General features: G+C 58.6%; 50 protein-coding genes, 2 tRNA genes and 2 rRNA genes (2 of these 54 running past the window's edge). 39 read left to right on the top strand and 15 right to left on the bottom strand.

The window, feature by feature from the left end; translation table 11 throughout:
- The 7 genes from P0119_08445 to P0119_08415 all read left to right on the top strand — a co-directional run.
- Window positions 1-192, top strand: the end of a protein-coding gene (locus tag P0119_08445) for a lipid-binding SYLF domain-containing protein (GenBank protein ID MDF0666088.1). The gene continues 519 nt to the left of window position 1, outside the view; only the last 192 of its 711 coding nucleotides appear in the window; its start codon lies beyond the left edge, outside the window; its stop codon occupies window positions 190-192.
- 107 nt (window positions 193-299) lie between these two features.
- Window positions 300-1,076, top strand: a complete 777-nt coding sequence (locus tag P0119_08440) for a hypothetical protein (protein ID MDF0666087.1) — start codon at window positions 300-302, stop codon at window positions 1,074-1,076.
- A gap of 39 nt (window positions 1,077-1,115) precedes the next feature.
- Window positions 1,116-1,955, top strand: coding sequence for a peptidylprolyl isomerase (locus tag P0119_08435; GenBank protein MDF0666086.1), 840 nt, complete (start codon window positions 1,116-1,118; stop codon window positions 1,953-1,955).
- A complete protein-coding gene (locus P0119_08430; GenBank protein MDF0666085.1) occupies window positions 1,952-2,932 on the top strand; it encodes a HupE/UreJ family protein in 981 nt (326 codons plus the stop codon). Before P0119_08435 ends, P0119_08430 begins: the two co-directional genes overlap by 4 nt.
- A gap of 10 nt (window positions 2,933-2,942) precedes the next feature.
- On the top strand, window positions 2,943-4,889 hold the full coding sequence (locus tag P0119_08425) for a DUF3604 domain-containing protein (protein ID MDF0666084.1): 1,947 nt from the start codon (window positions 2,943-2,945) through the stop codon (window positions 4,887-4,889).
- Between the two features lie 97 nt (window positions 4,890-4,986).
- On the top strand, window positions 4,987-7,473 hold the full coding sequence (locus P0119_08420; protein MDF0666083.1) for an arylsulfatase: 2,487 nt from the start codon (window positions 4,987-4,989) through the stop codon (window positions 7,471-7,473).
- A 779-nt stretch (window positions 7,474-8,252) separates the two neighbouring features.
- Window positions 8,253-9,422 carry a formylglycine-generating enzyme family protein gene (locus P0119_08415; protein MDF0666082.1) on the top strand — a complete coding sequence of 390 codons (1,170 nt, stop codon included), beginning with the start codon at window positions 8,253-8,255 and terminating at the stop codon, window positions 9,420-9,422.
- A gap of 63 nt (window positions 9,423-9,485) precedes the next feature.
- Here P0119_08415 and P0119_08410 read toward each other — a convergent pair whose 3' ends face one another.
- Complete coding sequence (locus tag P0119_08410) at window positions 9,486-10,655, bottom strand: ATP-binding protein (GenBank protein ID MDF0666081.1); 1,170 nt, start codon at window positions 10,653-10,655, stop codon at window positions 9,486-9,488.
- A 297-nt stretch (window positions 10,656-10,952) separates the two neighbouring features.
- Here P0119_08410 and P0119_08405 point away from each other — a divergent pair, with 297 nt between their 5' ends.
- Both P0119_08405 and P0119_08400 read left to right on the top strand, forming a co-directional pair.
- Window positions 10,953-11,492 (top strand): hypothetical protein, encoded by a 540-nt coding sequence (locus tag P0119_08405; GenBank protein ID MDF0666080.1) that lies wholly within the window; start codon window positions 10,953-10,955, stop codon window positions 11,490-11,492.
- Window positions 11,493-11,548: 56 nt separating this feature from the next.
- Window positions 11,549-12,022 (top strand): YMGG-like glycine zipper-containing protein, encoded by a 474-nt coding sequence (locus P0119_08400; protein MDF0666079.1) that lies wholly within the window; start codon window positions 11,549-11,551, stop codon window positions 12,020-12,022.
- 136 nt (window positions 12,023-12,158) lie between these two features.
- Here the strand turns inward: P0119_08400 and P0119_08395 are convergent, their stop codons facing one another.
- Complete coding sequence (locus P0119_08395; GenBank protein MDF0666078.1) at window positions 12,159-12,410, bottom strand: hypothetical protein; 252 nt, start codon at window positions 12,408-12,410, stop codon at window positions 12,159-12,161.
- Between the two features lie 19 nt (window positions 12,411-12,429).
- Complete coding sequence (locus P0119_08390) at window positions 12,430-12,699, bottom strand: hypothetical protein (protein ID MDF0666077.1); 270 nt, start codon at window positions 12,697-12,699, stop codon at window positions 12,430-12,432.
- Window positions 12,700-13,434: 735 nt separating this feature from the next.
- Between P0119_08390 and P0119_08385 the strand changes: the two genes are divergently transcribed.
- Both P0119_08385 and P0119_08380 read left to right on the top strand, forming a co-directional pair.
- The gene (locus tag P0119_08385; protein ID MDF0666076.1) at window positions 13,435-13,734 is read left to right on the top strand and encodes a BrnT family toxin; all 300 of its coding nucleotides are present in this window, start codon (window positions 13,435-13,437) and stop codon (window positions 13,732-13,734) included.
- A 3-nt stretch (window positions 13,735-13,737) separates the two neighbouring features.
- Window positions 13,738-13,956 (top strand): hypothetical protein, encoded by a 219-nt coding sequence (locus P0119_08380; protein ID MDF0666075.1) that lies wholly within the window; start codon window positions 13,738-13,740, stop codon window positions 13,954-13,956.
- Between the two features lie 192 nt (window positions 13,957-14,148).
- Here the strand turns inward: P0119_08380 and P0119_08375 are convergent, their stop codons facing one another.
- A complete protein-coding gene (locus P0119_08375; protein MDF0666074.1) occupies window positions 14,149-15,039 on the bottom strand; it encodes a hypothetical protein in 891 nt (296 codons plus the stop codon).
- Window positions 15,040-15,170: 131 nt separating this feature from the next.
- Here P0119_08375 and P0119_08370 point away from each other — a divergent pair, with 131 nt between their 5' ends.
- Both P0119_08370 and cax read left to right on the top strand, forming a co-directional pair.
- Window positions 15,171-16,592: a TolC family protein gene (locus P0119_08370; protein ID MDF0666073.1), complete on the top strand. Its 1,422-nt coding sequence runs from the start codon at window positions 15,171-15,173 to the stop codon at window positions 16,590-16,592.
- An 18-nt stretch (window positions 16,593-16,610) separates the two neighbouring features.
- Window positions 16,611-17,672, top strand: a complete 1,062-nt coding sequence (gene cax / locus P0119_08365) for a calcium/proton exchanger (GenBank protein MDF0666072.1) — start codon at window positions 16,611-16,613, stop codon at window positions 17,670-17,672.
- Between the two features lie 10 nt (window positions 17,673-17,682).
- Here the strand turns inward: cax and P0119_08360 are convergent, their stop codons facing one another.
- The gene (locus P0119_08360) at window positions 17,683-17,979 is read right to left on the bottom strand and encodes a hypothetical protein (protein MDF0666071.1); all 297 of its coding nucleotides are present in this window, start codon (window positions 17,977-17,979) and stop codon (window positions 17,683-17,685) included.
- Between the two features lie 42 nt (window positions 17,980-18,021).
- Window positions 18,022-18,780 carry a ParA family protein gene (locus tag P0119_08355; protein MDF0666070.1) on the bottom strand — a complete coding sequence of 253 codons (759 nt, stop codon included), beginning with the start codon at window positions 18,778-18,780 and terminating at the stop codon, window positions 18,022-18,024.
- A 246-nt stretch (window positions 18,781-19,026) separates the two neighbouring features.
- On the opposite strand from P0119_08355, the gene P0119_08350 reads away from it, so the two are divergent.
- The 6 genes from P0119_08350 to P0119_08325 all read left to right on the top strand — a co-directional run bounded on the left by P0119_08350 (window position 19,027) and on the right by P0119_08325 (window position 24,440).
- Window positions 19,027-19,287: a hypothetical protein gene (locus tag P0119_08350; protein MDF0666069.1), complete on the top strand. Its 261-nt coding sequence runs from the start codon at window positions 19,027-19,029 to the stop codon at window positions 19,285-19,287.
- Between the two features lie 280 nt (window positions 19,288-19,567).
- On the top strand, window positions 19,568-19,798 hold the full coding sequence (locus tag P0119_08345; GenBank protein ID MDF0666068.1) for a DUF5132 domain-containing protein: 231 nt from the start codon (window positions 19,568-19,570) through the stop codon (window positions 19,796-19,798).
- A 92-nt stretch (window positions 19,799-19,890) separates the two neighbouring features.
- Entirely contained in the window at window positions 19,891-22,431 is a 2,541-nt protein-coding gene (locus P0119_08340) for a heavy metal translocating P-type ATPase (protein ID MDF0666067.1), read from the top strand.
- 70 nt (window positions 22,432-22,501) lie between these two features.
- Window positions 22,502-23,065: a hypothetical protein gene (locus P0119_08335; protein ID MDF0666066.1), complete on the top strand. Its 564-nt coding sequence runs from the start codon at window positions 22,502-22,504 to the stop codon at window positions 23,063-23,065.
- A 162-nt stretch (window positions 23,066-23,227) separates the two neighbouring features.
- Window positions 23,228-23,875: a TMEM175 family protein gene (locus P0119_08330; GenBank protein MDF0666065.1), complete on the top strand. Its 648-nt coding sequence runs from the start codon at window positions 23,228-23,230 to the stop codon at window positions 23,873-23,875.
- 205 nt (window positions 23,876-24,080) lie between these two features.
- Window positions 24,081-24,440, top strand: a complete 360-nt coding sequence (locus P0119_08325; GenBank protein MDF0666064.1) for a hypothetical protein — start codon at window positions 24,081-24,083, stop codon at window positions 24,438-24,440.
- 128 nt (window positions 24,441-24,568) lie between these two features.
- Here P0119_08325 and P0119_08320 read toward each other — a convergent pair whose 3' ends face one another.
- Window positions 24,569-26,134 (bottom strand): alginate export family protein, encoded by a 1,566-nt coding sequence (locus P0119_08320; protein ID MDF0666063.1) that lies wholly within the window; start codon window positions 26,132-26,134, stop codon window positions 24,569-24,571.
- 27 nt (window positions 26,135-26,161) lie between these two features.
- The gene (locus tag P0119_08315; protein ID MDF0666062.1) at window positions 26,162-26,884 is read right to left on the bottom strand and encodes a hypothetical protein; all 723 of its coding nucleotides are present in this window, start codon (window positions 26,882-26,884) and stop codon (window positions 26,162-26,164) included.
- 461 nt (window positions 26,885-27,345) lie between these two features.
- Here P0119_08315 and P0119_08310 point away from each other — a divergent pair, with 461 nt between their 5' ends.
- From P0119_08310 to P0119_08300, 3 genes are all read left to right on the top strand, one after another.
- Window positions 27,346-28,533 carry a hypothetical protein gene (locus P0119_08310; GenBank protein ID MDF0666061.1) on the top strand — a complete coding sequence of 396 codons (1,188 nt, stop codon included), beginning with the start codon at window positions 27,346-27,348 and terminating at the stop codon, window positions 28,531-28,533.
- Between the two features lie 371 nt (window positions 28,534-28,904).
- Window positions 28,905-29,807 carry a fructose bisphosphate aldolase gene (locus P0119_08305; protein ID MDF0666060.1) on the top strand — a complete coding sequence of 301 codons (903 nt, stop codon included), beginning with the start codon at window positions 28,905-28,907 and terminating at the stop codon, window positions 29,805-29,807.
- A gap of 68 nt (window positions 29,808-29,875) precedes the next feature.
- Window positions 29,876-30,157 carry a hypothetical protein gene (locus P0119_08300; protein ID MDF0666059.1) on the top strand — a complete coding sequence of 94 codons (282 nt, stop codon included), beginning with the start codon at window positions 29,876-29,878 and terminating at the stop codon, window positions 30,155-30,157.
- Window positions 30,158-30,636: 479 nt separating this feature from the next.
- Here the strand turns inward: P0119_08300 and P0119_08295 are convergent, their stop codons facing one another.
- The 5 genes from P0119_08295 to P0119_08275 form a co-directional block, all read right to left on the bottom strand.
- Window positions 30,637-31,107, bottom strand: a complete 471-nt coding sequence (locus P0119_08295; GenBank protein MDF0666058.1) for a glycine zipper domain-containing protein — start codon at window positions 31,105-31,107, stop codon at window positions 30,637-30,639.
- A gap of 100 nt (window positions 31,108-31,207) precedes the next feature.
- Window positions 31,208-31,567, bottom strand: coding sequence for a hypothetical protein (locus P0119_08290; protein ID MDF0666057.1), 360 nt, complete (start codon window positions 31,565-31,567; stop codon window positions 31,208-31,210).
- Between the two features lie 218 nt (window positions 31,568-31,785).
- Window positions 31,786-33,402, bottom strand: a complete 1,617-nt coding sequence (locus P0119_08285) for an efflux transporter outer membrane subunit (GenBank protein MDF0666056.1) — start codon at window positions 33,400-33,402, stop codon at window positions 31,786-31,788.
- Window position 33,403: 1 nt separating this feature from the next.
- Window positions 33,404-36,652 (bottom strand): multidrug efflux RND transporter permease subunit, encoded by a 3,249-nt coding sequence (locus P0119_08280; GenBank protein ID MDF0666055.1) that lies wholly within the window; start codon window positions 36,650-36,652, stop codon window positions 33,404-33,406.
- A gap of 58 nt (window positions 36,653-36,710) precedes the next feature.
- Window positions 36,711-37,865, bottom strand: a complete 1,155-nt coding sequence (locus P0119_08275; GenBank protein ID MDF0666054.1) for an efflux RND transporter periplasmic adaptor subunit — start codon at window positions 37,863-37,865, stop codon at window positions 36,711-36,713.
- A gap of 184 nt (window positions 37,866-38,049) precedes the next feature.
- Between P0119_08275 and P0119_08270 the strand changes: the two genes are divergently transcribed.
- Together P0119_08270 and P0119_08265 are read left to right on the top strand one after the other, a co-directional pair.
- Window positions 38,050-39,141 carry a hypothetical protein gene (locus P0119_08270; GenBank protein ID MDF0666053.1) on the top strand — a complete coding sequence of 364 codons (1,092 nt, stop codon included), beginning with the start codon at window positions 38,050-38,052 and terminating at the stop codon, window positions 39,139-39,141.
- 25 nt (window positions 39,142-39,166) lie between these two features.
- A complete protein-coding gene (locus P0119_08265; GenBank protein ID MDF0666052.1) occupies window positions 39,167-40,030 on the top strand; it encodes a hypothetical protein in 864 nt (287 codons plus the stop codon).
- A 108-nt stretch (window positions 40,031-40,138) separates the two neighbouring features.
- On the opposite strand, the gene atpG is transcribed toward P0119_08265, so the two are convergent.
- On the bottom strand, window positions 40,139-41,035 hold the full coding sequence (gene atpG, locus P0119_08260; GenBank protein MDF0666051.1) for an ATP synthase F1 subunit gamma: 897 nt from the start codon (window positions 41,033-41,035) through the stop codon (window positions 40,139-40,141).
- Between the two features lie 119 nt (window positions 41,036-41,154).
- Here atpG and P0119_08255 point away from each other — a divergent pair, with 119 nt between their 5' ends.
- The 11 genes from P0119_08255 to P0119_08205 all read left to right on the top strand — a co-directional run bounded on the left by P0119_08255 (window position 41,155) and on the right by P0119_08205 (window position 54,415).
- Entirely contained in the window at window positions 41,155-41,340 is a 186-nt protein-coding gene (locus tag P0119_08255) for a hypothetical protein (protein MDF0666050.1), read from the top strand.
- 44 nt (window positions 41,341-41,384) lie between these two features.
- Window positions 41,385-42,611: an acetate kinase gene (locus tag P0119_08250; GenBank protein MDF0666049.1), complete on the top strand. Its 1,227-nt coding sequence runs from the start codon at window positions 41,385-41,387 to the stop codon at window positions 42,609-42,611.
- Window positions 42,612-42,650: 39 nt separating this feature from the next.
- On the top strand, window positions 42,651-45,080 hold the full coding sequence (locus P0119_08245) for a phosphoketolase family protein (protein MDF0666048.1): 2,430 nt from the start codon (window positions 42,651-42,653) through the stop codon (window positions 45,078-45,080).
- Window positions 45,081-45,146: 66 nt separating this feature from the next.
- Complete coding sequence (gene pgi, locus P0119_08240; protein ID MDF0666047.1) at window positions 45,147-46,787, top strand: glucose-6-phosphate isomerase; 1,641 nt, start codon at window positions 45,147-45,149, stop codon at window positions 46,785-46,787.
- A 100-nt stretch (window positions 46,788-46,887) separates the two neighbouring features.
- Window positions 46,888-47,487 carry a histidine phosphatase family protein gene (locus tag P0119_08235; GenBank protein ID MDF0666046.1) on the top strand — a complete coding sequence of 200 codons (600 nt, stop codon included), beginning with the start codon at window positions 46,888-46,890 and terminating at the stop codon, window positions 47,485-47,487.
- 212 nt (window positions 47,488-47,699) lie between these two features.
- The gene (locus tag P0119_08230; GenBank protein MDF0666045.1) at window positions 47,700-47,867 is read left to right on the top strand and encodes a hypothetical protein; all 168 of its coding nucleotides are present in this window, start codon (window positions 47,700-47,702) and stop codon (window positions 47,865-47,867) included.
- The gene (locus tag P0119_08225) at window positions 47,852-50,323 is read left to right on the top strand and encodes a glycogen/starch/alpha-glucan phosphorylase (protein MDF0666044.1); all 2,472 of its coding nucleotides are present in this window, start codon (window positions 47,852-47,854) and stop codon (window positions 50,321-50,323) included. Before P0119_08230 ends, P0119_08225 begins: the two co-directional genes overlap by 16 nt.
- Before the next feature lie 138 nt (window positions 50,324-50,461).
- A complete protein-coding gene (gene ppk2 / locus P0119_08220) occupies window positions 50,462-51,271 on the top strand; it encodes a polyphosphate kinase 2 (protein ID MDF0666043.1) in 810 nt (269 codons plus the stop codon).
- Window positions 51,272-51,350: 79 nt separating this feature from the next.
- Window positions 51,351-52,667: a diphosphate--fructose-6-phosphate 1-phosphotransferase gene (gene pfp / locus P0119_08215; protein MDF0666042.1), complete on the top strand. Its 1,317-nt coding sequence runs from the start codon at window positions 51,351-51,353 to the stop codon at window positions 52,665-52,667.
- Window positions 52,668-52,828: 161 nt separating this feature from the next.
- Window positions 52,829-53,332, top strand: coding sequence for a hypothetical protein (locus tag P0119_08210; GenBank protein ID MDF0666041.1), 504 nt, complete (start codon window positions 52,829-52,831; stop codon window positions 53,330-53,332).
- Between the two features lie 654 nt (window positions 53,333-53,986).
- A complete protein-coding gene (locus P0119_08205) occupies window positions 53,987-54,415 on the top strand; it encodes a hypothetical protein (protein MDF0666040.1) in 429 nt (142 codons plus the stop codon).
- Window positions 54,416-54,541: 126 nt separating this feature from the next.
- Here the strand turns inward: P0119_08205 and P0119_08200 are convergent, their stop codons facing one another.
- On the bottom strand, window positions 54,542-54,709 hold the full coding sequence (locus P0119_08200) for a hypothetical protein (protein ID MDF0666039.1): 168 nt from the start codon (window positions 54,707-54,709) through the stop codon (window positions 54,542-54,544).
- 300 nt (window positions 54,710-55,009) lie between these two features.
- Here P0119_08200 and P0119_08195 point away from each other — a divergent pair.
- The 4 genes from P0119_08195 to P0119_08180 all read left to right on the top strand — a co-directional run.
- Window positions 55,010-56,548 (top strand): 16S ribosomal RNA (locus tag P0119_08195).
- A gap of 183 nt (window positions 56,549-56,731) precedes the next feature.
- A tRNA-Ile gene (locus P0119_08190) sits at window positions 56,732-56,808 on the top strand.
- Between the two features lie 65 nt (window positions 56,809-56,873).
- Window positions 56,874-56,949, top strand: a tRNA-Ala gene (locus P0119_08185).
- Window positions 56,950-57,136: 187 nt separating this feature from the next.
- A 23S ribosomal RNA gene (locus P0119_08180) occupies window positions 57,137-57,671 on the top strand; it runs 2,472 nt beyond the window's last position.
- Together the 16S and 23S rRNA genes with 2 tRNA genes alongside form the textbook arrangement of a ribosomal RNA operon.

Here is a 57,671-nt window from a genome sequence, read left to right as displayed (position 1 = left end):
GACCTCGTCGGCTATGCGAAGAAGAAAGGGGCCTTCGTCGGAATGTCGGTAGACGGCTCTATCATTGCGGTCTCCGATGCTTCCAACGAAGCCTACTATGGGAAACCGGTGCGGCCGACGGACATCGTCGTCAAGCACGCGGTCAGTAATCCCAAATCGGCCGACCTCCGCAACGCGGCCGCCAAGTTCTGATCGAGTCTGCGAGTCTGATCGGTCCGCTCCGGCCCCTGCGACATCGATCGACAGGGCCGGAGCACCATCATCCAGAGCCTCGACGGGCTGGAGAACAGTTATCGAGCATGAGCTACAACGCGAGCGCGGAGCTACTGCTCATCGGGCTCTTCGTCGGCATGATCATGTGCCTGCTTATCGGGCAACGGCTGGGTCGTCGAGACCGGGCTGACGCGATGGATTCAACCCACCCCCGGCTCTCCGCCGTGGAAGCCGCGATCTTTGGGCTGATGGGCCTGATGATCGCGTTCACCTTTTCAGGCGCCGCGCAGCGATACGAGCTCCGCAGGCAACTTGTCGTGGATGAAGCCAATGCCATTGGAACGTCCTACTTGCGCCTGGATCTGCTTCCGACTTCCCGGCAAGCGGCGCTGAGAGACGTCTACCGCCGGTACGTGGAAGCCAGGATCGCCATGACCAGCCGACTGCCGGACGTCAAAGCGTCGGAGGAGCAGATGGTCATCGCGACCAGGCTCCAGCAGGAGATTTGGGTGGGAACAATCGCCGCGCTAGGAGAGGCTCCTCCCGATACGATGATCGTCGTACTGCCGGCGTTGAACGAGATGATCGACGTGACCACCAGCCGCGCCATCGCGGCTCTCACTCATACCCCGAAGCTCATCATGGCCATGCTTTTGCTGCTGAGTCTGGTCTGTTCCCTCTTGGCTGGATACGTTATTGCCGGTACCCACACTCGTCAAGTCGGACTTCACCTGCTGGCGTTTGCGCTGGTGATGACCACGACGATCTACATCATCATCGACCTCGACTATCCTCGCCACGGGATTATACAGATCGACTTCGCAGACAAGGCGCTCGTAGACGTCTTGGCCGGCATGAAATGAGCGGTGGGACGTTGATAGGAGCGCATTAACGGTATCGCCATGAGACGTTGGTTCAGCGAACCATTGGTGCATTTCCTGATTCTGGGTGGATTGCTGTTCGGCGCCCATGGCTGGATCAATCGGGGAGTCGGAGATGAGCCGCGTGTGGTGCGCGTGACCGCTGCGGAGGTGAACTGGCTCGCGGAGACCTGGACAAGGCAGTGGCAGAGACAGCCGAGCGAAGAGGAACTTCGAGGCCTTGTCGCAGACTATGTGAAAGAGGAACTTCTCGCCCGCGAAGCCAAAGCAATCGGGCTGGACGACAACGATACCATCGTCCGCCGCCGGCTGGCGCAGAAGATGGAATTTCTCGTGCAAGACACTGCTCGGTTGGCTGAGCCGGGAGGAGATGAGTTGCGCCGACTCTATGACGCGGAAACGGCTCGTTACAGAACTCCCGCGCGCATTTCCTTTACGCAAATCTTCTTCAAGACGGAGGCCGGAGCGAGAACCGGACTTGCCCGAGTCGCCCAACATGGTCCCGCGCAATTGGGCGACTACACGTTGCTGGACCGCGATTACGCCACGTTGGACGAGCAAACGCTGTCAACCCTCTTTGGGGAACAGTTTGCCCGACAGGTCTTTGCCTTGGAACCGGATCGATGGCTGGGGCCGGTCCCCTCGGCCTATGGATTTCACCTGGTGAGGGTCAATGGGCGGGAGAGCCCCGTGGTGCGTCCCTTCGGAGAGGTGCGGACTCAGGTACTGGAGGACTGGCACCGTGCGCAACAAGCCAGGGCGAACGAACAGTTTTTTGCCGGCCTGTTGAAAAAGTATGAGGTCGTCGTCGATGAAACAGTCCGGCCGCTGATAGGCCCCTTCGCGAAGGTGGCTCAATGAAGGTCGGCATCGTCTTGATGCTGCTGGTATTCCTCACCGTTCCGGCCGCTGCCCATGAAGTGAGGCCGGCCTACCTTGAACTGCACGAAACTGTCTCCGGCGAGTTTGCCGTGCTCTGGAAGACGCCGATGCGTGGAGAGATGCGGCTGGCGTTGTCGGTGGAATTCTCAGGGCGAACAGAAAAGTCCGCACCGGTCGTCAGGCGCGAGACCGGCGGCGCAGCGATCCAGATCTGGCGGATGAAGTCGATCGACCCCTTGCGCGGCCAATCGGTGCGCCTTGTCGGGCTGGAACGAACGATGACCGATGCGCTGGTGCGGGCCGAATTTGCCGACGGCACGAGCTGGACGCAACGGCTGACACCTCAACAACCGGCGGCGGTGATTCCCGCAGGCCAATCCGGCCTGATGGTCGCGGGCCTGTACCTCAAGCTCGGCGTCGAGCATATTTTGCGGGGCATCGATCATCTCTCGTTCGTGCTGGCCCTCCTGATCATCACCCAAGGAACGTGGCGCCTGGTGAAGACCATCACGGCCTTTACGATCGCGCACAGCATTACGCTCGCCCTGGCCGCGCTCGGATTTGTGGAGGTGCCGCAGGCGCCCGTGGAGGCGGTCATCGCACTCTCGATCGTCTTTGTGGCGGCCGAGATCATCCGCGGATGCAACGGGCGGGGAGGGCTCACGGCCCGTGCGCCCTGGATCGTGGCGTTTGCCTTCGGGTTGCTGCACGGCTTCGGCTTCGCAGGGGCGTTGAGCGAGGTGGGCCTGCCGCAAGGACAGATTCCGGTCGCCTTGTTGTTTTTTAACCTCGGCGTTGAGGCTGGACAACTCCTGTTTATTGCCGCCGTGCTCAGCGCGATGGCTCTCGTCCGTCTTCTTCGTAGGCCGCTCCCGCCCTGGATAGAGTGGGCACCGGCCTACGCCATCGGGACTGTAGCGATGTTCTGGGTTATTCAACGTATAGGGCAGTTTTAAGGAGGTAGCCATGTCACCGTTTCGCATGTCAGCCGTTGCGGTCTTACTGGTCGGTCTCAGTACTGCGCCATGGGCCTTGGCGCATGAACAGAGCGATATCGGATCGGCCGACAAGGCCGCGCTTGAAAAGGTTCATCCATCTAAGCCGGCCTATTCGCCCTATGCGGGGCGCAATTTCCCCACCAGGCCGTTGTTCGGCGACCAGCATCTGCACACGTCGTTTTCAATGGATGCGGGCGCCTTTGGTGCAAGGCTGACGCCACGAGATGCCTACCGCTTTGCCAGAGGCGAGGAGCTCGTGTCGAATACCGGCCAACCAGTGAAGCTCTCCCGGCCGCTCGACTGGTTGGTGGTGTCGGACCACTCTGACGGGTTTGGATTCTTTCCGCAGTTGATGAGCGGCGATCCCGAATTGTTAGCCACTCCACAAGGTAGAAAATGGTATGACCAGATCAGATCCGGCCATGGCGCAGAGGCTGCGATCGACATCATCGTCAGTTTCGGAAAAGGACAACTTCCCAAGGGATTTCCTCTTCCTGGCACTCGCGCCTATCGCTCGGCCTGGCAGGAGGTCATCAAGGCGGCGGAAGCCTATAACGATCCCGGTCGATTTACAGCTTTCATCGGCTACGAATGGACCTCGAACACGGGCGGCAACAACCTGCACCGGAACGTCATCTTCCGCGAGAACGGTGCGAAGGCAAGTCTCGTGGAGCCCTTCACCACGCTGAAGCCGCTCGGCAGCGACAACCCGGTGGATCTATGGAAGTGGATGGCGGCCACGGAAGACAAGACCGGGAGCGAAGTGCTGGCGATCGCCCATAACGGCAATGTGAGCAATGGCCGGATGTTTCCCATGGTCGAGACCTTCGGGAAAAAGATCGATCAGGAGTATGCCGAGACACGCATGAAATGGGAACGGCTGTATGAAGTCACGCAGACCAAAGGCACCGGCGAGGCGCATCCGGTCCTCTCGCCGACCGATGAATTCGCCAATTTCGAGATTTGGGACAAAGGCAACCTCGACGGCACCGAAGCCAAGAAGCCCGAGATGCTTGAGTTTGAATATGCGCGCTCGGCCTATAAAAATGGTCTCAAGCTCGAAGCGCAGCTCGGCGTCAATCCGTACAAGTTCGGCCTTGTCGGCGGGAGCGATGCGCACAACGGCCTCACCGCGATGGAAGAGGATAACTTCTTCGGCAAGACGGCGCCGCAGGAGCCAAGCCCTGAGCGTATGACGAGGGCGTTCTTCAGCAATCCTAAGACCGGCGTCAAGGTGATGGATTGGGAGGTTTCCGCCTCCGGCTACGCCGCAGTTTGGGCGACGGAGAACACGCGCGAAGCGATCTTCGACGCAATGAAACGCCGCGAGACCTACGCGACGACCGGTTCCCGCATGATCGTGCGGTTTTTCGGCGGTTGGGACTTTGAGTCCCCCGATATGCACAATCGGCTACCCGCAGCCGTCGGGTATACCAAGGGCGTGCCGATGGGCGGCGATTTGACCGACGCTCCGAAAGGGAAGGTCCCGACCTTCCTCGTTGCGGCGCTGAAAGACCCCATCGGGGCCAACCTGGATCGGATCCAGATCATCAAGGGGTGGCTGGATGCCAAGGGCGAAGTGCATGAGAAAATCTATGACGTCGTCTGGGGCGACGCGGACAAACGCAAGCCGGGAAAAGAGGGCAAATTGTCGTCCGTTGGGAACACGGTGGATGTGGCCAATGCGACCTGGACCAACACCATCGGCGATCCGGAACTGATCACGGTATGGAGAGACCCGGACTTCGACGCAGGCCAGCGCGCGTTTTATTATGCGCGCGTGATCGAAATCCCGACCCCGCGCTGGACGGCCTACGATGCAAAACGCCTTGGCAGCAAGCCGCTGCCTGGCACGGCGATGATGCTCCAGGAAAGAGCCTACACGAGTCCGATATGGTACACGCCCGGGAATTAGCCATAGTCGTGATTCCTGACCGAAACGACCGTGATTGCTCACAGCAATCACGGTGAATCGTGTGGCGGGTAAGCCGTTCGATAGGAGAAAAACTGCGATGAGACCCTGTCCAAACTTTTTGGCTGTCACTGCTGCTCTACTGACATTGGGGGCGGGTGTAACCCTCGCAAATGACTTCGCGTACGCAGCCGACAAGCTCGACCCTTCGACAAAGATCAGGGCCGGCGCTGAGCAAGGGCGAGGCATTGACCGCACGGTGCTGCCGATCCAGGAGCCGAAACGCCCGACGATCACCACGTTCGATGCGCGCAACGTCAAGGCGCCGCCGCGGTTCGAGATCAAGGCGCCGGCCAAGGCTCCGAACGTCCTGATCGTGCTCATTGACGACTTCGGCTTCGGCATGTCCAGCGCGTTCGGCGGACCCATTCACATGCCGACCGTGGAACGTCTCGCCGATAACGGCTTGCGGTATAACCAGTTTCATACCACCGCGTTGTGCTCGCCTACCCGCGCGGCCTTGCTCAGTGGCCGCAACCATCACACGAACAATATGGGCGCGATCACGGAGGCCGCAACGGCCTTTCCTGGCAACACCGGTCAACGCCCCAATAGCGTGGCGCCGCTCGCGGAGATGTTGCGGCTGAACGGCTACAACACGGCCTTTTTCGGCAAGAATCATGAAACAGCGGCCTGGGAGGTGAGTCCATCGGGTCCCACCGATCGCTGGCCGACCCGGTCGGGCTTCGACAAGTTTTATGGCTTCATCGGCGGTGAAGCCAACCAATGGGCGCCGGCCCTCTATGACGGATTTGCACGGGTGGAGTTGCCGAACGATCCGAAGTATCACCTCATGACAGACATGACGAACCAGGCGATTCACTGGATGCAGTACCAGAAATCGCTCACGCCCGACAGGCCGTTTTTCATCTACTTTGCGCCGGGCGCCACCCATGCGCCGCACCATGTGCCGAAAGAATGGATCGCAACGTACAAAGGGAAGTTCGACGGAGGGTGGGATCAATTCCGGGAAGAGACGTTGGCCCGCCAGATCAAGTTGGGTGTCGTGCCTGCCGGCACCAGACTCGCGCCCAAACCTGAGGCCATCAAGAACTGGGACACACTCAGCGCCGACGAAAAGAAACTCTTCGCGCGTCAGATGGAGATCTTCGCCGGCTTCGCCGAATACACAGACAGCGAGATCGGCCGACTGATCCATGCGCTCGAAGAAACCGGTCAGATGGCGAACACGTTGATCATGTACATCTGCGGCGATAACGGGACCAGCGCCGAGGGAGGGATGAACGGCCTGTTCAACGAGTACACCTACTTCAATCGTGTGCCGGAAACCGTCGAGAGCATCCTGCAACATTATGACGAGCTCGGTGGGCCGATGTCCTACAACCACATGGCCGCCGGATGGGCTGTCGCAGGCGATACGCCCTTCACCTGGACCAAGCAGGTCGCATCGAATTTTGGCGGTACCCGAAATGGGATGGTGATTCACTGGCCCAAGGCCGTTAAGGCCAGGGGCGAGGTGCGGAGCCAGTTCCATCATGTGATCGACATTGCGCCGACGGTCCTGGAAGCCGCGAAGTTGCCGGAACCGAAGATGGTCAATGGGACCAAACAGTCTCCGATCGAAGGCGTCAGCATGGTCTACACCTTCAACGATGCGAAGGCGAAGAGCCGCCGACCCATTCAATACTTCGAGATGATGGGCAACCGGGGCATTTACGTCGATGGGTGGTTCGCCGGGACCGTCCATCGGGCTCCATGGGAATATGAACCGCGGCAAAGCCTCGCGGACGACAAGTGGGAACTCTATGACACGCACAAGGATTTCAGCCTGACCACGGACTTGGCTGGCAAGAATCCGGCAAAGCTCAAAGAGCTACAGGCAGTCTTCATGAAGGAGGCGGTGAAGTATCACGTGCTCCCCATCGACGATCGCGTGTTGGAGCGCATGAATGCCGCCACTGCGGGGCGACCGGATTTGATGGCCGGTCGTACGACCTTGACCCTGTATGAAGGTATGACCGGTATGTCGGAGAACGTATTCATCAACACGAAGAACCGCTCGCACACGATCACAGCAGAAGTGGAAATTCCTGAGGGAGGCGCCGACGGCGTCATCCTCGCTCAAGCCGGGCGCTTCGGAGGTTGGAGTCTGTATGTGAAGGACGGCAAGCCGACTTACACCTACAACTTCGTCGGCCTGCAGCGCTTTACCATTTCATCTCCGCAGGCGCTTGGCACGGGGAAGGCTGCAATTCGGTACGAATTTGACTACGACGGTGGGGGACCAGGCAAAGGCGGTATGGGCATACTCTCGGTTAATGGGGATAAGGTCGCCGACGGTCGGATCGAGCATACCCAATGCTGTGTCTATTCGGCCGATGAGGGGGCCGATGTCGGCGTCGATGAAGGGACTCCGGTCACGGAAGACTACAAAGCGCGCGACAACAAGTTCACCGGCAAGATTCACAAGGTCACGATCGAATTGAAGGAGCTGAAAACCGCCGGCGGTGGTGGGATCGACCGTGCCATGCATGAAGCCTCCAAGCGGAAAACCTTGTCCGACTGATTGACTCAACGCACGAAGACCATGTGTGAGGTGAATGATGAAAAACGCATATCCAATCTACGGAGGAACAATAATCATGCGTCTCATGCCGGTGCGAGACAATGGCTGATTGATGAGGATGTGGCCCGACTTCGAGGAGACCAACAAGCGTGAAGCGAATCGAGTGAAGACACCACAAGCAAGGACATGGATGGAAGCGAGAAACTCGGTGTGGCGAAGGCGGTGCTGGTCGCGTGGTTGGGTTATCCGAGGAATTCCTCGATGACCGACGGGATGTCCTGCCAGGGCAGTGCCGACCTGCCGCGCGCCAGCATGTCCGCCAGCCGCTTTTCAATCATTCGAGAAATGTATTCCATGCAATCCAATATCGCCGAATATGGAGCGTGTGTCAACCTTGGGGCGTCGTCCAGAAAAAGAGCCACAAGGGCGGCTCATTCCTTTGCGCCGACCAGTATTGGGCGCGCTATATCGCGGGAGGCCGAGGAAAAGGCGAACCGGATACAGGAAGGAACCATGTGGACTGAGCCGAGTCTGCCTCCGTTCTTCACGTCCCCTCGAGCCAAGACACCGCCGGCTCACCATCTCGCCGGCGTCCACACACGTGGCGCTCCTTATTCCTCGCGCTGTGGACCTCGGTTGGCGATTGCGCGACGAACCATCGTGAATAATGCGCGTTTGTCGTCCGGGCACCGTTCATTTCTTGACGCCAAGATTGAGTGGCTTGTCTCAAGAAACTTGCAGCAGAATGAACTTGCTTCAGCAGCTCACCAGAAGGGACAATGCCCACCATGTCGCGGCTCTCATGGGCGGTTTCTACGGTTGTATTCGGCGGGCTCGTCGCCGCAGGTCTTTGGCACTGGTTTTACGACGGTTCGCGGTCGTCACCAGCCTCGACCGTTATGACCTGCGACATGGGCATCTCGTCCGCCAAGGCGAATCGCAATTCTCAATCTGCCGGCAAAGACGCCGCTGCCGTCGAAGTCTCAACGGCCCAACCGGTCCCAGGATCAACGCAAAACAAACCAGCCCCGCCCGGGCCTGCGCCGGACGGAATGGCCTGGATCCCGGGAGGCGAGTTCTGGATGGGCGCAGACGAGTTCCCGGACGCGCAGCCCTGGCATCGCGTGTACGTCGAGGGCTTTTGGATGGACAAGACCGAAGTCACGAACGAGCAGTTCGCCCGATTCGTGAACGCGACCAAGTACATGACGGTCGCCGAGCGGGCGCCGCGGGCGGAGGATTTTCCCGGCGCGCCGCCGGAGAATCTCGTACCGGGCTCGGTCGTCTTCTCGCCGCCCGACAGTCCTGTACGACTGAACGATCATTTCCAATGGTGGAGTTATGTGAAGGGAGCGAGCTGGCGCCATCCGGAGGGACCGCAGAGTCACATCAAAGACCGTGGACACTATCCCGTCGTCCATATCGCCTACGAAGACGCGCTGGCCTACGCAACCTGGGCAGGGAAGCGCCTGCCCACCGAGGCCGAGTTTGAATCAGCCGCACGCGGTGGACTCGACCGCAAACCCTATCCCTGGGGCGATGAACTGAAACCGAAGGGGAAGTTCATGGCCAATACATTTCAAGGGCATTTCCCCGACCAGAACACGAACGAGGATGGGTACCAACATGCCGCCCCTGTCGCATCCTTTCCATCGAACGGCTATGGGCTCTTCGATATTGCGGGCAATGTCTGGGAGTGGACCAACGATTGGTATCGGCATGACTATTATCGGATCTTGGCCGCTCAGGGACCGGTCGCGCGCAACCCGCAGGGGCCGTCCGACAGTTTCGATCCCAGCGAACCAGGGGTGAAGAAGAAAGTGCATAAGGGCGGCTCATTCCTCTGTACCGACCAATACTGTGCGCGCTATATTGCAGGCGGGCGCGGGAAGGGCGAGCTGGACACAGGGACGAACCATCTGGGATTTCGGTTGGTGCGAGAGGCCTGATGAACGGCGCAGGTGTCCAGATGGATTGGAGAAAAGTCTGTGAGCGATGTCTCTGAGAGGGAATCAGAACAGTTTGATCTGACCGGAAGTAATGTCGGCCCAGGGGATGATCTCTATGTCCGGAGACAGGCGGCGTCGTTCTCGTGTCGTCGAGACGACCACACCTCGGCGCAGGCCCAGATCCTTCATGCATTGTCGCAGTCCGGCGACGGCGTAGCGGTCCACTGCCGAGCCGGCTTTGATTTCAATCGGCAGGATGCGTCGGCCTTCGACAATCAGGAGGTCCACCTCGGCGCCGGCCTGTGTTCGCCAGAAGAACAACTCAGGGCGAACCAGCCGGCGCGCGGCGAGGGCCGCGAGTTCTTCGATCACCAGACCTTCGAACGACGCGCCTCGCCTGGACCACGTTGCCAACTCCGGGGGGCGGCGCAAGCCGGCCAAGAAGTGCAGCAAACCCGTGTCCCGCACGTAGAGCTTGACACTCTTCGTCAGGCGCTTTTGCACATTGGCGTAGTACGGCGGGAGACGGCGGAGCATGAATGCTCCATCGAGCACATCCAGGTCACCCGCGATCGTGTGGGAGGACACGGCCAGTGACCGCGCAAGGTCGCTGACGTTTAAAAGATTGCCGTGGATATGGGTCAGCATCGTCCATAGCACCCGGAGCCGCCGTGCTGGCAGTCCAATGCCGAGGGCAGGGAGGTCGCGTTCAAGAAAAGTTGAGACATAGGCGTTGAGCCACTCGCTGCGCGCGTCCGAGTTCCGTAAACCGTGGATCGGTGGAAACCCACCCCAGAACCAGCGGTCGGCTGATCGGGCGGTGCCGGTCAGCTCCGAGCAGAGGAGAGGGGTGAGTTCAAGGAGCGCTACCCGGCCGGCCAGCGTCTCGGAAACCGACTGCATGATGGCTGGGCTTGCCGATCCCAACAGGAGGAAGCGACCTTTGCCCCGCGAACGGTCGATCACGTGACGCAGGACGGGAAAGACTTCGGGTAGCCGCTGGGCCTCGTCGATGACGACCTTGTGAGGGTGAGCGTCGAAGAATCCCTCGAGATCAGCGGCCAGCAGAGCGATGTCGGCCGGGCGGTCGAGATCGAGATGCATCCAACCAGGGAGCGCGTGATGTGCCAGAGTGCTCTTGCCGCACTGACGGGGACCGACGAGGAGCACGGCCGGAAAAGACCGAAGGAGGGTTTGAAGACGCGCTGCCTGTTGCCGGTCGATATATTTCATGGCTTGCACTTTTGCACAAGGGGTTCAAAAATACAAGTCATATGAATCTGTGCCAGTCTTGCGTGAAGAACAAAGTGCATAAGGGCGGCTCATTCCTCTGTACCGACCAATACTGTGCGCGCTATATTGCAGGCGGGCGAGGGAAGGGTGAGCTGGACACAGGGACGAACCATCTGGGATTTCGGTTGGTGAAAAGCGCAGGCTGAAGATGTCAATGTTGCCGGGACCGTGATCGATCCTCGGTGAGATCATGGATTTCAACAAGAACGTTCGGTGAAACAACAGAGGAGGGACAGTATGAAGACAAGAATGATGGGGTTAGTGCTTGCGATGCTTGCGGTAGTCGCGAGCGTCGACGCGGTTGCCGGTGCGGAAGAAGGAGCGGTCAAGGCGGCGGCGACATGGAAGGCGCGGTCGTTTGTCTTTCCGGTCGGTCAGGACCAAGCCTATTTGGTCGGCGTCTACAGCGGAACGTTTTACGTGGAGGACGGCAAAGGCGCCTTGCACGCCGCGTCGATCGTCTGTCCCGCAACCGCCGAAGGCGATCTGAAATCGATGACCAAGGCAGGGCAGGGGCGCTGCATCCTGACCGATGAGGAGGGCAATCGCGTCTATGCGAGATTTACGTGCAAAGGCGATCTCGAAGGCTGTCGCGGACCCTTTACGATTGTCGGAGGCACCGGCAAGTTCGAGGGCATCACCGGAGAAGGCGAGATGATTTCACGCATCTTGGTCCGCCAGATCACGACGGTCACCGGGTTCCAGAGCGCGGAACAAGATGGTGAAGGCATTGCGACATGGCCGTCATTGACGTATCGAATCCCGGACAAGCACTAACGAGACCATCACCACAACACCAGGATCACATCACCATGTACGATTCGGAGGAGCTTATGAAACCTGTCGTGTGTCTTATCGGAACGGCGCTGTTGAGCGGCCTGATCGGAGTCTCAGTCGACGTCCAGGCCGAAGTGTTCATCTTCCCTGAAAAGGGACAGAGCAAGGATCAACAGGAGCTCGACCAGTTTACCTGCTACAAGTGGGCAAAAGAGCAAACGGGCATTGATCCGAACCAGACGTCAATGGCCGCGGCGCCACCGCCTCCCGAACAGGGGCAAGCCGTGCGCGGCGCGGCGCGCGGCGCGGCCGTCGGCGCGATCGGGGGCGCGATCGGCGGCAATGCCGCTAAAGGCGCGGCGATCGGGGCGGGGGTCGGGGGAGGAGCCGGCGCGATTCGCCATCGCCGTGCGGAGATGGAATATCAACGCGAGGTGCAGGAGGCCTCTGCCGAGCGGCAGCAGGAACAGCAACAGTTCAACCGCGCCTATGGTGTCTGTTTGGAAGGCAAGGGCTATAAGGTGGGGTAAGAGCTCCGCGACTCTCCATCGCAATCGCAGCGACTGATCATTGCAGATGATCTTGGTGCAGGCTGCGCCGGCTCGATAGTGGCTGGAAGACGAAAGGGGTAAGTACCGTGGTTGCCGGGCCGGCGAGGAGGTCAACTCATTGGCTCTCATGCAATCGCTTGAGGAATTGACGAGGACTCACGATCGCGAGGTTCCGATGGCGACGCAGGGTGAGGAGATCCTCGTCGCCGGTTGCGATCGCCTCGTCCTCTCCGGCGAGGATGAAGCCAAGCAAGAGCTTAGGAGGGCGATCGGTGAGAAGTAAGTGAGTCGGAAGGTCCTGCTTGTTCCGGTGCTGCGGCTCGACGATGAGGTTCGGAAATCTCTCGTCGGGATCCCCGGCGAGCAAGCGATTTCCTTTTCCCCTATTACGCGACTTCCCGCCTTTTCTTGGTCCGCAGGCGCTTGTGCGGGCTTCCCGTTTTTGCCAACGTCGCCACCTTCAGCAACAGGCGCAATCCGTCGTTCACGGCATCCGCCGTTCCGAAGTGTCGCCATAATTCAGGAGCGATGACGACGGCGTGGGCGCTTTTCGGAAAACGATGGGCGTGTCGCCCCCGGACAGCCTTGCCCCAATCGTATCGTTCCAGGGCGTCGTCAGGTGGAATTGGTCTACGATGCGTCGGGTCCCTCTTCATATTTTCTCCTCTGGATTGGTGAGGCTTTTCTGGCACTGATCAGCCGAATGCTGTCCCGTCGCTCTTCATGTACGACGAATAGAACCCGGCCACGGGCTGAATTTCCGATCAAGACCGACCGCCCTGGTATGTATCGATCCGGTGCGTCAATGGCCAGTGGGTCTGCGAATGCCGTAAGAGCTTCCTCAAAGGAAACACCATGTTTGAGAAGGTTTGTGCGAGCTTTTGCCTCGTCCCATTCGAAATCTCCATAATGCCGGGTTGTCACGGCTCCGGATGATACCACAGCCGTCGGTTTGTTTCCGAGCGCACGGCAATGAAGATAAAGGCAGGACTCAGGTGATGCCCAGGGCACCTCAAGGTAGATTTCGACCACCAATGGGGCCGGCCCCCTTTGTTGGCGGACGAAACGACTGCTCATTGCGGATGATCGGGATGGCCGGTCGCAGCGGAGGCCGCTGCCTGGGCGAACACACGATCCGGAGCATGTCTTGCAAGTGAAGCGAGGGTGCCCTGGTCCATGATAACGATATTCTGTTGCGCGATCCTGCTCCTGATGAGGTGTGTCCCAACCAAACCGGCGCGGACCATTGAGCCATCCGGCTTTCTCGGTGATCTGTATCCATTGATGCCCAAGGGGGCTAAAGGGCAAGCGCTGCTGCTCCATAGGAATCCATCCGTGGCAAACGTTCCGCGAGGAACCTAGTCATTCCCATTGCTGATGACGTCAATGATATGTACACTGTACATATGCATGAGCTGCGGTTCGAATGGGATGAGGCCAAGAACCGCAGCAACATGCGAAAACACGGCGTCTCATTCGAGGAGGCGCAAACGGTCTTTCTCGATGATCATGCGATCAGGTTCTATGATCCGGACCACTCAGGCGATGAAGACCGTTTCCTGATGATGGGACTTAGCGTTAAATTGCGCCTTCTGATCGTCTGTCATTGCTATCTGGAAAACGATGGCGTCATCCGAATTATTTCGGCACGGAAAGCTACTCGAAGCGAAGCGACACACTACGAGAGGTGACACATGAGAGCCGAGTATGACTTCTCCAGAATGAAAGGGGTGCGAAATCCCTACCGGAAGTTACTCAAGAAACCTATTACCATTCGATTGGACAGCACAACGATCTCTTATTTCAAAGGGCTGGCTGATGAGCTTGGCATGCCGTATCAACATCTCATCAACCTCTACCTGAGAGACTGTGCCATCAACCAGAAGAAGCTGGCGCTCAAGTGGGCGTCCTGAATGCCGAGGGCCCCAGGGTCGGACCCCGTTTAAGCGCGCCCGTCCCGATTGGCCTTCGACAAGTTCTATGGCCTCATAGGCGGGGAAGCGAACCGGCTCCTGCGCTCTATGCGCTCTATGATGGACTCGCCCTGGGTGAACTGCCGAATGACCAGACTCGGAGGGTCGGTGCATGTTTAATCCGCTAACTCGTCATGCCGGGAGGAGGTTTTTGGGATACCCGAGGCAGGCTTCGGCAGTAATGGTGTGATCGCGGTCCGAAGTTCCAGATGCCGAGAAGTGCAGGACACTGAAAGACAAGGTCGCCTCTTCCGTTAGAGTGGTGGCGGATCGTCGGTCGGGCGGACCAAGGTGATCGGCAAAAGCATGAAGCGCGCTCAGTTTCAGTTTTGCCTCGATTTGAGCGGCAAGTTCCTGAAGGCCGCCTTTAATGGATGCCTCGATCTTGTCTCGCGATACCACCAGACCGACCAACCAGGATGGGCCTGGTAAATCCAGGCGAAAATTTTCTATGGAATGGGCCAGGACCTTGGATAGATCACCGGACCTGTCAGGTGTAAGAACCAGCTTGCCGGAGGCGCGTGCTCCTTTGCCGCCGCATTCGAGTGAGACGCTCGCCGCAGCGATCGTGCCGCTGATCCACTCAAGATCCGCTTCTTCCGCCTTTGTGCGGGCGAGGAGTGCCGACAAGTCAACGCTGTTGAAACCGGATGAGGTCGGAATAATTGTGCGAATGACATCGATCTCCCTTGGCCGATCATCCATCGCGGCAGCCACAAAACTTGCGGAACGGTACCAACAGCCGACCTCTTGCTGTTCCACGCCGGATGCCGAGGTCTCCCGGTCGGCATCGATCATGAGAAACAATGGGTCGTCCGATGGGGTTAAAACATCAAGTTGAAAATTACCGGTCCTGTCCGTCGCTGTCTCGATGAGCACCCGTCCGTCCGTCCGACAAATTCTCGCGCGCGCATCGCACAGCGGTTGCCTCAATCCGTCCAGACGAGCACGATCACCGTCCGAACAAGACTCGACAAACGTCGTGAGATCGGTTACTTCATTGACGCGCCCGAGCAGTTTCATGGCTCTTTCCCAATCGCGTGCGATCGCTTCGGCTGCTTCGCAGCCGCCGGAGGCCATTCTTACCCGATGTGTGCGTCTGTTGTCGAGTTCGCAGTGCTGTCCTTTCGTCTCTTGCATCAGGGAGGTGAACAATGGTGGAGCTGCATCGCGTACTAGGCAGAAGAGTTGTCCGACGCGCGGTCTCTCGGGCGGCGCTCGTAATCGTGACTGTACTGGCATGCCTCATACCGACAACCAACGGACAGGCGCAGATACCCGATATCCCTTTTATCCCCTCAGCCGTCGAAGACTGGCTGTCACAAATCCAAAGAGGGTTGTTTGGGGACGGGTTCTTCAAGCGTGAGACGATACCCAAAGTCGAACCCCTTCGTCCGGGACCCACCGTCTTGCAGCTCACAGTGGACGAAACCATGAGCTTGTTCCTGAAACAGAACTTGGACCTCCTACTGGCACATTACGGAATTGATGCCGCCAAAGGTCGCCAAATCACCGCCCGGCTCTTTCCCAATCCAACGCTCAACGTCAACACCCTGAGTGCCTATACTCAAGGATGCAACCTGACCAATTGCGGAATGGTCGGTCCGTCTGTGAGTCAACTGTTCGAAGTGGCCGGAAAGAGAGGCTACAGAATCAAGGCTGCCGACTTGGAGGCCTCATCCGTAGAGGCAGGATTCGAAGATGTGGTTCGGCAACTGGTGTTTGTGCTCAAGGACAGCTATTTTAATCTCCAGCGACAGCGTGGCCACCTGGCTATCGACCAAAAGGCGCTGGACATTCTTTCGAAATCGTTTCAATCGTCCGGCAGGAAGTCAGATTCCGACATCGATCGGGTGAGGTTGGGTCTGCTGACCGTCAACACGGAAGCGGAAGTGCTCAAGGATCTGCAAGCCGTCGAAGACGCCTCAGGCGACCTCCGGGTCCTCTTAAGGCTGTCCCCGGATGTCGAAATCGAACTGGAAACACCCCTCATATTCTACCCAAAGGAGCTAAAGCTCGCTGAACTCGTGAGCTATGCGGTGGAAAACCGTCCGGACATCCGGGCCCGCCGGATCGTCCTCGACAAACGAAAAACGGAGCTGAAACTGGCACGAGTGATTCCCTATCCCAACGTGACGGCACAGCTGGGATACATGGTCCAGGGACCTCACGGTCCGGACAACCAGCAACAGTGGGGCATCGGTTTCAGCGTGCCGCTTCCGGTCTTCGATAGGAATCAAGGAGGGATTGTCGAGGCTGAGGTGGCCATCAGGATGGCCCAAACCGAAGTGGACAAGGCGACGGTGCTGATCCAGAACGAGGTCAGCGTCTCATACCGCAGGTTCCTGCACGCCAGGAAACTGGTCGATGCGACCAATGGAGCAATCGAGCACTCTTCCATGGTCTTTCAGGCCGCTCAAGAGGGTTATTCGAAAAAGGAAGTCGGAATCCTCGACTTGGAAAGCGCACGCCGCTCCTATGGGGAAACAGAAATCAATCATCTGGATGCTCTGTTCGGCTACTACGAATCACTGTTCCGCCTTGAACGGGACACCGGACGCACGATCAACTTTTGACGTGAGAGGAGATTGGTGATGAGCCTGAACGTTCTGCTGATCTGTATCCCTATCGCCCTCGCACTAGATTGGTATCAGGCGAGCCCGATTGCCGTCTTTTTGGTCTCCGCCCTGGCCATTATCCCGCTCGCCGGCCTCATGGGCCGTGCGACGGAGCAACTCTCGAACTATGTGGGAGCCACGATCGGTGGACTGTTGAGCGCCTCCCTCGGTAACGCGCCGGAGTTGATTATCGCCGGCTTCGCCCTCAAGGAAGGCTTGATCGATGTGGTCAAGGCCTCGATCACCGGGTCCATCCTGGGCAATACGCTGTTTTCGCTCGGCCTTTCGATGATCGTCGGTGGCTGGGGTCGGCAAGGTCAGCACTTCAACAGGACGGTGGCCGGCATGAGCGGAGGCCTCATGTTCGTGGCGTCGATAGGACTTCTGATTCCGGCGATGTTTCATTTCGCAAGCGGTCAGGAGCGCGCAGTAAGCCTGGAGATTTCGATCGTCCTCTTTGTCACCTACATCCTGAGTCTCGTGTTTACCCTCAAGACGCATCGGCAACTCATCCAGAAGGATCCTGAGACGTCCGGTGCGGAGGAGTCGCATGGAGCCTCGCACGAAGCCCATTGGAGCAAAGGGAAAGCCATCGGCGTGCTGGCCGCGGTCACCGTCGTGATCGCCGTCGTGAGCGAAATCCTCGTCGGAGCCATCGAGCCGGCCTCCGAATCGCTCGGATTCACCCCGATCTTCGCCGGGATCATTTTTCTCGCGCTGGTCGGTAACGCCGCGGAGGCGATGAATGCCGTGGGGTTCGCACGAAAGAACCAGATGGATTTATCCTTCGGTATTGCGGTCGGGGCCAGCACACAGGTGGCGTTGTTCGTGGCCCCGGTGCTCGTCTTCGTGGGTTATTTCCTGGGGCAGCCCATGGATCTTCACTTCACCTTCTTCGAGATCATCGCGATCGTGCTCGCCGTCGCCGTCGTCAGTCGGCTGACGTCAGACGGAGAATGTCACTGGATGGAGGGCGTGATGCTGATGGCTGTCTACGTGATGTTCGCGATCGGGTTCTTCTTTCTTCCCGTGCGATGAAACGAAAGGGCTACAGCAGCAGCGCAAGGAGAAGGGCTCCGCCCGCGAGCCATCCAAGATAGGAACTCCTCTGCTCCAGGGACTCGATACGGTGCATCAGGTCGGCGGTCTGAGGGGTCGTCGGAGGTTCGATTGATCGTGGCATGTCGGCATGCTCCAGTGTAGGCTGGATCGACTGTGCGGGCGGCTTTGTCTTCCGCTCAGCGGGTTGGGAGCGACTTGTGCGGGACGATGGCTCCAAGGAACGTTCGGCGTCGGGGATCAGGCTGTCCAGTGGGTTGGCTCGGATCGTCTTTCGCTTTGCCATCAGACCTCTCCTGGTTCCAGTGATCGGTTCTTTCGCCTGGACTTACGCATGCTCTTGTCGGATCACTTCCGTCGCAAGCCTCCGGTAGTCTTCGGCTCCATTGCAAGCTGAATCGTATCGTGTGATCGGTTGGCCGAACGAAGGACATTCGGCCAGGCGTACATTCTCCCGGATCAGCGTGTTGTATACAAGCGGTCCAAAACGACCTCTGAGTTGCTCGACTACCTCCTGAGCATGGCGGGTTCTCAAATCGACCCGGCAAGCGACAATGCCCGCCATAGTAATCTCGGAATTGAGACGCTCTTTGACCTGCTCGAGGGTTTCCAAGATACGGGCCAGTCCACCCAGAGCCATGACATGGCTCTCCACCGGCACCAACAGTTCCCGCGCCGCGGTCAGCGCATTGACAGTGAGGAATCCCAGCGCCGGAGGGCAATCAATCAGAATATACTGCCAGGACCCTTTGAGCGCGCCGAGCCGTTGCCGTAGAATCGCTTCGGCACCCACTTCGCCGGCAAGCGCTTTTTCCGCCCCGATCAGCCAGGAGGAAGAGGGGATGATATCGACGCCGTCGGCCGACGTGGGCTGAACCAGTTCGGCCAGCGGTGAGCGGTTCGTCAGAACGTCCAAGAGCCCCCGTCCGCCGTCTTTCACGCCGAGCCAGCTCGACGCGGAGGCCTGCGGATCGAGATCCAGGACGAGCACGCGCCGCCCCTGCTCTGCCAATGCGGCCGCCAGATTGACTGTCGTGGTCGTCTTTCCACTTCCGCCCTTCTGGTTGATGATGGCAATGAGGCGCATCAGGCTTCGCGAGATTCACGACATGCTCGGCGCCTCGATGGAGTGAGGCGAGCGGATTGTATCTAATCTGGTCTAGAGAGACAATCAAGAATCGGTCATTATGTGAGAAAAGCGTTCTCGTACGGAATTTACACTTGACTGCTCCAAGCCGAATGGCCTATAGATCTCGACGGTCATTCTACGAAACTATAGGGCCGTCAGGACCATTCAACTAAGGCAGATCACCTCATACACAGGGAGGGAGCCGTGGAAGCTATTATCGGCGGCATCGTCGGAGTGGTAATCGGTGTGGCAGGCTGCAATCTGGTGACCGGAGTTGCGTCCGGCACAGGCAGGGTGTTGCGCGGGGTGGCCAAAGAAGCGATCAAGGGAGGGATCGTGATCCAGGAGGCCGCCTCCGACTTGTTCTCTGGAACTGGTGGGTATTTTAGCGATCTTGTAACCGAAGCCAAGAACGAATTGGCAGCGCCTGCAGCCGGGGAAACGGTCCCAACTAAGGTGTCGTAGGGTGGATACAATAAATCGGGTGTCTCTCTGCAAGAGGCGGCACCACATTCGTTATCAGCCTAACAAGTTCTCTCTCTAGTGTAGTGACGCATAAGTTCCTTAACCTTCCGTTCGTGGTGAGCCTGTCGAACCATGAACGGAACCATTTGAAAACACTCGCCCTTCGACGAGCTCAGGGCGAACGGTCAATGTCAACGTATTAATGAAACACTACACTAGCCTCTGATCGGAATCCTTTTCAGATCAGAATGGGCGAGAGTTCCTACTAAGGAGGGCAGCCGTGGAACGCATTGTGTCAGGGATCGGAGCGATTTTCCGTCCCATCGCGAAGGAATTGATCAAGGGTGGGATCGTCCTGGCTGATGCAGTCTCCGAATTGGCTTCTGAGACAGGCGAACAGTTCAAGGATCTGCTCGCCGAGGCCAAGGCTGATTTGGAGAAGTCCAAGAGCCAGCAGCAAGGGAGCGGTACCTCAGAGGACCAGAATAATGACAGCACCCCCAAGACCTGACCGGACCATCGGAGAAGTCCCCGCACAGACCCGTTGATCCAGAATGCGGAAACGCGACGGCCGACCGCTTTCCGAGGAGAGTCTCGTTACCTATGGAAGACAACACGACGATTGAGAAGTCTGACATCAAGGCTCGCAAACGGCGCGCATCGAGCTCTGAGCCGGACAAGAAACCGCGCGTTCGTGCGAAGATCAATGGCACCGCACAGGGCAAGCCCCCCTCGATCGGCACGCTCGACGGTGGTGAAGAGGCAGTAACGCACAGGGCTGCCGAGAGTCCCGCTCCTGAAGCGAGTCTTCTCTGGTTCCCCATCAACGGGGCTGATCGAGAGGCGCTCGCCACACTGATCCCCCAACAGAGTCCGCAGACACAGGACCTTTCCACTCCCATCGAGGTTGCGCCATCTCAAGTCAGGGGGGAACCTCTCAAATCGGGTCCGACGTTGGGCGAGACCAGCGTGGTCCATGCGATCCCCGGGCGCGCACGGTTACGGGTTCCCGCGTTAAAACACTCGCCCGGCCTCGCTGAGGGACTCCACCGGCTGCTCCTCGATCAACCAGGCGTGAGTGACGTCCAGGTCAACGATTGGTGCTTCAGTGTCACGGTCACGTGCGATCCTTGTAGCTGGACAGCCGACAAGCTGTGCTCCTGGCTACAGCCGCTGACGGGGCAGGAGGTGGTTGCATATAGATCCGTCAAGGAACAGCCGGATTTACCGGAGGCCACGTCCTCCGATGAAGCAGGAGATGAACTGTGGTACTCAAGCGCCGGCATTGGTGTGGCGTTGCTTGTGGAGCCGCTCGCGGCGCCGCTGATTCCCCTCTTGCTGCTCATCAGCGCCCTGCCGATGCTCAAGCGGGCCCATCGCTCACTGTCAGATGACGGCAAGCTGAACGTCGATGTGCTCGATGCCTCCGCGACCTCGCTGCTCGTCGTGCAAGGGAATTTCCCGATGGCGATCTTCATGGTCTGGCTGATCAACGTCGCGGATTGGATCCGCGACCTCACCATGATGCGATCGAAGAAGGCGATCGAGGAAATCCTCGGGTACCAGCATATCGAGGCGTGGGTGGTTCGGGATGGGCAGAAAGTGCGCGTCAACGTGGCGGAGGTTCAAGTCGGCGAGACCGTGGTCGTCTATCCTGGCGAACGCATCGCCGTGGATGGCACTGTCCTCAGCGGCAAAGCGTTGGTGGACCAGGCCTCGCTTACCGGCGAATCAATCCCAGTGGAGAAGGAGGAAGGTGGTCAGGTCTATGCCGCGACCGTCGTGCGCGAAGGCAAGCTCTATGTTCGGGCCGAGCGGATCGGAAGCGAAACTGAGGCGGCTCAGATTCTGCGCCTCGTGGAGGCCGCCCCGGCTCGAGAAACCAAGATCCAGAATTACGCCGTCAAATGGGCAAATGATCTCGTGCCCTACAGTTTTGCCGGCGGCGCCTTCGCCAGCCTTGTCATGGCCGGTGGCCTGCAGGGTGCAGCGGCGGTCCTCATCATCGATTATGGGACCGGCATCCGAATTGCGGCTCCGACAACCGTGCTGTCTGCCATGACGAAGGCGATCCGAAACGGGATCTTGATTAAAGGCGGGCGTCACCTCGAAAGCCTCGCAGAGGTGAATGCCGTCGTGTTCGACAAAACGGGCACCTTGACGACGGGACATCCTGATGTCCTGGATGTAGTCCCGGTCAACAGCAGCACAACGGATGAGGTTCTCTCGCTTGCGGCAGCAGCAGAACTGCGGCTCTCGCATCCGGTCTCGGATGCCATCGTTCGGGCAGCCCAGGCCAGGGGACTCGCGATTCCTGAAAGAACTGCATCGGAGTACAGCTTGGGTCTCGGCGTCGAAGCAATCGTGGACGACTCGGTGATTCTCGTCGGAAGTCCCAGATTCATGACGCTCCGTGAGGTGGATTTGTCGCCGGACGTCCAAGGTCACATCTCGCGGATGCAGCAACGGGCCATTTCACCGCTCTGCGTGGCGCGAGATGGAGTGGTCATCGGCTTGCTTTCCATCTCCGACCCGCTACGTCCTGAGGCGCGCGACGTCATTGAGGCATTGAGGGGCCGAGGGATGAAACGGATCGTGATGCTCACCGGCGATCATCGGGACGTCGCGACAAGGATCGCGGCGGAACTTGGGATCACAGAGTTCGTCGCCGAAGTCTTTCCTGGAGATAAATCAGAGGCGGTTCAAAAACTGCAGCAGGAAGGGTTCAAGGTCGCGGTCGTTGGTGACGGCATCAACGATTCGCCCATGCTGGCCTATGCCGATGTCGGCATCGCGGTCGAGGGGGGGACGGAAGCGGCCAGAGAGACGGCGCCGGTAGTCCTCTTGCATGGAGGGCTGTGGAAGGTTCCCCTCGCCATCGATATCGGCCGCGAGACAGTGGACTTGATCAAGCAAAACTGGAAGATCATCTCAATTCCCAACACGATTGCGCTGGGGTTAGCCTGCGTCGGCCTGCTTGGGCCTATCGGAGCCACCTTGCTCAGCAATGGATCAGCCATCGCCGCCACGATGAACGGTCTGCGTCCGATCATGGAAGAGAAGCCGGTCAGGATTATTTCTCCATCACCCGTACAGACCGCGCTGCTCTCTGCGCCGGAACGACCGGTCACAACCGGTTCATGAGTTCTCCATGCCGAAGCAGGGAAGACATCGGCCGTTCCCGCTGCCCTTGATTCTGGGATAGAGGCACATTATGTCGGAAGCACTGCACGAGCCGTTCGGCAACATCCACATCGTCCATTCGATTCCGGGGCGCGTCCGGTTCCGGGTTCCGATGCTCAAGACCCGTCCCAACATGGCACGCGGGTTGGAAGCGGTCCTGTCTGCCAGGCCGGGAATCATCAAGACGAGCGCCACCGAGCGATGTCAGAGCTTGACGGTGGCGTTCGAACCAGAGACGTGGACCGCTGAATTGCTGCGTCATGTACTGAATGATGAGACTTGTAGAGAGATGGAAATGTGGGCAGCTTCAGCGCCCGCAATCGAGTCCTCCGACCCAGCTTCAACGACGTGGCTTCAGCCTTGGCGATTTATGCAAAGCATCGAGGGTACTGACCGGGCGAGAGAGCCGGTCAAGTCCGTGTATTGGACGCTGGGATATTACAGTATGATCATAGGTGCCATTCTGGTGCCTGTGCCCTTGCTTCCTGGCATCCCGTTCCTCCTTTTTTCAAGCTACTGTTTCGGCAAGGCCACAATCTGGAAGGAGAAACAAGAGGCTGGAGCTGGAAAACCGGTTTCCAAGACAGGTGAGTAGACCTTCTCTGAGCCTCCGGCACGATGCCTTGGGTTGGAGTTTCTCCTGACTCTCATCCGTACCGTACCCGTGACATCGTCTCTCGCCGCTTCTGTAGGGTCTAGTCCAGAAAACCTGCTACCCGCTCTTGCATTGGGCCGGAAAGTGATTGTCAGTCCCATTATGAAATCACTGCACCTGTACTTGAAACGGACCTACGAACCTGACCGGCTCTGTACGATGGCGGACGGCGTGTACGCGATTGCCATCACGCTCCTCGTGCTGGACCTCAAGGCTCCAGAGGTTCCCGGAACCACCAACCCCGAATTGATCGCGGATCTCCTGACACAAGTACCCAACTTTTCCGCCTATGTCATAGGCTTTATCGTGATCGCCTACTTCTGGATCAATCATCACCGGTTTTTCAAGGCGGTGACCACATGTGATGAACGGGCTCTGCGGTTAAACCTGACCCATCTGCTCTTCATCTCACTCACCCCCTACGCAGCTTCCTTGATCGGCCATTACGAGGGAGAGCGTATCGCCACGATTGTATTTTCCTCGAATCTCGGCCTAGCCTTCTTGTCGCTGGCCCTGCTGGGAAAGTACCTCATGCAGAATGAACAATGGCACGCGAGAGATGGGGACGGCATCTGGATTAAGACCTCCTGGTGGACAACCTATGCCGGTCCTGGACTTGCGCTGGTCAGCATCGCCGTTTCGTTTATCAACATCCACGTCGCGCTCCTGGTCTGGCTCCTTGTACCGCTGAGAGACTGGGTCCTTCTGCGCAGGGGATTTCCTCACCCGCCGCAAGCGGGCAACCTCTGATTCTCTGACAGATCCGTTCCTGCCCGCTATCCACCCCAAGGTGATTGGAAGCCGACTTCTTTCCCTGCAGCTGTCGCACCCTCGCCGTTCTCTCTTCGCTAACAGCGGCCGCTGTACCTGCGATGGCTGATTTCGATGCCTTTACAGGCTGCTTTTATTTCAGATACCATGGCCTCTTCAACATCTGAGTATAGGGAGGTCCACCATGGAGGAGAGCGCAACCGAGACGATGGAATCCGAGGCGGCGTCTTGGACTGACTCTATTGCTGCGAGCAGTAAGAGTCTGTTCACCACCATCGAAGATGGTGCGAACGCGGCAGGCCGGGCAACGTGGCAGTTCTTGCACGATGTCCCGGGGCACGGCACGGTGCTCGGCTTCGGCGTAGGGCTTGGCGCAGCGATGGTCATTGGGGTCGCTGAGTTGGCGACGGCTTGCTTCACCGCGTACGTCAGTTACCGAATGTTCGCGTATGGCGAATCGTTGAGCCAGGCGGTTGAGAATGCCATCAAATTTGAGGGAGGCCGACTCGAAAAGGAAGAACGAGATAAGCCGATCCTGGACTAACGTGCAGAGCCTCACGCCCTCTCGATGGCCGCAACCCGCAGGGTGGCGTTCAGGTCGTTGCCGACAGTGCCCCTGCTTATCGGAATCGAGCGCCGGTTGGAGAGTTCGGTTCGCGGCGACAACGGGAATCAGAAGAAGAGCCTCATGGACACAAACACATAGTCGGTATTTTTATCATTTGGTGCGCCTGCCACGCCTTGGTTCACCAGATTGGAATAGTAGCTTCCTTTCATCAGATACAGCCATCCTCCTTCGAGCAGCAGATTCTGGCCGACGGTCCAGGCCAGGCGCAGGTTAAGTTCCGACCCCACATACTTGCCGGCCTGTCCAGTCGGATCTTGTAGATCAGATCCGACGAATTCGTCCTTGGATTGGGCGAGCCACCAAAAGCGTTGCTTGAAGATGACCTGGACGTCCTTCAGCGGTTCCACGGACAGGGTATAGCCGGGAGAATTGATATTTGCCCGCTTGAACAGAGACCAAATGCCCGTGTACGTGAACGGGAAATTTTGCGTGCCGAAGAGCGGATTAAAGCGACCGTTTGAATTGTCGTTGGGATCGCTATCGCCGCTGGCGTAGTCGTATTTGAAACGGATCGACGGTGTCCAGGGAACAGCGAACGTATAGCCCACCTCCGCATGCTGAAAATACGCGAATGTGGTCAAGGGGGGGCTTCCAGGGTTGAGAGCCGATCGGCCGAACTGATAGGCGGATTCGATTTCGTAATCGAAGGTCGCCTTGGCCGCAGGTTTGAAGAGGCGAAAGCCCGGGGTGTAGAGGTCCTCCAGCTGGCCTTGGGTGCTTTGATCTTGATTGACGCCGGTGATGCCCTGTGCCTGCTCGTTCTGCGCTATGTAAAAGATGTACAGTTCGGTATGGAGCCAGGGTATGCGTTGGTCCAGATACGACATGCCGCTGAACAGCGTGTTGGAAGGGACAGTGTCCGGCGACGTCTGATGATTCTGTACCGGGAGCATGGCGAACGCGCGGACTTCCCAATCTTTGCGCGCTCCCAACGTCCAGTGAGCACCCACGAATGATAAGGGGACATTGCTGTAGTTGCTCCTTGCGATGAGACGGCCCTTTCCAAAGACTTGAGTAAACTTGCCGATCTGCAGTTCGGTCGGCAGATTCGATCCAAGAAAATTGTCCGTTCCCACACTGCCATAGAGCTGTAGCAGATCGTTCTCGTTTTCCATCCGGTTGCTGACCGTGAGGCCGTAGTTGTAAAGCGGGCGGGCATCCAGAAACTCCAGATGAAATTTAAACGGCTTATAGCGTATGGCGACCTGAACCGCCGTACGTTCAGAAAACTGCGCAGCTCCCGTGGTTTCGTTCTTTTTGACCGGCTGGGAGTACGATTCGTAGCGCGCGCGAAAGTCGACGCCGAGATGAAGCCATTCGGGCACATGGAGTAGCTGGTCAAGGTTGAGCGGGGATTGCGGGATGATGAGTCGGTGATCGTCAGCGAAAATAATCTCCTGGAGGCGGTGCCCGAGCGGCCCGATACGCGGTTCACGATGGCGATCGGAGGGTTGTTCTCCCGTCGACGGCTCATCCGGCTGCGTGGATTTGGAGAGAGATGGCGGCGCGTCCGGCGTTTCACCGGCCCGGGCTGGTTGAATTCCGAGATGAATAGCAACGACCAGCAGAGCGCCGAGCGCGGCGACGTGTAATTCTTCACGTGTGATCAAGCCGGTCGTGCCTCGGAACAGGCGTGATCACTTCATCTTTGGCAGGGTCAACTGTTTCCCCTCTACGACGACATAGTCTGTCCCAGGCCAGACGAAGTGCCTGCCTTCAGGGACGTGAATCTGAATCCCGGTAAACAAGCCATAATCGCTTTGCACGGGATCCACGGTCAGCCGTATCATCCGCTCCAGTTCCTCGAGGATGACCGTGTAGGCGATCCTGGTCAAAGAGACCAAGTCTGGGACGTCACCGTATCGGAGCTTGCCCAACAGATGTCGTTTGAGCACGCTTTGCTCAAGGTCGTCCGGATCGACCGCCAACTGGAGAGACTTGCTCTCCAGCTCATGTTGAAAGGCCACCAAGGCGCCACAGGTATGGGAGGCATCCCGACGGCCTGGACGATGATAGACGCCGAATTCTCCCTGAGCATCGATCGCAATATGCGGCAGGGCGTAATAGACATATCGTTCACGACCGGCTTCGATCGGGGCATGGCGATGGGCGGCCAGGAATCCGGTCTTGCCCAGGGTGAGCATGCCCCCCAGACTTGAGAACATAAACACCTCTCCCCAGGTGTTCTCGATATCATCCACAAAGGGCATAGTGAGCTCATCGCGGCAGACACTCGCGAACGCGATGGTGTTATCTGTCCGAAATCCGTGTTGGTGCAGGGCTTCATAGGATCTGGAAATGAACCGGTCCTGTGGCACAGCCTCAGGAAACTCACGGAACAGCGCCGTTTGCCAACTCATCTTGCCTCCCGCTACAGACTGGATCCCAACCGGAGCTGCTCGCTCTCTGCTCTCGCGATCAAGAGGAGCCAGGCCGACTCGCCTGGTCTACATGTTTGGTCGAAAATCGTGAAGATAAGGTAGCAAAGCAGGTCGGGAAATGACAGCAAAAACCCCCTGTCACTTTTGCCGTTTCCAGAAGGAAGGAAGACATGGTATACCCAGCCCGCAACTGTCGCGGTGATGAACCTTCCCGATTGTCGAGGAGTCTCCTTCGGTTAGACACACAAGGATGGCGCGAGCAAGAAGCCATCGGCCAGGACACACATCGACCAGGGCGACCAAGTATGTGCCGGTGGTCGAGCGGGCGCCGGGGACGGAGGATTTTCTCGACGCGCCGCCGGAGTGACTCGTGGCGGGATCGGTTGTCTTCTCGCTGCCCGATCATCCATCTTTCGGGACAAGGATTGAAAGGAAAACTGATGGAACAGAATGATCACGGCTCGGGTTCCGTTGCCTCTGACTTCCCGATTTTCGGAGGCGGGCCGTTGTATCGCCTGCAGCAAAGGACACGTCTCGTGCGGGAGGACCGGCGCCGGATTGGGCTTGCCGCGTTCTATGTGACACTTGTTACATGGGCGCCCCTGGCGCTCCTTGCAGCGGCGCAGGGGTTGGTAATTGGGCCGACACGCCTCGAATCGTTCCTGATCGATTTTTCAGAGCACGCGCGGTTTCTTGTCACGGTGCCGGTCTTTCTGTACGCCGAGCTCATCTGTGGAACACAACTCCGGGAGATCGTGCGGCAGTTTGAGGATGCGGGTCTGGTGGTCGATGAAGCACGGGAACGGTTCAAGCGACTGGTTCAGGAGACCGTCAGGCTGAGCCACTCAAGTCGTGCGGAATTGGTGATCCTGGGGCTGGCCTTCCTCCACGGGCTGTTTGCCTTCCTCTACGTGCTCAACTATCCGGAACCAACCTGGCGGTTGGTCACACGAGCCGGCGGACCGGTCCCCTCCTACGCCGGGGCCTGGTACTTCCTGGTTGCGTTTCCCATCTACTCGTTCCTGCTCATGCGGTGGTTTTGGCGAATCGGGTTGTGGTGGCGATTCCTAGGACAAGTCTCGAAGCTGGAGCTGAACCTGTCTCCCGCCCATCGTGACGGAGCCGGCGGTTTGGGATTCCTCAGCGAGTCGCTGTCGGCATTCGCCGGTTTTGGGTTCGGCGTGATGGCGACTGCCGCCGGCGTGACGGCCGACTTTGTCGTCTACGGAGGCGATTCGCTGCTGAAGTATGAATGGGAAGTGGGTGGTCTCTTGGTGCTGCTCGTGTCGGCGATCGCCGGACCCTTGATGTTGTTCGCCCATCGACTGTACGAGGCCAAGGAATCGGCGTTGTTCCGATACGGCGCGCTGGCGTGCCGCCACATTCAGGAAGTCGATCGGAAATGGCTCGCGGGAAGACCGCTCACGGAAGACGTTGGAAGCGACTTCCGGGCCGTGGCGCACATGGGGAGCTCAGTCAACGCCGTGCGTCAGATGTCGATTGTTCCTCTGTACAAGGACGATCTGCTGAAACTGATCGTCGTCGCGTTGCTTCCGTTCCTGCCCCTGCTGGCCACCCTGGTGCCGATGGATGAGGTGCTCAAACTGATGCTGAAAATGGTGGTCTAGCAGGCTGCGGAAAAACCCTCCGTTCATCCTTCGAGAGCCTCAGGACGAACGGAGCGGTGATTGAATTTGCTGAGGTTGTTCGTTCGTTCTGTCGAAGCACACAAATCGAGTCTTTCAGCAGCCTGCTAAGCAGGGATTCCCGCTTTGCGGAGACCTGTCAAGTTTGACGGTGTTCTCGTCTAAGTCTGTGCTGTACAATGCGTCTCTGGCTGCTTGGACGTCACGCAATGGAAGAAACCGAGCATGGGCATGCGTACCATCATAAAGTCATCACGGTCATCATCTGAACACTCGGCAGCGATGATGAACCTGGGCTGAGCCATGACCGCTTATCAACCACTTGATCCGCACTTTCACCTGGAGGAAGCGCTATGAACAGTCTCAGTTCTCACGAGCAACAGCAACAGCAGATGAAGACACATCCCGGTTTCATTGCGGCACTTGATCAAAGCGGGGGCAGCACGCCCAACGCACTGCGTCTCTACGGAATCAAGGAAGGCGCCTGGTCCAACGAAGATGAGATGTTTGACATCGTGCACCGGATGCGCGCGCGCATCATGACCAGTCCCGGCTTTACCGGAGAACGGATCATTGCCGCCATTTTGTTCGAGAACACCATGGATAGGGAGATTGAAGGACGGCCTACTGCGGACTATCTCTGGAACGTGAAGCGAGTGGTCCCTTTTCTGAAAGTGGACAAGGGGCTTGCTCCTGAGCAGGACGGAGTCCAGTTGATGAAGTCGATGCCTGCACTTGCTGCACTGCTCGACAAAGCCAACACGAAAAAGATTTTCGGAACCAAGATGCGGTCGGTCATCAAAGCCGCGAATGGAGCCGGCATCAAGAATATCGTGAGCCAGCAGTTTGAGGTCGCCCGGAACATCCTCTCCGCAGGCTTGGTGCCGATCGTTGAGCCTGAAGTGGACATTCACTGTCGCGACAAGGCCGAGGCCGAAGCCTTGCTCAAAGAGGCGCTGTTGAAGGAGCTCAACGAATTGCCGGGGAGTCAGGTGGTCATGCTCAAGCTCACGCTTCCGGAGCAGGACGACTTCTATGTTGATTGTATCCGACATCCCAATGTCTTGAGGGTGGTGGCGCTATCGGGCGGGTATACGAGGGAACAAGCCAACGACCGTCTGCACAGGAATCACGGCCTGGTCGCGAGTTTTTCGCGGGCGCTGGTAGAAGGGCTGTCGGCCCAGCAATCCGATGCTGAATTCAACGCCATGTTGGATAAGTTCATTCAGAGCATCTTTGATGCGTCCAATACGTAACCCAAGAGGAGGAGGTTATCGCAACAGGGGGCGCAGGTGGGAATGATTTCACCCCGAGATTCCCCTCATTGAGGATAGTTCTGCAAGCCAACGCCGCCACGATACTCACCCAGGGTCGAACGGCGTCGTTCGGGCGGCTGCTGCTGTTCCTCTTCGGCGTCGTGGCGCTGGTGACCGGTTGCGCCCATTATCCGGTCAACGCGAAATTGGAGAAATACCAGCCGGCCAGAATCACCATGGGGCAGGCGTTGAACGCGCCGACCCGCGCCGACGACCTCTTGATGGTGGTGTCGTCAGTCCTGACTTTCAGCGACTCGTGCGGGACCTCGGAGGGAGCCTGCCGGGATTGAACTCCGAACCGGCCCGCTCACCGTCGCCCTCGTCCTAGTGTAGTGACGCATAAGTTCCTTAACCTTCCGTTCGTGGTGAGCCCTTCGATTGACTCAGGGCAGGCTTGTCGAACCCTGCGGTGAGCCATGTCGAACCGCATGAACGGAACCATTTGAAAACACTCGCCCTTCGACGAGCTCAGGGCGAACGGTCAATGTCAACGTATTAATGAAACACTACACTAGCCCGGTTGGGCCAGGGTTTCAACAGGCTGCGGAAAAACCTCCGTTCATCCTTCGATCAACTCAGGACAGGTCCTTCGAGAGCCTCAGGACGAACGGAGCGACCTTGAATATATGGGGTTTTCCGTTCGTGCTTGTCGAAGCACACAAATTGAGTTTTTCCGCAGCCTGCCAAAGATTGCGACCGGCTCCTGTATGGGTACCGTCTGGTCGAAGGAGGGGCGGAGCGGCCCCGGCAAGAGCCGGGGCCAACCGCCTTACTTGACCGCGTAGCCTTTGGCGTCCATGCAGACTTCGAACGCGCGCTGGTATCCGTCCACGCTCGCCTCGTACCGTTTCTCGGCCTGCTGCTGCGCTGCTTCCTGTTGTTTCTCTGCTTGGCGTCGTCTGTGAGCGCCGCCTGCTGCACCGACTCCGGCACCGATCGCCGCGCCTTTGCCTGGGTCTCCGGCAATCGCTCCGCCGATGGCGCCTACTGCGGCACCCTTTGCCGCGCCGGAGGCAGCTCCACCCTGAGGAGGCGGCGTACTCGCCTGCGCAACCGGTTTGGTCGGATCGAACCCCGTTTGTTCCTTGGCCCATTTGTAGCAGGAAAAGGTATCCTGCTCCTGTTGGTCCTTGCTTTGATTCTGCTTGGGATAGACAAAGACATCGGCTGCCATTGCAGGGGCAGCTCCTGCCATCAAGAAAGTCGCGGCCATCAGTACGGCGAACTGTTTACTCTTCATTGGAGCACCTCCTTGTGCGTGTACTCGGTTGCTTGCTACGTTCCAGCGTTTATTGCAAGCGAGGCTTATAGCCAACTCAGCAAGAGCCGGGGCCGGCCGACTATTTCACCGCGTAGCCCTTACCTTCCATGCAGACTCCGTAGGCGCGCTGATACCCTTCCACGCTCGCCTCATACTGTTTGGAGGCCTGCTGCTGAGCTGCTTCCTGTTGTTTCTCTGCTTGGTGTCGTCTATGGGGCCCGCCCTGGGGAGGCGGCGCACTCGCCTGCGCAGCCGGTTTGGTCGGATCGAACCCCGTTCGTTCCTTCGCCCATTTGTAACAGGAAAAGGTATCCTGCTCCTGTTGGTCCTTGCTTTGATTCTGCTTGGGATAGACAAGGACATCGGCTGCCATTGCAGGGATAGATCCGGCCATCAAGAAAGTCGCGGCCGTCAGTAGGACGATTTGTTTAGTCTTCATCGCAACACCTCCTTGTGCGTGTACTCGGTTTCTTGGGCGTTCCAGCATTTATTGCAACGGAGGCTTATAGCCAACTCGGCAAGGTCTGTCAATGAGGAACCGGACGTAGGGCGGTGATACGTTAGCTGCGCCGCTGCCGTTTTCCAGCCGTTTGACATACAGAGAGGCTCTCACCATCAGAAAATTGATGGTGACCGCGACCATGAGCATGAGGAAGGTCACGGCTCGCCTGCGGACTGGCCGGCCGGCTTCTTTGTCGCCTCGACCGAAGCCTGAAGATAGCGTTGCATGTCGTCCGGGGACCAACCCCCGCCCAACGCTTTGTAGAGCTGGACCACCGAGACCAACTGAGTGCGGTGAGTACGTGCCAACGCAAGTTGCGCGTCGAAGAGGCTCCGTTGGGCCGTCAGCACGTCGAGATAACTCGCCCGGCCTCCTCGATAGCGGAGATCGGCCAGGTCGAGCGCGGATCGTAACGAGGCGACCTGAGCTTCCTGCGATTTCCCCTGTTCGCGCGACTTTTGCGCGGCAATCAGGGCATCCTCGACCTCTCGGAACGCCGTCACGATGGTCTTTTCATACTGAAGCGACGCCTGTTTGGTCCGCGCTTCGGCGACCTTCACCTGATAGCCGAGCGCGGTCGCGTTGAGGAGCGGCCCGGTGACGGCGGCGGCGGCGTATTGGGTAAACGCAATGCCCGGCGAAATGGAACTCAGTTGGGGATTCGCGACCCCGAGCGCACCGGTCAGCGAAACTTGTGGAAACCGTGAAGCCTGTGCCACGCCGATGCCCGCCGTGGCTGCAACCAGGTCCTGTTCCGCTTGCAGAATGTCTGGTCGGCGCCGGAGCAGGTCTGACGGAAGTCCTGCCGGAATGTCGGGCGCCATCGTTTGCGCAGTGAGTGCATTCCCACGTGAAATCTGAGCTGGTTTGCGCCCCAGTAGAAGGCTGATCTGGTTTTCCTTCTGCACCGACTGCCGCTCTAGGTCTGCGAGCAGTGCAGCGGCATGGGCGAGCTCCGCTTCGAACCGATCCAGATCAAGCTTGGAAATGGCGCCCTGATCCAATTTGATGCGCGAGATTCTCACGGTCTCATCCCAGGCTTTGAGTGTCTGCCTGGTGATGTCCAGCTGCAGATCCAGTTGCCGCAAATCGAAATAGGCCTCAGCCACCGTGCCGATCAGGCCAAGGATCACCGCCCGCTGTGCTTCCTGGCGGGCCAGCAGTTGCGCTCTCGTCACTTCGATCGATCGCCTGATTTTCCCCCAGAGGTCCATTTCCCACTTGAGGCCGCCGTAGGCGCTCTCATTGGAGAGCGTCGTTCCGTTTTGACTGGGGAGAAACACCCCCCCGCCGCCGGGCATCGGAATACCGACGGAATTTCTCGCGGCATTGAACACGAAGGCCTGGCCTCCGTAGCCCACGGAGGGCGCGAGGTCGAACCGGGAGATGACGAGCTGAGCTTGAAATTCCTCGACCGAGGCGGCGGCCGTCCGCACATCTTGATTCTCCTCCAGAGCGGTGCGGATCAACCGCTGGAGTTCCTGGTCCTTCAACAGTTCCCACCAGGGCAGATTCGCGATGGACTCCGAAGTCGTGGTGGTCATGCGCCAAACATCGGCGCTGGGCGTCTCCGGGCGGGTGTAATCCGGTCCCATTTTGCAGCCGGGCAACGTCAACGCGAGGCTGGCGAGAAACGCAAGGCTCGCGCGAAAGGCGAGACGGGCGGGAAATGCGCAAGGCGCGAGAAAAGCAAAGAAATCTACAGGGGAAGCTGCCTTGTGTGACCTGTCGCGCCTTTCTCGCACGTCTCGCTCTTCTCGCGGTGGTTTCATCTCAATGCCCTCCTTCCAGAGACGCAGGTGTTGGAAGCTGCCCCGGTTCGAGCACCGGCGTCCGGCGCCGGCCGTCACCGGTAGAGTTCGGCGCCTCGGGCGATGAACCTCCTGGCGCGCGATGGTCACCCCCACCGGAAAGTCTTTCGACGACATAGAAGGTGACAGGAATTAAAAAGATCGCGATCAGGCTGGCAGTCAGCATGCCGCCGAAAACGACAAGACCAAGAAGTACCCGCCCGTGCGCACCGGCTCCGGTGGCGAGCACGAGCGGCACCACACCGAGAATGAACGCAAACGCGGTCATCAAAATGGGACGCAGCCGTACCTTGGCTGCGGCCAGCGCTGCATCGGCCAACGGTTTTCCTCCCTCCTGCTCGACCTTTGCAAATTCCACGATGAGGATCGCGTTCTTGGCGGCCAGGCCGATCAGCATCACCAGGCCGATCTGGGTGAACACGTCATTCTCGCTCGCCTGAGGGGCCGCCAGTTTGAGGAGCCATAACGCGCCGAAGGCACCCAAGACGGCGATCGGGGTGCCGAGGAGCACACTGAAGGGCAGGGCCCAGCTCTCGTATTGCGCGGCGAGAATCAAGAACACAAAGAACAGAGAGAACCCGAAAATGACGCCGGCCGGCACGCCTTCCGCCGCAACCTTCTCCTGGAACGACATCCCCATGTAATCAAACCCCATGCCGGACGGCATCGATCCGGCAAAAACCTCCTCCAATGCCTTCATCACCTGGCCGCTGCTATAGCCGGTCGCCGCGCCCACCAGCAACTGCGCGGAACGGTATTCGTTGAACCGAATCGTGAACTCCGGACCGTGAAACTTCTCCATCGTTACGAGCGTGGACAGAGGCACCATGTCGCCGTCGGCATTGCGGACATAGAATTGGCCGACCTGCTCCGCTTGCGTGCGGTACTCTCCTTCCGCCTGAACATACACCTGCCAGACGCGACCGAACCGGTTGAAGAAATTCACCATCACCCCGCCCATGAATGTTTGAAGCGTCTGGTACACGTCGGAGAGGTTGACCCCCTGTTTGAGCACCTTATCGCGATCCACTCTGGCAAACACCTGAGGCACATCCGGGATAAGTGTGGTGTCGATGCGGGCAATCTCGGGACGTTTCCTGGCCGCCTCCATGAATTTCTGGGTATTGTCCGCCAGGAAGGCAATATCTCTTCCGGCGCGGTCTTCCAAGACGAATGTGACACCGCCGGAGGTGCCGACACCAGGGATCGCAGGAGGTGGAAAGAGGAACGCTTTGGCTTCAGGGAGCTCAGCCAGTCGCTTGTTGACGTTCTGGAATATCGACGGCAGCTGCTCCTCTGGCTTCTTGCGCTCTCCCCAAGGCTCGAACGTGACGAAGAAGAAGGCGTTGTAGGTGGTGCTGACCGTGCTCAACAGACTGAAGCCGGCAATGGTCGTCGCATATCTGACACCGGGGGTGTCTTTGAGGATGGCCTCGATTTGTTTACAGACCCGATCGGTTCGCTGGAGCGACGAGGCCTCGGGAAGCTGGACGTTCAAGTACACATACCCCTGGTCCTCCATCGGGAGGAAGCCGGTCGGCAATTGCGTGCCCATCCAACCGGAAACACCGGTGATCGCAACAAGGAGCAGCATCGAAAAACCGGCCTTACGAATGAGCCCACCGCAGACAGTCACGTAGCCGTCGGTGGCGCGTCCGAACCATCGGTTGAACCAGCCGAAGAAACGACCGAGCGGCCCCCTTGCCGGTTTCTTCGGTCGAAGCAGCAGGGCGGAGAGAGCGGGGCTGAGAGTGAGTGCGTTGAACGCCGAGATGATGACGGAGAGGGCGATGGTGACGGCGAACTGTTGATACAACCGTCCCGTGATACCGGGAATAAAGGCGGTGGGGACGAAGACCGCCGCCAAGATCAGTGCAATGGCCACCACCGGCCCCGAGACCTGCTCCATCGCCTTGAGACTGGCCTCTTTCGGCGAAAGGCCGTGCTCGATGTGGTGCTCAACCGCCTCGACGACCACGATGGCGTCGTCGACGACCAGTCCGATGGCCAGCACGAGGCCGAGCAGCGACAGTGTGTTGATCGAAAAGCCGAGTAATGGGAAAAGCATGAACGTGCCGATCAGCGACACCGGAACTGCGAGGAGCGGAATGAGAGTGGCCCGCCAGCCCTGGAGGAAGATGTAGACGACGATGATCACCAGAACCAGCGCCTCGAAGAGCGTGTGGACGATTTCGTTGATGCCTTCCCGCACGGCCTGCGTCGTATCGAGCGAGGTCACATAGTCGAGGTCGCCGGGAAAGCGGGACTTCATCTCCTCCATTAATCTTGTCGCGGCGTCCATGGTCTGGATCGCATTGGATCCTGGAAGTTGGTAGATCGCAATGATCGCCGAGGGCTTCCCGTTCATCCGACCGATGATGTTGTACATCTGCGCGCCGAGTTCGGCCCTGGCCACGTCTTTCAATCGAACCATCGAGCCGTCCTGGTTGGCCCGGATCACAATGTTCCCGAATTCTTCTTCAGTCTCCAGGCGACCCTGAGAGCGCACGCTGTAGGTAAACTCCTGTCCCTGCGGCACCGGTTCGGCGCCGATCTGGCCGGTTGGGTTGACGGTGTTCTGGGCCTTAATCGCATTCGTGATTTCTGTTACCGTGATCCCGAGTTTGGCCAGTTGATCCGGTCGCACCCAGAACCGCATCGCGTATTGACCTGCTCCGAAGACCGTCACCTGACCGATGCCGGGCACACGGGTCATGGGATCATTGATGTTCACGTAGGCATAGTTGGCCAGGAAGACTTCGTTGTAGGTGCCGTTCGGAGAGTACAACGAGAACAGCGCGAGGGGACTGGTCGTGGATTTCTTGATCGTGACCCCGAAGTTCCGCACTTCCTGAGGCAGCTGGGATTCAGCCTGCGTATAGCGCATTTGCGCCAGGATTTGATCGTCGTTCGGCCTGGTATTGATGTCGAAATCCACCCGGAGCGTCATTTGTCCGTTGTTCGCATTCACCGAGTACATATAGATCATGTTGTCCACCCCACTCACCATCTGTTCGATGGGGGTGGCCACCGACTTTTCGAGGGTGACGGCATCCGCGCCGACGTAGGTGGCTGCCAGTTGGATTTCCGGGGGAGCGATGTTGGGAAACAGAGCAATCGGGAGCTGAACCATCGCGACGATGCCCAGGATCACCATGATGATCGAGATCACCATCGCGACGATCGGGCGGTTGATGAAGAATTTGGCCATAGAGGTGAAGGAATAGAGTCAGAGAGTGTCGCGGAACGGCATCAGGGTGGTCCGGGAATCATGCTGCCTTCTCCAGCGCTTCCTGGAACGGTTTGGGGTTGACTGTGATACCGGCTCTCACCTTTTGTAACCCTTCAACGATGACTCGTTCACCAGCCTGCAACCCCTCTTCGATAACCCAGAGGTTTCCCGTTCGCTCCGCCACCCTGACGGGACGGATCTCGACTTTGTTCTCCGGGCCCAGCACTGCCAACTGGTAGCGGCCCTGCAACTCGGTGATGGCGCGTTGCGGGACCAGAAGGGCACCCTTCTTCGTATTTGTCACGGCCCGAATGCGGGCAAAGAAACCGGGGCGCAGAATGTTGCCTGGGTTCGGGAACATCGCTGCGACACGGATTGTCCCGGTCTTCACGTCCACCTGGCGGTCGGCCAGCAGAAAACTGCCTCGGTGGGGGTAAACCGAACCGTCGCTGAGGATCATTTCAAGCTTATCGTCTCGCTTCCTGTTCGGGTCCTTGTAGGCCGCTTGCACTTTCTCGGCGGCCTTGAGGTATTCCTGTTCACTGACCGGGAAGTACACGCGGATCGGATTGACGGTCGAGATCGATGTGAGAGGACCGGTGTTCTGGCCGACCAGGTCTCCGATCTGGGCTTTCGCAATCCCTGTGATGCCGTCGATCGGGGCTTCAATTCTCGTGAAGGTGAGGTTTAACCGCGCCTGTTCGACCGAGGCCCTGGCCGAGGCCAGTGAGCCTTTGGCCGCGGCGTTCATCTGGATCGAATCCTCCAGATCCTTCTGGCTGATCGCTTTGGCCAAGGCGAGAGGTGTGTCGCGCTTTACGTCCAATTCGGTTTTGACGAGACGGGCTTCCGCCTTACTGAGCTCACCCTTGGCTTCCGCGAGCGCTGCTTGAAAGGGGCGGGGATCGATTTCGAACAGGAGGTCGCCTTTCCTCACGAAGGAACCTTCGTCGAAAGTGCGCTTGATGAGATAGCCGGTGACTCTCGCTTGTATTGTGGCGTTGACGAAGCCATCGGTGGTGCCCACCCACTCCGCATGAATAGGCAGGTCTCGCTGAAGCACCTCTGCAACCTGAACTTCCGGTACCGCTTCCGATGCCGTCGAACCAGCCTCATTCTTGCAGCCGGCTGGCACCAGTATGATGGCCAGTCCGAACAGCATGGACAGAAACCTCTGGGAAATCTCCTTCACAGTTCCCAACTATGACTCCTCGGTGAAAATGGGACAACGTTCGGGGGCACAGTATAGACGTGTAGAATGGGAAGAAGAAAGAGCGCATCTCAGCTCGTACGAAAGCAGAGGCGGGCTGTGCCTTGAAAGTTTGTTTGCCTCAGAGTACAGTCCGGCCTGCTGCCCCTTGAAACCCACGGGGAGTGTGGCCGATGTTGATCGCGTTCCGCCGATCCTGCCGCAAGCGAACGGCTCCGATCCGTTGATGAATCAGCCGCCGGACAGAATCATCAGTGAGGACAACCGTTCGATGAGCGTCCCTGCACGCGGTCCACTCAGATCCATTACGGTGCTGGGCATCTTCCTGTTGTCGATGGGGATAGGTCCGGTGGCAGCCCTTGGCGAAGTCACTGCCGACAACCCTTCCAAGGAAACCCCCTCGAATTCAGGCGACGAGACCCCTGCCGTTGAAGGCGAACCGGAGGAGCCGGCGTCAACCCCAGGGAAAGAACCGAGACGTCGGCTGTTGAAGCGAATCGGGCCCCAGCCCGTGACGCAGGAGGAACGGGAGGAGGCCGAGCGGCTCCGACAAGTCGCCGCGAAATACGGAACGGATCCCACGGCGATCGTCGGCCGGGTGCAACTGACCAGCCAATACCTCGATCTGCCACAGGGCTCGCATGGGACCGTGACAACGGCGCGCGTCGATGTTCCATTTCGCGGCAACTGGTTGATGCGCGTCGACGCGCCGTTTCTGAAATGGAGCGACCCAGATCGCCCCGGCATAACCAGCGAGCAAGGGGTCAGTGATCTGGCCGTGACCGCCGGATGGCGCGCCTATAACACGCCGGAATATGCCTTGCTCGTCGGTGTGGTGACGACCATGCCGACCGCCGCCGAACCAGGCTTGGGGCTCGGCAAGTATACGGTCGGCCCCACCATTGCCACGGCCCGGTTTGTTCCCCGATGGGACTCGTTCCTGATCGGCTTGCTGCAATATCAAACATCCGTCGGTGGAGATCCATCCCGACGGGATCTCTCTCGGTTCAATGCGGCCATCCAAGTGAATTCCTTCTGGGCCCAGCGCTGGTGGACCGTGGTGCAGGCGGTCTGGAACGTCGACTTCGAGCGAAGCGGGAAGAGCGCCATGACGATGGAGTTCGAGGGCGGTCGGAATCTGGTCGGCCGGTTGGGCGCGTACGTCCGTCCTGGAGTGGGGATCTGGGGGCGGGATGTCGCCGGGGCCTACGATTGGAACATCGAAGTAGGCATTCGCTACATGTTCCCGAGTTTCTGACGGGAGATCGAGACGCAACTCACAGATGCTCGTAAAAATCACCATCGTCGTCTTTGTTGTGTCGAGCATGGTCTCGATCGGCCTCGGCGTACGGAGCGCCGAGATCATCGCCCCGCTCCGGCGTCCTCGGTGGGTTCTCCGTGCCCTGATTGCCAACTTCGTACTGGCGCCTGTCGTGGTCTTGACGATGGCAGCGGTGCTGCCGCTGGACCCTGGGTATGAGCTGGGGTTGCTTCTGCTGGCGTTTGCCGCCGGTTCGCCTCTCTTGCCCAAGCTCGCCGAAGCGGGCCGTAGCGACGTGGCAAGCGCGACCGCTCTGATGGTCTTGTTGATGGCGGCCAGCGTCGTGGTCATGCCGGTGGCGCTGCCGTTGGTCGCCACGGGGCTACAGATACAGGCGTGGCGCATCGCAATGCCGCTGGTCCTGCTGATGCTCGCGCCGCTTTTGCTCGGCATGGTCTGGCAGCGTGTGGCACCTCAGACCGGCGCCACGCTGCTGCCCTGGATCAGCAAGACGTCCAATATCGCCTTCATCGCGGTGGTACTGCTCGTCTGCGGCACGAACTTCACCGCGCTGGCCGGGGTTGTCGGAAGCGGTGCGATCGGCTCGGCGATCCTGTTTGTGGTGCTGCTGTCCGCCGGCGCGTGGGTGCTTGCTGAGCCTGATCCGGCTGGGCGCCGCCTGTTGGGCTATGCGACCGGCGGCCGCAATATCGGTGCGGCGCTTGTCACGGCTGGGGCGAGCGCCGTCGATCCCAAGGCGGTCGTCATGCTGATCGTGACTGGCATGGCCGGGCTGGTCCTGCTGCTGACCGCAGCCGTCCGGGCCCGCCGCATAGAGAGCGCAAGCTCCCTCCAGCCGCAGCGGAGGGCTTCCCGTGAGCTGTGACCATTCGGTCGTCCGGGGGTGGCTGATTTCGCCGGCGTTGTCATGACCGCTAAGCTGTCGGCTCTCGCCGATGGACCGGAAGTCCAGTGGTAGGGGAGATGAGAGAGGTTACTTGAGAGCTTCGGCGCCGCCGACGATGTCCATGAGCTCCTTCGTGATCGCCGCCTGCCTGGTCTTGTTGTAGTAGACCGTGAGTTTCTTGATGAGTTCGCCGGCGTTCCGCGTGGCGCCGTCCATCGCTGTCATGCGGGCACCCTGTTCGGCGGCGGACGATTCCAGTAACATCCGGTAAAACTGCACGTGCAGGTGACGATGCAGGAGTTGTTCGAGTAATTCGTCCTCGCTCGGTTCGTACAGGTAGCCCCCCGCCAGTGACTCAGTCGTCTGAGCAGCGTCTTTCATATCGGCAATCTCCACGACCCAGTCGATTGGAAGGAGACGCTCCACGACTACCCGTTGCTGGATGGCGGACTTGAACTCGTTATAGATCGCGTAGGCCGCATCGATTCGACCTGCCACATAATCGTCGATGGCCTGGAGCTCCGATCCCATCAGCATGCCGTGCTCGAACGTCAGTTTGTCGAAGATGTCTACCATCTCCCGACGCACCTTCCAGCCACGCCTTCGAAAAAAGTCACGGCCTTTGCGGCCCACCACCGCCACCTCGACCTGCGCGCCTCCGGCCTCGAATTCTTTCAAGGCGGCGGCTGCCGTACGGAGGATGTTCGCATTGAACGCGCCGCACAGTCCCCGGTCGCTCGTGACGACTGCGACCACGATGCGGTTTCCCTCGCGTCTCCGGAGCAAGGGATGCGCTTCACGATTGACGCGCCGGCTGAGGTTACGGATCGCATCCCGCATCTTGAAGGCGTAGGGGCGAGCGGACAGAATGCGGTCCTGCGTGCGTTTCAGCTTCGCCGCCGCGACCATTTTCATCGCTTTCGTGATCTTCTGGGTTTTTTTAACAGAGTCGATCTTCCGCCTGACGGATTGAAGGCTGGGCATGTCGTCTATACCTGGCGTTTGTTGATTAAAGTGAAGTCGTTATCGCGATTCTGTGTCAATGGGAAGCAGAAGCTACCATCAGCAGTCGAGGCGCGTCAAGTTTGTACGTGAGTCTATCGATGCGAAAACATCTGCCGTTGCAAAGCTGGGGAGCGCTGGATATATTGAATTTTCTTAAGTTCTCTCGCGTCAATTCACCAAAGACAAAGGTGTTCTGGCAGCAGATGAATCGCGCTGCGGCAGTTGAAAATCTAGCGACGCTGGATACCGGTAGCAGCAAGCGCAGGCATGGCGGATGGGCATGATGATTAATGTGTCGAGACTCCTGCTGTGAGCGGGCAGTGGTGACATGCAGGTAATGGTGCTCAACAGCGGCAGTTCGTCGATCAAATTCCGCCTGATGGAAGTGGTCGAAGAGCTGAGCGGAGGCCTGACGACTGAGGCGGCCTTGCTCCAGGGTGCGGTGAAGGGGATCGGGGGCGCCGCAAGCTTTGAGCTCATGAGCCAGGCTGTCGGCCGTTCGACCACGATGTTGGAAATCCGGGACCATGCTCATGCATTGCATGTTCTGCTCGATCAACTGACCGGCTCTCTGAACAAGATAGAAGCGGTCGGGCATCGGGTCGTGCACGGAGGGGATCAGTATGTCCAGTCCACATTGATTACCACGCAGGTGGAGGCAGGAATCGATGCGCTGTCGGAGTTGGCGCCGCTCCACAATCCCTCGTGTCTCGCAGGGATTCGTGGAGCCAGAACGGCTTTCGGTCCGGCGCTGCCGATGGTAGCCGTGTTCGATACGGCTTTTCACCGGACCATGCCCGAAGTCGCCAAGCGGTATGCGCTTCCTGTTGAGTTGGTCGAGCGGCACCGGATCCGCCGGTACGGTTTCCACGGGATCGCACATGCCTCGCTTGCGGACGGATATGCAGCCTACACAGGGAATTCATTGGAGGAGATGCGTCTGATCACGTTTCAGTTGGGAAATGGTTGCTCCGTCACAGCGATCGCACAAGGCCGGTCGGTCGAAACCTCGATGGGGTTCACCCCGCTGGAGGGGTTGGTGATGGGGACACGCTCGGGCGATGTGGATGCCTCCATTGTCGGCTACCTGTCCGATCGGGAGAAAGCTGAAGTAGCTGAAGTTGAGCGGTGGCTCAATGAGCGGTCCGGTCTTCTAGGACTTTCAGGTCGGTCCAACGACATGCGGGAGCTGCTCCGCTCGGCCGACCAGGGGCAGGACAAACGGGCGGAGTTCGCCATTGACCTATTCTGTTATCGAGCACGGAAGTATCTCGGCGCCTACCTTGCCGTGTTAGGCGGCGCAGATGCCGTCGTCTTCGGGGGCGGCATCGGGGAAAACGCGCCGGAGATTCGTGAGAGAATTTGCCGGAACATGGAATGGTGCGGCCTGGAACTCAGCCGCGATCTCAATCGAGCGACGGTCGGACTCGCTCCTGGTCGCGCAGCAAGGATCAGCGCGGATGGATCGCGGGTGGCGGCTTACGTCGTCGCGGCGGATGAAGAAACATGGATTGCCAGGGAGACGGTTCGGTGTGTGCGAAGCCTAGATTCATGAGTCAAGAACGTCGACTCTAACAGACGGAAAGGAGAGGTCATGGATAGTCCGTTATCGCAGATGGATAGTCCGTTATCGCAGAAGGAACTGAAACTGATCGATGCCTACTGGAGGGCGGCGAACTATCTCTCGGTGGGGCAGATCTATTTGTACGAGAACCCGCTGCTGAAGCAGCCCCTGAGCAAGGAACATGTGAAGCCTCGGCTCCTTGGTCACTGGGGCACCACCCCTGGCCTCAATTTCATCTATGCCCATCTGAATCGAGCGATCAGGGCACGGGACATCGACATGATCTACATCATCGGACCTGGCCACGGGGGACCCGGCATCGTCGCCAATGCCTATATGGAAGGCACCTATTCGGAGGTCTATCCGAACATCGCCCAGGACGAAGAGGGCATGCAGCGACTGTTCAAACAGTTCTCGTTTCCCGGAGGTATTCCCAGCCACGTGGCGCCTGAAACCCCAGGCTCCATACACGAAGGCGGCGAACTGGGCTATGCGGTCTCTCACGCCTATGGGGCTGCCTACGACAATCCCGACCTGATCGTGGCCTGTGTTGTGGGCGACGGCGAGGCGGAAACCGGACCATTGGCGACCTCCTGGCATTCCAATAAGTTCCTGAACCCGGCGTCTGATGGAGCAGTGCTGCCGATTCTGCACCTGAACGGGTACAAGATCGCGAATCCCTGTGTCCTGGCTCGTATCACCCACGAAGAGCTGGATCAGCTTTTTCGCGGCTACGGGTATACGCCTCATTTTGTCGAGGGCAGCGATCCGGACAAGATGCACCAGCTCATGGCCGCCGCCATCGACACCTGCATGGAGGAAATCCGTAATATCCAGACTAAGGCGAGAAAAGACGGCGTGATAGAGCGGCCGCGCTGGCCGATGATCATTCTCCGTTCTCCGAAGGGCTGGACCTGCCCGAAGGAGATCGACGGGAAGCGGACAGAGGACTATTGGCGCAGCCACCAGGTGCCGATGGGCGAAATGCACGAAAAGCCCGGACACGTGAAGATTCTTGAACAATGGATGAAGTCGTACAAACCGGAGGAACTCTTCGACGAGACCGGCCGGTTGAAGCCGGAGCTCGCCGAATTGCCGCCGAAGGGCGCGCGTCGCATGAGCGCCAATCCACATGCCAACGGCGGTCTGCTGCTCCGGGACCTGCGTTTGCCCGACTTCCGCGACTATGCAGTCAAGGTGACGAAGCCCGGTTCGGTCACTGTCGAATCCACGCGCCTCATGGGGCAGTTCCTTCGAGACGTCTTGAAACTCAATATGAAGAGCCGGAACTTCCGGCTCTTCAGTCCGGACGAGAACAACTCAAACCGCTGGCAGGATGCATTGGAGGTGACCAACCGTGCCTGGATGGCGGACCGCTATCCCTACGACGACCATCTGGCGCCGGATGGCCGGGTGATGGAAATGCTCAGCGAGCATCAATGCCAGGGTTGGTTGGAGGGCTATCTCCTCACCGGCCGGCACGGGTTTTTTTCCTGCTACGAGGCGTTCATTCATATCATCGACTCGATGTTCAATCAGCATGCGAAGTGGCTGAAGGTCTGCAATGAGATACCCTGGCGTCGGCCGATTGCCTCGCTCAATTATCTGTTGAGCTCTCACGTCTGGCGTCAGGACCACAATGGTTTCAGCCATCAGGATCCCGGCTTCATCGATCATGTCGTGAACAAGAAAGCGGAAGTCGTGCGTGTCTACCTGCCGCCGGATGCCAACACGCTCCTGTCGGTGACCGACCATTGCTTGCGCAGCCGCAATTACGTCAACGTCATCGTGGCCGGCAAACAGCCGGCCCCGCAATGGCTGACGATGGATCAGGCGGTCAAGCATTGCGCGGCGGGCATCGGCATCTGGGAATGGGCCAGCAACGACAAGGGGGGAGATCCTGATGTCGTCATGGCCTGTTGCGGAGACGTGCCGACGTTGGAGACGCTGGCTGCCGTGGATCTCTTCCGCCGGCATGTTCCTGAGTTGAAGATTCGCGTGATCAATATCGTGAACCTCATGAAGCTGCAGTCCGCGAGCGAGCATCCACACGGTCTGCCTGACCGGGACTTTGATGCGCTCTTCACCAAGGACAAGCCGATCATTTTCGCGTTCCACGGGTACCCATGGCTGATCCACCGGCTCACGTATCGGCGGACGAACCATCACAATCTGCACGTGCGCGGCTACAAGGAGGAAGGGACGACGAGCACGCCGTTCGACATGGTCGTCATGAACGATCTCGACCGGTTCCACCTTTTCGGCGACGTGATCGACCGGCTGCCGCAGCTTGGATCCCGCGCCGCCTATGCCAAGCAGGCGATCGGTGACAAATTGCTTGAGCACAAGGAGTACATCGCCAAGCACGGCGAAGACATGCCTGAGATCACCGATTGGCAATGGGGGCAGCATGCCCCGGCGGGACGACGCGCGTCATCCACGGAATCGGACAATGTGTAATGAGTCACTGTATGGCGCGACAATCCAATCTCATGAGTCCGACAGGAATGCCAAGGAGGTGATGCGATGACGAGCGGCGCAGTTCCACTGACGCAAGGTGTTGCCTGGAAGGCCCTTCAGGAACATTACGAGACGGTCAAGGCCCTGCACATGCGGGATCTCTTCGGGAAAGATCCAGGGCGCGGCGCGCGCCTGGAGTGCGAGGCGCAGGGGATCTATCTCGACTATTCGAAAAACCGCCTCACGGACGACACGATGCGTCTGTTGCTCGACCTCGCGGACGCCGGCGGCTTGCGCGCCGGTATCGACGCGATGTTCCGTGGCGAGAAGCTCAATGTGACTGAGCATCGCGCGGTGCTCCACGTCGCGCTGCGCGCCCCCGCCGGTGCCACCATTCGAGTGGACGGCGAGAACGTCGTGCCGAAGGTCCAGGCGGTGATCGAGAAGATGGCCGGCTTCGCAAACCTTGTACGCAGCGGCCAGTGGAAAGGTCATACCGGCAAACGCATTCGCACTGTCGTGAACATCGGGATCGGAGGCTCGGACCTGGGGCCCGTCATGGCCTACGAGGCGTTGCGGGCCTACAGCGATCGCGCTCTGACTGTTCGGTTCGTCTCGAACGTGGATGCGACCGATATCGCTGAGTCCACGCGGGACCTCGATCCGGCTGAGACGCTGTTCATCGTCTGCTCGAAGACGTTTACCACGCAGGAGACCATCGTCAACGCCCAGACTGCCCGCGCCTGGTGCCTGCAGGCGCTCAAAGACGACGGGGCGGTGGCCCGCCACTTCGTGGCCGTGTCCACGAATGCCGGGGAAGTCGCGAAATTCGGGATCGATCCCGCCAACATGTTCGAATTCTGGGACTGGGTCGGAGGTCGTTACTCGCTGCCTTCAGCCATCGGCCTTTCGTTGATGGTCGCCATCGGACCAGAGCGATTCCGCGAGATGTTGGCCGGATACCATGCCATGGACGAGCATTTCCGGACCGCTCCGTTCGACAAGAACCTGCCCGTATTGCTGGGGCTCATCGGACTCTGGTACGTGAATTTCTTCGGCGCCGAATCTCATGCAATTCTGCCCTATGATCACTATCTCGGACGGCTGAGCGCCTATTTACAGCAGCTCGATATGGAGAGCAACGGGAAGCAGGTGGATCGAGGGGGGAGCGTGGTGAATTACCAGACTGGCCCGGTCATTTGGGGCCAGCCCGGCACCAACGGCCAGCACGCGTATTATCAGTTGATCCATCAAGGCACGCGGTTGATCCCGTGCGACTTCATCGGGTTCTGCCGGTCGCTCAATCCCATGGGGCAGCATCACGACCTGCTGGCCTCCAATCTGTTCGCCCAGACAGAGGCACTGGCCTTCGGCAAAACCGCCGCGGAAGTGGAGGCTGAAGGAGTGCCTCCCGCCCTGGCGCCGCACCGGACGTTTCCAGGCAACCGCCCGACGAATACTATCTTGGTCGAGCAACTGACGCCGGAACTGTTCGGAAAATTGATCGCGCTCTACGAGCACAAGGTCTTCGTCCAGGGCACGGTCTGGCGCATCAACTCGTTCGACCAGTGGGGTGTGGAGTTGGGCAAGGTGCTGGCCAAACGGATCACGCCGGAATTGACGAGCGCGACAGATCCCGATCTCCGGCACGACAGCTCGACCAACGAATTGATCCGGCGTTACCGCCGGTTTCGCCTGAAGGGCTGACAGGGCATCGAAGAGTCAGAAGCGATTGGTAAGTAGTAAATGGTAAGTAGGAAGTAGAGGGGAACCTGAAAGTCGAGGGCCGGCTCACTGCGACCATGTCATGAGCGAAGATCTTCCTATCGTCTACCTGGCCAGGCACGGTGAGACCGCCTGGACCATCTCGCGCCAGCATACGGGACTGACCGACTTGCCGTTGACTGAGCGGGGCGAGCGCACCGCTCGCCGGCTTGGAGAACGGCTGAAAGGATTGACATTCGCCAAGGTGTTGACGAGTCCGTTGCAACGCGCAGCCCGAACCTGCGAACTGGCCGGCTTCGGGGCAATCGCCGAAGTCGATCAGGATCTTGTCGAGTGGGACTACGGCCAGTATGAAGGGCGTCGCACGGATGAGATTCGGGTGGAACGCCCGGACTGGGAACTGTTCCGTGATGGATGCCCGGGAGGGGAATCGCCGGAGCAAGTCAGCGAGCGTGCTGATCGTGTCGTGCGGCGGGTGCGCGCGGTGGCAGGGGACGTCTTGCTCTTTACGAGTGGGCACTTCATGCGTGTGTTGGCCACCAGCTGGCTGGGGCTTGAACCGACGGTCAACTGTAAGTTTTTCATGTTGAGCACCGCGAGCTTGAGCGCGTTGGGCTACGAACATGACCTGTCCCGTCCGGTGATCCGATTGTGGAATGAGACTCGCCATGTAGACGTATGATTCAGTACGCGAGCGCAAACCATTCGATGAGAACAATCGGTGGAATCCGGCTGAAACCCTTGGGAGGCCTGTCTATGAATCGATCCGATGCACCTGGTTCGATAACCAGAGAACTTGTCAGACTCGGCAACCTGATCGAATGGGTGAAGACCTCCATGTTGTCGGCGGATGGTCCACGGTAGCGAATTAGATCTGAGTCGAAACGAGATCGGATGAGAGGCAAGGGGATAGGCTCAGGGCTGAGCGCTCCGCTTGTGGCGACCGTCTATGACGACGGAGTGAACTTCAGCTTGTACTGCCGAAGCGGCACGTTCGTGGAGCTGCTGAGGCAAGGTACATTCATGAATCGTTTCTTGGAGGTGGTATGGACGCTCGTGTGAACAAACTGCTCGACCAATACGGATGCGGCCCCATCCAGTTTACTGGCACGAGTGATGCGCTCTATGAACGCCATTTGATTTTCGACCACGTCCTCGATCCTGAGCGGGCGACCCAATATGAGCAATTCGAGGCGGCGGCTCGGTCGGTTCGGGACGTGATTTCGCAGCGCTGGCTCAAGACCGAAGCGACCTATGAGAAGAAGAATCCCAAGCGGGTGTACTACCTCTCAATGGAGTTCTTGCTCGGGCGGTCGTTGATCAACAACGTCACCAACGCGCTGTTGGGGCCGTTGGCGTTGGAGGCCATGAACAAGAAAGGGCTCGACCCGCTCGCACTAGCTGAGTGCGAACCAGACGCCGGTCTGGGCAACGGCGGACTCGGGAGGCTGGCGGCCTGTTTCATCGACTCGATGGCGACGCTGCAGATTCCTGGGATGGGGTATGGGCTCCGCTACGAGTACGGTATCTTCAAGCAGACGATCAGGGACGGTTGGCAGTGCGAACAGCCGGACAACTGGCTTCGAAGGCCTGATCCCTGGGAGGTGGCGCGGCTCGAGCACGCGGTCGAGGTCAGATTGAACTGCTCATTCGAGTTGCAGGCCGGTGCGCTCAAGCCGGTCCATGGGCGGCCGTCCACGTTACTCGGAATTCCTTTCGATCGTCCGGTCATCGGGTACGGCGGCAAGACCATCAACACGCTGCGGCTGTGGGCGGCTGGCACGCCCGATTATTTCGATTTTCAGCAATTCAGTCGCGGTGATTTTGTCGGCGCATTGGCGGAAACCCTCGCTGCCGAATCGCTCACGCGCGTCCTCTATCCGGACGACTCCACGTCCATGGGGCAGGGGTTGCGGTTCCTGCAGGAGTATTTCCTCGTCGCCTGCTCGCTCGCCGATCTCATCCGTCGCTTCAGACGAGCACAGGACGACTGGAGTCGGTTGCCGGAGCAGGTGGCCATCCAATTAAACGACACCCATCCGGCGATGGCCGTGCCGGAGCTCATGCGGATCCTGCTCGATGACGCACACCTGGGCTGGGAGCAGGCCTGGGACCTGACGCAACGGTCGCTTGCCTATACGAACCATACGCTGCTCCCAGAGGCGCTGGAGAAATGGCCGCTCAGATGGTTCGACAGCGTGTTGCCGAGGCTGGCGGATATCGTCTGCGAGATCAATCGTCGGTTCCTGGATACGGTCCGTGGTCGGTTTCCGGGCGACGAAGGGCGGGTGGAACGTGTCAGTCTGATCGAGGAAGGAGCGGACCGAAAGGTCCGGATGGCCAATCTGGCCATCGTAGGTTCACACAGTACGAACGGTGTCGCGGCCATTCATTCTGAATTGCTTCGCACGACGACGGTCAGGGACCTGGCCGAGATATTCCCCGTGCGGTTCAACAACAAGACCAACGGCGTCACGCCGCGGCGATGGTTGTTGACGTGCAACCCCGCCTTGGCGCGGATCATCAGCGACGCCGTCGGCGACGGCTGGATCACCGATCTTGGCCTTCTGGCCAAGCTCAAACCACTTGCCGAAGATAAGAGTTTTCGCGAGGCCTTTCGCGCAGCCAAGCGGGAGGCGAAGGTAAGATTCGCGAAGTGGCTCAAATCGCAGGTCGGGGAGGCGGTGGACCCGAAGAGCATTTTCGATTGCCAGGTGAAACGCATTCATGAATATAAGCGCCAGCTCCTCAATGCCTTGCACATCGTGATCCTGTACAACCGGCTTCGCGAGAACCCGGGCCTCGACTTCACGCCTCGCACGTTCTTCTTCGCCGGCAAGGCGGGTCCGGCTTACCACTTGGCCAAGCTCGTGATTAAATTCATCAACAACCTGGCCGGCACGATCAACGGCGATCCCACGGTGAAAGGACGCCTCAAAGTCCTGTTTCTGCCGGACTATTGCGTCTCACTGGCCGAGCACCTCATTCCCGCCAGCGACGTATCCGAGCAGATTTCGACCGCCGGTTATGAGGCCAGTGGTACGAGCAACATGAAGTTCATGATGAATGGAGCCCTCACCATCGGGACGCGAGACGGTGCGACGATCGAAATGGCTGCAGAGGCCGGAGAGGAGAACTTTTTCCTGTTCGGGCTCAGCGCGGAGGAGGTCGCCAAGAGCCGGGGCTGGTATAACCCCCATTGGCATTATGAGCATGATTTGGAGACCAAGCACGCGCTTGACCTCATCGCCTCCGACTACTTCAGCCGCCACGAGCCTGGCGCGTTTACCCCTCTTTGCGATACGCTGCTGGCCCACGGGGATTTCTACATGCATCTGGCGGACCTCACAGCCTACAGTCGGACACAGGAGGCAATGGGCCGTCTCTACCTGGACCAAGAGGCGTGGGCGAACAAGGCGATCCTCAATGTTGCTGGCTCCGGGAAGTTCTCGAGCGACCGCACCATCGCCGAATACGCGTCCGACATCTGGAATGTCAAGGCCTGCCCCGTGGACTAACATGAGATTTGAGGCAGGATCACGGGCGGGTCATACTGACAAGGTGTCGGTGAAAAGGTTTTACCAGCCTATGCAAGAGGTCACGGCTGTTACGCCGTGGCACTTCACGCGCGAATCGTGATCGGAGGTTGAAGGATCATGGCCAAGGACAAGGAAGAAGAGAAGGGCGGGAAGCTGAAACGCAAGGACTACGAGAAGGAACTGCGCAAGCTTCAGGCTGAACTCTGTCACCTCCAGGATTGGGTGAAACAGAAGGGTGTGAGGATCATGGTGGTGTTCGAGGGCCGCGACGGCGCGGGGAAGGGCGGTACCATTCGTGCCATCACCGAGCGCGTGAGTCCGCGCGTGTTCCGTGTCGTGGCCCTGCCGGCTCCTTCGGATCGCGAGAAGAGTCAGATGTTCATGCAACGCTACATGACCCACTTCCCGGCGGCAGGTGAAATAGTCATTTGGGATCGGAGTTGGTACAACCGTGCCGGTGTCGAGCATGTCATGGGATTTTGTAGGAAGGAGCAATATGAGCGGTTCCTGGAGCTCTGTCCGGTCGTCGAGAAATACGTTGTCGACGGCGGGATCATCCTGATCAAATATTGGCTGGAGGTGAGCAATGAAGAGCAGGAGCGACGTTTCCGGGCACGGGTCGACGACCCGGTGCGCCAGTGGAAGCTGAGCCCGATGGATCTGCCCTCGCGTGAAAAATGGTACGAGTATTCGCGCGCGCGCGACCGGATGTTGGAGGCGACCGACACGAAGCATGCACCGTGGTACGTTATTCGATCAGACAACAAGAAGGCCGCGCGGCTCAACTGCATCAATCATCTGCTGAGTCTGATTCCCTATAAGAAGTTGAAACGCCAGAAGGTGAAACTGCCAGAACGATCGAAGAAGTACAAATACGATGATCAGGCGACGATGAAGGACAGAACATTCATCCCTGAGAAGTTTTGAGGAAGTTCGGATCAGCATCAGTCGCCCTGATGGGCATCGGCAGTCGTAGGTCCAACAGGGAAGATCTGGGGAGAGCGTCATGAACATGCAGCAGTCTCAGGACAGGGCCATCGGAATTCTCGTCGGCGGTGGTCCGGCGCCGGGAATCAATGGTGTCATCGCGGCTGCGGCGTTGCGGTGCCTGGCTGCCGGCCGCCGGGTGCTCGGTATCCGGGACGGATTCAAGGGGTTGATCGCCGGTGATATGAGCAAGGTCGTACCCATGACGATGGAGGAGGTGAACGGGCTCCACCTTCAGGGCGGTTCCTATCTCCGAACCGCCCGGGCGAATCCGACAAAGAACCCGCAACATATGGAGAACGTGATCGCCACGCTCCGCAAGCTCGACGTGTCTGGCCTGATCACGATCGGCGGCGACGATACCTGTTTTTCCGCGCTGAAGCTGGAACAGGCCGTTCAAGGGAAGTTGCGCGTCGTCCACGTCCCGAAGACGATCGACAACGATCTGGATCTGCCGGAAGGTGTACCGACCTTCGGCTTCGAGACGGCCCGGCACATCGGCGTGCAGATCGTCAAGACTCTCATGGTGGAGGCGCGTAGTACCTCACACTGGTTTATTGTCGTGGCGATGGGGCGGCAGGCGGGCCACCTGGCGCTGGGCATTGGGAAGGCAGCCGGCGCCACGCTCACACTCATCCCCGAAGAATTCTCCGTACGCCCGCTCCGTCTCTCCCATGTCGTCGATGTGGTGGTCGGCGCAATTCTTAAGCGATTGAGGCTGGGGCATGAGGATGGCGTGGCCGTGCTGGCAGAGGGGCTGGCCGAAGCGCTGGATCCCGAGGAACTATCCCAAGATGCATCGTTGCCGCGCGACGATCATGGCCACATCGAGCTGTCCAAGGTCGATTTGGCAGGGCTGCTCTCACGAGCCGTGCTCGCGCGGCTCGCGCCAATGGGGATCGAGCCGGTGATTCGAGAAAAGGATATCGGATTTGAGCTACGATGTGCGGATCCGATCGGGTTCGATCTCGAATATACGCGGGAGTTGGGATGCAGCGCCGCCGGTCTTCTGCTGGAAGGAGGCAGCGCAGCGGTGGCGGCGATGGTCCATGGGCGGTTCATGCCCATCCCGTTCGACCAGATTCTCGACTCCCGCACCGGCCGGACCAGGGTTCGGCCGGTCGATGTCCGCTCTGCCGGCTACGAGATCGCTCGACGGTACATGGTTCGTCTCGGACCGGAAGACTTCGAGCAGCCCGATTTGCTCGGCAAGTACGCGAGCCTCACTCGCATGACTCCGGCAGAGTTTCGATCGAGTTTCGAGTATGTGGTCGAGGCGAGCGTCGGCGGGGATCGTGATCTGTTACGCCGGCGAGGGGTCAGCCTACCACGGTAACTGCGATCCGGCAGCTGACACGAGGGAGGTAGCCGGTGTCTGTCGCCATCGGATTCGGTCCCGCAGGTCTTTACTTGAAGGGGACCCTGAAGCTCTATCTCGCTGATCTGGCAGGTTACTCTCGGTCGGGAGTCAATTGTAAGTTTCATGGGAGGGGATCAATGATCATGATCAAGACAGCTCTTGTCGCTGCCGTGGCAGCGAGTATGGTTTCAGCGTTTTTTGTCGCGGTGCCGCCGCCTGCTGCTGTTGCCGAAGAGCGCGATGCCGGCTCGGACATTGAGCTGCTGCGCGCGGACCTTCGGACGAAAAAGATGCAACTGATCGCAGACCGGATGCAATTCACCCGTGACGAAGCGGACATCTTCTGGCCCCTCTATCGGAAATACGAAGTGGAGTCGGCGGCCATCAATGACAAGAAGATTGCAGTGATGGAGGACTATAGGAAGTCGTACGAGTCCCTTAGCGACGCTGGTGCCAAGGATCTGGCGCGGAGAGTCTTTGAAGTAGATCAAATGACGCTTGATCTCCGGAAGAAAGCATTTGAGGAGATCGCGAAGGCCTTGTCTCCTAAAACGGCAGCAAGATTTCTCCAACTGGAACGCCGCCTCCAACAACTGGTGGATGTCCAATTGGCGTCGGCTGTTCAGCCGATCAAGAAGTAAGGCGGACTCGGAGGACATCAGGCCAAGCGGACAACTCGGGATCACGGCCGCGAGCGTAGATGTTTCCGCTTATTTGGTACACGGAGGGATGGAGGCTCGGATCTCAATCCGCTTGAATCCCTGGACGAAAGACTTTCGGTGTCGTCATGCGACGCGTTTCTGGAATCCCGCCCCCTTACCCCCTTCCAATGCCCGTTCGACATCCAGGAGGCTGAAGAGCTGGATGAGTTTCGCGACGCACCCGGTCTGGTGGCTCACGCCAAGGCCCGCGCCGTTGTCCTGCTTCTCAGAGCACGAGGATAAATCTGCGAGGGGCACGGTCGCTGGAATCGGCGTCTCCCACAAAGATCTCCTAAACAGTATGGTCCTCTCATGCAACTCGCGTCGGCCCGTCCGAGCAGTTGACGCCGTGTTGCAATGATACTACCCTACGCGCCGCGTGGCCGAGAGGTCGGTTCGAGTATGGCCATACCAGTGTTCAAGAGATCAGGAGCGGTACCGGGCGTCGATCCGAACTATGAAGCTGAAGCATCGATTGGATGGCAAGTATGCAACGATTGGAACAGGCTGCACTTGTTCGGCTCGCTGTATTGTTAAGTGGACGGCAAGCGCATGTGGTTGTCAGGGATACGGCGGATAGAAAATCGAGGGAGTATGAAACAGAAGATTCGAGCAGCGGTATTATTGGTCTGCATGAGTCTATGGTCTCTGGTAGTCCAAGGTTGTCAATCACCAGGGGTCGCGCAGAAGCAACAGTGGAGTCCTCAACCCATCGAATCCTTCGGTTCGATTGCCGGCAAGTGGGACGGACTCGTGGTGCGGTCTCCCAAAGTGCGTGGGGACGATTGGCTTCGCGTGACCATTGCCGACGACGGCCGGTACGAGTTTGCAAGCTATCGAACCATAGGTATATTCAGCGGACGCGGACAATTCACGTTGGCCGAGGGCAAGCTGACCGTGACAACCGAGCGCGGTACTGCCACCGGCTCGTTATATGTATCGGACAATTCTCGCATGCTGCGAATGAGTGGGGTTATGGAGGACGGTACAAGGTATGCGGCCCAGCTCCATCCGTCTCAATGAATCTTCGCTCAGGTTTCTGATCAGGTCTCGATTCCTTCCTCGGCCCCCGCGCCGGTTTCACTGCGCGATGTGTTAACCACGTGATGATGAGACAGATAAATACGCGTAATTAACTGGGTAAGAGTTTTAGTGTGGTGTGCAGTGCGTGGCATCGCGGGAAGGAACGGCGAACAGGCGGTCGAACACGTCGCCGATGGCATCGCCGCTGCCGACCAGTGTCCCAAGATCTATCGTTTTCAGGAATGCGTGACGATGGATCGAAGCTATGGCATCCGCCTTATGAAAGTCCGTCATTGCTGTTGGTTATGCATGACCGCACTCTTGACTCTCGCGGACTGCCTTGTTATCTTATCTTTCGTTCTTGGTGCAGTGTCCCTGCCTGATGACCGCGCCTGACGGCGAGTCACGGTGCGGTGCCAAAGGGAAACTACCCGAATTTATTTCGAGCAGGTCCCTTGACACGCTACCGTGCACATTGTATAGTGCGCGGCTCGCGTGATGAACGCGATCGTTCTTTGAAAACTGAATAGAGGACGTTGAGCAAGGTGTAAGGTGTATTGAAGTGGTGGCCCTTGGTCCAAATTCTAAGAACACCTATTTGAGAGTTTGATCCTGGCTCAGAACGAACGCTGGCGGCGCGCCTAATACATGCAAGTCGAGCGAGAAGACGTAGCAATACGTTTGTAAAGCGGCGAACGGGTGAGGAATACATGGGTAACCTACCCTCGAGTGGGGAATAACTAGCCGAAAGGTTAGCTAATACCGCATACGACTCTCGGTCTGCGGATCGAGAGAGAAAGCGATACCGTGGGTATCGCGCTCTTGGATGGGCTCATGTCCTATCAGCTTGTTGGTGAGGTAACGGCTCACCAAGGCTTCGACGGGTAGCTGGTCTGAGAGGACGATCAGCCACACTGGCACTGCGACACGGGCCAGACTCCTACGGGAGGCAGCAGTAAGGAATATTGCGCAATGGGCGACAGCCTGACGCAGCGACGCCGCGTGGGGGATGAAGGTCTTCGGATTGTAAACCCCTTTCGGCAGGGAAGATGGGACGGGTAACCGTTCGGACGGTACCTGCAGAAGCAGCCACGGCTAACTTCGTGCCAGCAGCCGCGGTAATACGAAGGTGGCAAGCGTTGTTCGGATTTACTGGGCGTACAGGGAGCGTAGGCGGTTGGGTAAGCCCTCCGTGAAATCTCCGGGCCTAACCCGGAAAGTGCGGAGGGGACTGCTCGGCTAGAGGATGGGAGAGGAGCGCGGAATTCCCGGTGTAGCGGTGAAATGCGTAGAGATCGGGAGGAAGGCCGGTGGCGAAGGCGGCGCTCTGGAACATTTCTGACGCTGAGGCTCGAAAGCGTGGGGAGCAAACAGGATTAGATACCCTGGTAGTCCACGCCTTAAACGATGGATACTAAGTGTCGGCGGGTTACCGCCGGTGCCGCAGCTAACGCAGTAAGTATCCCGCCTGGGAAGTACGGCCGCAAGGTTGAAACTCAAAGGAATTGACGGGGGCCCGCACAAGCGGTGGAGCATGTGGTTTAATTCGACGCAACGCGAAGAACCTTACCCAGGCTGGACATGCAGGTAGTAGAAGGGTGAAAGCCTAACGAGGTAGCAATACCAGCCTGCTCAGGTGCTGCATGGCTGTCGTCAGCTCGTGCCGTGAGGTGTTGGGTTAAGTCCCGCAACGAGCGCAACCCCTGTCTTCAGTTACCAACGGGTCATGCCGGGAACTCTGGAGAGACTGCCCAGGAGAACGGGGAGGAAGGTGGGGATGACGTCAAGTCAGCATGGCCTTTATGCCTGGGGCCACACACGTGCTACAATGGCCGGTACAAAGCGCTGCAAACCCGTAAGGGGGAGCCAATCGCAAAAAACCGGCCTCAGTTCAGATTGAGGTCTGCAACTCGACCTCATGAAGGCGGAATCGCTAGTAATCCCGGATCAGCACGCCGGGGTGAATACGTTCCCGGGCCTTGTACACACCGCCCGTCACACCACGAAAGTTTGTTGTACCTGAAGTCGTTGGCGCCAACCGCAAGGAGGCAGACGCCCACGGTATGACCGATGATTGGGGTGAAGTCGTAACAAGGTAGCCGTAGGGGAACCTGCGGCTGGATCACCTCCTTTCTAAGGAGTCTTATGACTCTGCAGAAAACTCGGGCTGAGGGCCACCTCTTCAATACATACTTACACGATACGCACGATACGATTGTTGTGAGGGTTCAGACGGCGCTTCTCCACAAATGGTAAATTATTGCATTTATGGAGAGATCGAGTCGAATACGGGCCCTGGTCGCTTCAGACTCAGCTGGGCCTGTAGCTCAGTTGGTTAGAGCACGCGCTTGATAAGCGCGGGGTCGATAGTTCAACTCTATCCAGGCCCACCATCTGAGTCCTGATTTTCTGGGCGCGACGCGCACGGTATCAGGAGCAGACTCTTTCCGTTGAGAATGGGGCTGTAGCTCAGTTGGGAGAGCACCTGCTTTGCAAGCAGGGGGTCGTCGGTTCAATTCCGTCCAGCTCCACCAAACCGCGCTTGCGCGTACCGTTTACCACCGTAATTTATTTTCTACGAGGGTTGGGTAAACGGAGAGTTAGTGCGAATTGACTTGTCCAACGTCCTCTAAGCAGTTCTCGGCGCAACGGCGCCGAGGTTGTTCTTTGACAACTGAATAGGTCTTGACGAAAGACCATGTGTATCAGGAGCAAAGTGATTGTTAAGCTACTAAGGGTGTACGGTGAATGCCCTGGCATCAGCAGGCGATGAAGGACGTAGCTAGCTGCGATAAGCCGCGGGAAGCCGCAAGCAGGCCGTGATCCGCGGATGTCCGAATGGGGAAACCCAGGCGATGAATGCCGCCTATCCGCGTCTGAATCCATAGGACGCGAGAAGCCCACGCAGGGAAGTGAAACATCTCAGTACCTGCAGGAACAGAAATCAATCGAGATTCCCCCAGTAGTGGCGAGCGAAAAGGGAATAGCCTAAACCACAGTGATGTCAAGCCCGTGTGCGTTGTCGCTGTGGTGTCGTAGGGCTTCGTTTGACGGCGATACGGCGCCGTCGGCAAGTCAAAAATTAGGATCTTAGTCAAACGGTCTGGAAAGGCCGGCCAAAGAAGGTGACAGCCCTGTAGGCGACAAGACCCTAACTTGCTGGACGGAGTTCCTGAGTACCACGGGGCCCGAGAAACCCTGTGGGAATCCGGGACGACCACGTTCCAAGGCTAAATACTCGCTGATGACCGATAGC

Origin of the sequence: Nitrospira sp. (assembly GCA_029194665.1) — a bacterium.
GTDB lineage: Bacteria > Nitrospirota > Nitrospiria > Nitrospirales > Nitrospiraceae > Nitrospira_D.
Note: the sequence above shows the minus strand (reverse complement) of the source record. Positions and strands in the feature narration are given on the sequence as shown.

Coding starts and splice junctions, on each gene's coding strand:
- P0119_08430 (MDF0666085.1), top strand. CDS start 1,952: ATGAAGGTCGGCATCGTCTTGATGCTGCTGGTATTCCTCACCGTTCCG.
- P0119_08335 (MDF0666066.1), top strand. CDS start 22,502: ATGTCGGAAGCACTGCACGAGCCGTTCGGCAACATCCACATCGTCCAT.
- pgi (MDF0666047.1), top strand. CDS start 45,147: ATGACGAGCGGCGCAGTTCCACTGACGCAAGGTGTTGCCTGGAAGGCC.
- P0119_08380 (MDF0666075.1), top strand. CDS start 13,738: ATGAGAGCCGAGTATGACTTCTCCAGAATGAAAGGGGTGCGAAATCCC.
- P0119_08230 (MDF0666045.1), top strand. CDS start 47,700: ATGAGAGGCAAGGGGATAGGCTCAGGGCTGAGCGCTCCGCTTGTGGCG.
- P0119_08225 (MDF0666044.1), top strand. CDS start 47,852: ATGGACGCTCGTGTGAACAAACTGCTCGACCAATACGGATGCGGCCCC.
- P0119_08370 (MDF0666073.1), top strand. CDS start 15,171: ATGGTGGAGCTGCATCGCGTACTAGGCAGAAGAGTTGTCCGACGCGCG.
- P0119_08290 (MDF0666057.1), bottom strand. CDS start 31,567: ATGAAGACTAAACAAATCGTCCTACTGACGGCCGCGACTTTCTTGATG.
- P0119_08255 (MDF0666050.1), top strand. CDS start 41,155: ATGCGAAAACATCTGCCGTTGCAAAGCTGGGGAGCGCTGGATATATTG.
- P0119_08355 (MDF0666070.1), bottom strand. CDS start 18,780: ATGCGCCTCATTGCCATCATCAACCAGAAGGGCGGAAGTGGAAAGACG.
- P0119_08385 (MDF0666076.1), top strand. CDS start 13,435: ATGTACACTGTACATATGCATGAGCTGCGGTTCGAATGGGATGAGGCC.
- P0119_08200 (MDF0666039.1), bottom strand. CDS start 54,709: ATGACGGACTTTCATAAGGCGGATGCCATAGCTTCGATCCATCGTCAC.
- P0119_08280 (MDF0666055.1), bottom strand. CDS start 36,652: ATGGCCAAATTCTTCATCAACCGCCCGATCGTCGCGATGGTGATCTCG.
- P0119_08330 (MDF0666065.1), top strand. CDS start 23,228: ATGAAATCACTGCACCTGTACTTGAAACGGACCTACGAACCTGACCGG.
- P0119_08405 (MDF0666080.1), top strand. CDS start 10,953: ATGAAGACAAGAATGATGGGGTTAGTGCTTGCGATGCTTGCGGTAGTC.
- pfp (MDF0666042.1), top strand. CDS start 51,351: ATGAACATGCAGCAGTCTCAGGACAGGGCCATCGGAATTCTCGTCGGC.
- P0119_08265 (MDF0666052.1), top strand. CDS start 39,167: ATGCTCGTAAAAATCACCATCGTCGTCTTTGTTGTGTCGAGCATGGTC.
- P0119_08295 (MDF0666058.1), bottom strand. CDS start 31,107: ATGAAGAGTAAACAGTTCGCCGTACTGATGGCCGCGACTTTCTTGATG.
- P0119_08420 (MDF0666083.1), top strand. CDS start 4,987: ATGAGACCCTGTCCAAACTTTTTGGCTGTCACTGCTGCTCTACTGACA.
- P0119_08315 (MDF0666062.1), bottom strand. CDS start 26,884: ATGAGTTGGCAAACGGCGCTGTTCCGTGAGTTTCCTGAGGCTGTGCCA.
- P0119_08250 (MDF0666049.1), top strand. CDS start 41,385: ATGCAGGTAATGGTGCTCAACAGCGGCAGTTCGTCGATCAAATTCCGC.
- P0119_08390 (MDF0666077.1), bottom strand. CDS start 12,699: ATGAAGAGGGACCCGACGCATCGTAGACCAATTCCACCTGACGACGCC.
- P0119_08210 (MDF0666041.1), top strand. CDS start 52,829: ATGATCATGATCAAGACAGCTCTTGTCGCTGCCGTGGCAGCGAGTATG.
- P0119_08440 (MDF0666087.1), top strand. CDS start 300: ATGAGCTACAACGCGAGCGCGGAGCTACTGCTCATCGGGCTCTTCGTC.
- P0119_08400 (MDF0666079.1), top strand. CDS start 11,549: ATGAAACCTGTCGTGTGTCTTATCGGAACGGCGCTGTTGAGCGGCCTG.
- cax (MDF0666072.1), top strand. CDS start 16,611: ATGAGCCTGAACGTTCTGCTGATCTGTATCCCTATCGCCCTCGCACTA.
- ppk2 (MDF0666043.1), top strand. CDS start 50,462: ATGGCCAAGGACAAGGAAGAAGAGAAGGGCGGGAAGCTGAAACGCAAG.
- P0119_08340 (MDF0666067.1), top strand. CDS start 19,891: ATGGAAGACAACACGACGATTGAGAAGTCTGACATCAAGGCTCGCAAA.
- P0119_08285 (MDF0666056.1), bottom strand. CDS start 33,402: ATGAAACCACCGCGAGAAGAGCGAGACGTGCGAGAAAGGCGCGACAGG.
- P0119_08245 (MDF0666048.1), top strand. CDS start 42,651: ATGGATAGTCCGTTATCGCAGATGGATAGTCCGTTATCGCAGAAGGAA.
- P0119_08425 (MDF0666084.1), top strand. CDS start 2,943: ATGTCACCGTTTCGCATGTCAGCCGTTGCGGTCTTACTGGTCGGTCTC.
- atpG (MDF0666051.1), bottom strand. CDS start 41,035: ATGCCCAGCCTTCAATCCGTCAGGCGGAAGATCGACTCTGTTAAAAAA.
- P0119_08305 (MDF0666060.1), top strand. CDS start 28,905: ATGAACAGTCTCAGTTCTCACGAGCAACAGCAACAGCAGATGAAGACA.
- P0119_08435 (MDF0666086.1), top strand. CDS start 1,116: ATGAGACGTTGGTTCAGCGAACCATTGGTGCATTTCCTGATTCTGGGT.
- P0119_08360 (MDF0666071.1), bottom strand. CDS start 17,979: ATGGCAAAGCGAAAGACGATCCGAGCCAACCCACTGGACAGCCTGATC.
- P0119_08205 (MDF0666040.1), top strand. CDS start 53,987: ATGAAACAGAAGATTCGAGCAGCGGTATTATTGGTCTGCATGAGTCTA.
- P0119_08410 (MDF0666081.1), bottom strand. CDS start 10,655: ATGAAATATATCGACCGGCAACAGGCAGCGCGTCTTCAAACCCTCCTT.
- P0119_08235 (MDF0666046.1), top strand. CDS start 46,888: ATGAGCGAAGATCTTCCTATCGTCTACCTGGCCAGGCACGGTGAGACC.
- P0119_08310 (MDF0666061.1), top strand. CDS start 27,346: ATGGAACAGAATGATCACGGCTCGGGTTCCGTTGCCTCTGACTTCCCG.
- P0119_08375 (MDF0666074.1), bottom strand. CDS start 15,039: ATGAAACTGCTCGGGCGCGTCAATGAAGTAACCGATCTCACGACGTTT.
- P0119_08415 (MDF0666082.1), top strand. CDS start 8,253: ATGCCCACCATGTCGCGGCTCTCATGGGCGGTTTCTACGGTTGTATTC.
- P0119_08325 (MDF0666064.1), top strand. CDS start 24,081: ATGGAGGAGAGCGCAACCGAGACGATGGAATCCGAGGCGGCGTCTTGG.